This window comes from Xanthomonas sp. DAR33341 (assembly GCF_003992815.1).
In the GTDB taxonomy this organism is placed as follows: domain Bacteria; phylum Pseudomonadota; class Gammaproteobacteria; order Xanthomonadales; family Xanthomonadaceae; genus Xanthomonas; species Xanthomonas cissicola.
In genome coordinates this window covers 57,672-115,342 of record NZ_QEYV01000012.1, presented here as the reverse complement: position 1 = coordinate 115,342, position 57,671 = coordinate 57,672, and the positions used below count along the sequence as shown (strand labels likewise).

At 65.1% G+C, this 57,671-nt stretch carries 47 protein-coding genes and 3 pseudogenes (1 of these 50 only partly in view); 24 read left to right on the top strand and 26 right to left on the bottom strand.

Features of this window, described 5'->3' with window-relative positions; genetic code table 11:
- From EO156_RS02495 to EO156_RS02470, 6 genes are all read left to right on the top strand, one after another.
- Positions 1 to 275: the 3' end of a lamin tail domain-containing protein gene (locus tag EO156_RS02495; protein WP_029827918.1), read on the top strand. 3,307 nt of this gene lie to the left of the window's left edge; 275 of the gene's 3,582 nt are visible here — the last part of the coding sequence; its start codon lies off the left edge, out of view; the stop codon is at positions 273 to 275.
- 177 nt (positions 276 to 452) lie between these two features.
- Entirely contained in the window at positions 453 to 1,541 is a 1,089-nt protein-coding gene (gene pdhA / locus EO156_RS02490) for a pyruvate dehydrogenase (acetyl-transferring) E1 component subunit alpha (RefSeq protein WP_016850583.1), read from the top strand.
- Entirely contained in the window at positions 1,534 to 2,604 is a 1,071-nt protein-coding gene (locus tag EO156_RS02485; RefSeq protein ID WP_016850584.1) for an alpha-ketoacid dehydrogenase subunit beta, read from the top strand. Before pdhA ends, EO156_RS02485 begins: the two co-directional genes overlap by 8 nt.
- Before the next feature lies 1 nt (position 2,605).
- On the top strand, positions 2,606 to 2,989 hold the full coding sequence (locus EO156_RS02480; protein ID WP_003486396.1) for an SH3 domain-containing protein: 384 nt from the start codon (positions 2,606 to 2,608) through the stop codon (positions 2,987 to 2,989).
- Positions 2,986 to 4,512 carry a dihydrolipoamide acetyltransferase family protein gene (locus EO156_RS02475; protein ID WP_029827912.1) on the top strand — a complete coding sequence of 509 codons (1,527 nt, stop codon included), beginning with the start codon at positions 2,986 to 2,988 and terminating at the stop codon, positions 4,510 to 4,512. The genes EO156_RS02480 and EO156_RS02475 overlap by 4 nt, the downstream gene beginning before the upstream one ends.
- Positions 4,513 to 4,962: 450 nt before the next feature.
- A complete protein-coding gene (locus EO156_RS02470; RefSeq protein WP_029827911.1) occupies positions 4,963 to 6,255 on the top strand; it encodes a DEAD/DEAH box helicase in 1,293 nt (430 codons plus the stop codon).
- A 438-nt stretch (positions 6,256 to 6,693) separates the two neighbouring features.
- Here EO156_RS02470 and EO156_RS02460 read toward each other — a convergent pair whose 3' ends face one another.
- The 3 genes from EO156_RS02460 to EO156_RS02450 all read right to left on the bottom strand — a co-directional run bounded on the left by EO156_RS02460 (position 6,694) and on the right by EO156_RS02450 (position 9,362).
- Positions 6,694 to 7,029 carry a DUF6172 family protein gene (locus tag EO156_RS02460; RefSeq protein WP_003486403.1) on the bottom strand — a complete coding sequence of 112 codons (336 nt, stop codon included), beginning with the start codon at positions 7,027 to 7,029 and terminating at the stop codon, positions 6,694 to 6,696.
- Positions 7,030 to 7,292: 263 nt separating this feature from the next.
- Entirely contained in the window at positions 7,293 to 7,724 is a 432-nt protein-coding gene (locus EO156_RS02455; RefSeq protein ID WP_003486419.1) for a VirK family protein, read from the bottom strand.
- Positions 7,725 to 7,952: 228 nt separating this feature from the next.
- Positions 7,953 to 9,362, bottom strand: coding sequence for an FAD/NAD(P)-binding protein (locus EO156_RS02450; protein ID WP_016850046.1), 1,410 nt, complete (start codon positions 9,360 to 9,362; stop codon positions 7,953 to 7,955).
- 377 nt (positions 9,363 to 9,739) lie between these two features.
- On the opposite strand from EO156_RS02450, the gene EO156_RS02445 reads away from it, so the two are divergent.
- Complete coding sequence (locus tag EO156_RS02445) at positions 9,740 to 10,498, top strand: SDR family NAD(P)-dependent oxidoreductase (RefSeq protein WP_016850048.1); 759 nt, start codon at positions 9,740 to 9,742, stop codon at positions 10,496 to 10,498.
- Between the two features lie 579 nt (positions 10,499 to 11,077).
- Here EO156_RS02445 and EO156_RS02440 read toward each other — a convergent pair.
- The 8 genes from EO156_RS02440 to glgA all read right to left on the bottom strand — a co-directional run bounded on the left by EO156_RS02440 (position 11,078) and on the right by glgA (position 24,338).
- Entirely contained in the window at positions 11,078 to 11,710 is a 633-nt protein-coding gene (locus EO156_RS02440) for an NAD(P)H-binding protein (RefSeq protein ID WP_015471655.1), read from the bottom strand.
- A 16-nt stretch (positions 11,711 to 11,726) separates the two neighbouring features.
- Positions 11,727 to 13,889: a glycogen debranching protein GlgX gene (gene glgX / locus EO156_RS02435; RefSeq protein WP_003486432.1), complete on the bottom strand. Its 2,163-nt coding sequence runs from the start codon at positions 13,887 to 13,889 to the stop codon at positions 11,727 to 11,729.
- Between the two features lie 117 nt (positions 13,890 to 14,006).
- Positions 14,007 to 14,192 carry a DUF2934 domain-containing protein gene (locus tag EO156_RS02430; RefSeq protein ID WP_016850049.1) on the bottom strand — a complete coding sequence of 62 codons (186 nt, stop codon included), beginning with the start codon at positions 14,190 to 14,192 and terminating at the stop codon, positions 14,007 to 14,009.
- A 22-nt stretch (positions 14,193 to 14,214) separates the two neighbouring features.
- Positions 14,215 to 16,824, bottom strand: a complete 2,610-nt coding sequence (gene treY, locus EO156_RS02425; protein ID WP_016850050.1) for a malto-oligosyltrehalose synthase — start codon at positions 16,822 to 16,824, stop codon at positions 14,215 to 14,217.
- Positions 16,821 to 18,770 (bottom strand): 4-alpha-glucanotransferase, encoded by a 1,950-nt coding sequence (locus tag EO156_RS02420; protein WP_029827902.1) that lies wholly within the window; start codon positions 18,768 to 18,770, stop codon positions 16,821 to 16,823. The genes treY and EO156_RS02420 overlap by 4 nt, the downstream gene beginning before the upstream one ends.
- Entirely contained in the window at positions 18,767 to 20,524 is a 1,758-nt protein-coding gene (gene treZ, locus EO156_RS02415; protein ID WP_016849569.1) for a malto-oligosyltrehalose trehalohydrolase, read from the bottom strand. Before treZ ends, EO156_RS02420 begins: the two co-directional genes overlap by 4 nt.
- Before the next feature lie 2 nt (positions 20,525 to 20,526).
- Positions 20,527 to 22,758: a 1,4-alpha-glucan branching enzyme gene (locus EO156_RS02410; protein ID WP_016849568.1), complete on the bottom strand. Its 2,232-nt coding sequence runs from the start codon at positions 22,756 to 22,758 to the stop codon at positions 20,527 to 20,529.
- Positions 22,755 to 24,338, bottom strand: coding sequence for a glycogen synthase GlgA (gene glgA / locus EO156_RS02405; RefSeq protein ID WP_007967777.1), 1,584 nt, complete (start codon positions 24,336 to 24,338; stop codon positions 22,755 to 22,757). Before glgA ends, EO156_RS02410 begins: the two co-directional genes overlap by 4 nt.
- 487 nt (positions 24,339 to 24,825) lie before the next feature.
- Between glgA and EO156_RS02400 the strand changes: the two genes are divergently transcribed.
- Positions 24,826 to 26,454, top strand: coding sequence for a GGDEF domain-containing protein (locus tag EO156_RS02400; RefSeq protein ID WP_005928383.1), 1,629 nt, complete (start codon positions 24,826 to 24,828; stop codon positions 26,452 to 26,454).
- An 80-nt stretch (positions 26,455 to 26,534) separates the two neighbouring features.
- Here the strand turns inward: EO156_RS02400 and EO156_RS02395 are convergent, their stop codons facing one another.
- Complete coding sequence (locus tag EO156_RS02395; protein ID WP_016851253.1) at positions 26,535 to 27,476, bottom strand: DUF808 domain-containing protein; 942 nt, start codon at positions 27,474 to 27,476, stop codon at positions 26,535 to 26,537.
- Between the two features lie 59 nt (positions 27,477 to 27,535).
- Between EO156_RS02395 and EO156_RS02385 the strand changes: the two genes are divergently transcribed.
- A complete protein-coding gene (locus tag EO156_RS02385) occupies positions 27,536 to 29,437 on the top strand; it encodes an ABC transporter substrate-binding protein (protein ID WP_016851252.1) in 1,902 nt (633 codons plus the stop codon).
- Between the two features lie 430 nt (positions 29,438 to 29,867).
- Positions 29,868 to 31,972, top strand: a pseudogene (locus tag EO156_RS02375) (phosphoglycerol transferase I).
- Positions 31,973 to 32,068: 96 nt separating this feature from the next.
- Here EO156_RS02375 and EO156_RS02370 read toward each other — a convergent pair.
- Positions 32,069 to 34,467, bottom strand: a pseudogene (locus tag EO156_RS02370) (DUF3772 domain-containing protein).
- 351 nt (positions 34,468 to 34,818) lie between these two features.
- Here EO156_RS02370 and EO156_RS02365 point away from each other — a divergent pair.
- Entirely contained in the window at positions 34,819 to 35,160 is a 342-nt protein-coding gene (locus EO156_RS02365; RefSeq protein ID WP_005912682.1) for an HPF/RaiA family ribosome-associated protein, read from the top strand.
- 994 nt (positions 35,161 to 36,154) lie between these two features.
- Here the strand turns inward: EO156_RS02365 and EO156_RS24260 are convergent.
- Positions 36,155 to 36,385 carry a hypothetical protein gene (locus EO156_RS24260; protein WP_016851250.1) on the bottom strand — a complete coding sequence of 77 codons (231 nt, stop codon included), beginning with the start codon at positions 36,383 to 36,385 and terminating at the stop codon, positions 36,155 to 36,157.
- A gap of 101 nt (positions 36,386 to 36,486) precedes the next feature.
- Here EO156_RS24260 and EO156_RS02360 point away from each other — a divergent pair, with 101 nt between their 5' ends.
- Positions 36,487 to 37,131, top strand: a complete 645-nt coding sequence (locus tag EO156_RS02360) for a hypothetical protein (RefSeq protein WP_016851249.1) — start codon at positions 36,487 to 36,489, stop codon at positions 37,129 to 37,131.
- 339 nt (positions 37,132 to 37,470) lie between these two features.
- Here the strand turns inward: EO156_RS02360 and EO156_RS02355 are convergent, their stop codons facing one another.
- Complete coding sequence (locus EO156_RS02355) at positions 37,471 to 38,034, bottom strand: lytic transglycosylase domain-containing protein (protein ID WP_016851248.1); 564 nt, start codon at positions 38,032 to 38,034, stop codon at positions 37,471 to 37,473.
- A 373-nt stretch (positions 38,035 to 38,407) separates the two neighbouring features.
- On the opposite strand from EO156_RS02355, the gene xopA reads away from it, so the two are divergent.
- Positions 38,408 to 38,809, top strand: a complete 402-nt coding sequence (gene xopA / locus EO156_RS02350) for a XopA/Hpa1 family type III secretion system protein (protein ID WP_016851247.1) — start codon at positions 38,408 to 38,410, stop codon at positions 38,807 to 38,809.
- 716 nt (positions 38,810 to 39,525) lie between these two features.
- Here xopA and sctC read toward each other — a convergent pair.
- The 9 genes from sctC to EO156_RS02305 all read right to left on the bottom strand — a co-directional run bounded on the left by sctC (position 39,526) and on the right by EO156_RS02305 (position 47,045).
- Entirely contained in the window at positions 39,526 to 41,349 is a 1,824-nt protein-coding gene (gene sctC, locus EO156_RS02345) for a type III secretion system outer membrane ring subunit SctC (protein ID WP_016851246.1), read from the bottom strand.
- An 81-nt stretch (positions 41,350 to 41,430) separates the two neighbouring features.
- On the bottom strand, positions 41,431 to 42,261 hold the full coding sequence (gene sctT, locus EO156_RS02340) for a type III secretion system export apparatus subunit SctT (RefSeq protein ID WP_003485764.1): 831 nt from the start codon (positions 42,259 to 42,261) through the stop codon (positions 41,431 to 41,433).
- Positions 42,258 to 42,767 (bottom strand): type III secretion protein HrpB7, encoded by a 510-nt coding sequence (locus EO156_RS02335; RefSeq protein ID WP_016851245.1) that lies wholly within the window; start codon positions 42,765 to 42,767, stop codon positions 42,258 to 42,260. The genes sctT and EO156_RS02335 overlap by 4 nt, the downstream gene beginning before the upstream one ends.
- Entirely contained in the window at positions 42,760 to 44,088 is a 1,329-nt protein-coding gene (gene sctN, locus EO156_RS02330) for a type III secretion system ATPase SctN (protein WP_016851244.1), read from the bottom strand. Before sctN ends, EO156_RS02335 begins: the two co-directional genes overlap by 8 nt.
- Positions 44,078 to 44,779: a type III secretion system stator protein SctL gene (gene sctL / locus EO156_RS02325; protein WP_003485757.1), complete on the bottom strand. Its 702-nt coding sequence runs from the start codon at positions 44,777 to 44,779 to the stop codon at positions 44,078 to 44,080. Before sctL ends, sctN begins: the two co-directional genes overlap by 11 nt.
- On the bottom strand, positions 44,764 to 45,393 hold the full coding sequence (locus EO156_RS02320) for a type III secretion protein HrpB4 (protein ID WP_005928355.1): 630 nt from the start codon (positions 45,391 to 45,393) through the stop codon (positions 44,764 to 44,766). Before EO156_RS02320 ends, sctL begins: the two co-directional genes overlap by 16 nt.
- Before the next feature lie 7 nt (positions 45,394 to 45,400).
- Positions 45,401 to 46,162 carry a type III secretion inner membrane ring lipoprotein SctJ gene (gene sctJ / locus EO156_RS02315; RefSeq protein WP_003485754.1) on the bottom strand — a complete coding sequence of 254 codons (762 nt, stop codon included), beginning with the start codon at positions 46,160 to 46,162 and terminating at the stop codon, positions 45,401 to 45,403.
- A gap of 1 nt (position 46,163) precedes the next feature.
- Positions 46,164 to 46,556: a type III secretion protein HrpB2 gene (locus EO156_RS02310; RefSeq protein ID WP_005912701.1), complete on the bottom strand. Its 393-nt coding sequence runs from the start codon at positions 46,554 to 46,556 to the stop codon at positions 46,164 to 46,166.
- Between the two features lie 33 nt (positions 46,557 to 46,589).
- Positions 46,590 to 47,045 carry an HrpB1 family type III secretion system apparatus protein gene (locus tag EO156_RS02305; RefSeq protein WP_011050297.1) on the bottom strand — a complete coding sequence of 152 codons (456 nt, stop codon included), beginning with the start codon at positions 47,043 to 47,045 and terminating at the stop codon, positions 46,590 to 46,592.
- 213 nt (positions 47,046 to 47,258) lie between these two features.
- On the opposite strand from EO156_RS02305, the gene sctU reads away from it, so the two are divergent.
- The 11 genes from sctU to EO156_RS02250 all read left to right on the top strand — a co-directional run bounded on the left by sctU (position 47,259) and on the right by EO156_RS02250 (position 55,727).
- The gene (gene sctU / locus EO156_RS02300) at positions 47,259 to 48,332 is read left to right on the top strand and encodes a type III secretion system export apparatus subunit SctU (protein WP_003485748.1); all 1,074 of its coding nucleotides are present in this window, start codon (positions 47,259 to 47,261) and stop codon (positions 48,330 to 48,332) included.
- Positions 48,326 to 50,263: an FHIPEP family type III secretion protein gene (locus EO156_RS02295; protein ID WP_005920047.1), complete on the top strand. Its 1,938-nt coding sequence runs from the start codon at positions 48,326 to 48,328 to the stop codon at positions 50,261 to 50,263. Before sctU ends, EO156_RS02295 begins: the two co-directional genes overlap by 7 nt.
- Entirely contained in the window at positions 50,263 to 50,901 is a 639-nt protein-coding gene (sctP, locus tag EO156_RS02290; RefSeq protein WP_016851243.1) for a type III secretion system protein SctP, read from the top strand. Before EO156_RS02295 ends, sctP begins: the two co-directional genes overlap by 1 nt.
- Positions 50,902 to 50,993: 92 nt before the next feature.
- Positions 50,994 to 51,947 (top strand): type III secretion system cytoplasmic ring protein SctQ, encoded by a 954-nt coding sequence (gene sctQ / locus EO156_RS02285; RefSeq protein WP_029827890.1) that lies wholly within the window; start codon positions 50,994 to 50,996, stop codon positions 51,945 to 51,947.
- Positions 51,934 to 52,578 (top strand): type III secretion system export apparatus subunit SctR, encoded by a 645-nt coding sequence (sctR, locus tag EO156_RS02280; RefSeq protein WP_003485742.1) that lies wholly within the window; start codon positions 51,934 to 51,936, stop codon positions 52,576 to 52,578. Before sctQ ends, sctR begins: the two co-directional genes overlap by 14 nt.
- Positions 52,579 to 52,582: 4 nt before the next feature.
- Positions 52,583 to 52,843, top strand: a complete 261-nt coding sequence (gene sctS, locus EO156_RS02275) for a type III secretion system export apparatus subunit SctS (protein WP_002802878.1) — start codon at positions 52,583 to 52,585, stop codon at positions 52,841 to 52,843.
- Positions 52,840 to 53,655 carry a hypothetical protein gene (locus tag EO156_RS02270; protein ID WP_016850037.1) on the top strand — a complete coding sequence of 272 codons (816 nt, stop codon included), beginning with the start codon at positions 52,840 to 52,842 and terminating at the stop codon, positions 53,653 to 53,655. Before sctS ends, EO156_RS02270 begins: the two co-directional genes overlap by 4 nt.
- Positions 53,652 to 54,590 carry an HrpD5 family protein gene (hrpD5, locus tag EO156_RS02265; RefSeq protein ID WP_016850038.1) on the top strand — a complete coding sequence of 313 codons (939 nt, stop codon included), beginning with the start codon at positions 53,652 to 53,654 and terminating at the stop codon, positions 54,588 to 54,590. The genes EO156_RS02270 and hrpD5 overlap by 4 nt, the downstream gene beginning before the upstream one ends.
- A gap of 9 nt (positions 54,591 to 54,599) precedes the next feature.
- Positions 54,600 to 54,842 (top strand): HrpD6 family protein, encoded by a 243-nt coding sequence (gene hrpD6 / locus EO156_RS02260; RefSeq protein ID WP_016850039.1) that lies wholly within the window; start codon positions 54,600 to 54,602, stop codon positions 54,840 to 54,842.
- A 78-nt stretch (positions 54,843 to 54,920) separates the two neighbouring features.
- On the top strand, positions 54,921 to 55,202 hold the full coding sequence (hrpE, locus tag EO156_RS02255; RefSeq protein WP_016850040.1) for an HrpE family protein: 282 nt from the start codon (positions 54,921 to 54,923) through the stop codon (positions 55,200 to 55,202).
- A 54-nt stretch (positions 55,203 to 55,256) separates the two neighbouring features.
- Complete coding sequence (locus tag EO156_RS02250; protein ID WP_005912720.1) at positions 55,257 to 55,727, top strand: CesT family type III secretion system chaperone; 471 nt, start codon at positions 55,257 to 55,259, stop codon at positions 55,725 to 55,727.
- 600 nt (positions 55,728 to 56,327) lie between these two features.
- Here EO156_RS02250 and EO156_RS02245 read toward each other — a convergent pair.
- Positions 56,328 to 57,311 (bottom strand): annotated as a pseudogene (locus EO156_RS02245) (hypothetical protein); the annotation flags it as partial.
- Positions 57,269 to 57,463 carry an HpaI protein gene (locus EO156_RS02240; RefSeq protein WP_078585782.1) on the bottom strand — a complete coding sequence of 65 codons (195 nt, stop codon included), beginning with the start codon at positions 57,461 to 57,463 and terminating at the stop codon, positions 57,269 to 57,271. The pseudogene EO156_RS02245 and the gene EO156_RS02240, both read right to left, overlap by 43 nt.
- Positions 57,464 to 57,671 lie beyond the last annotated feature (208 nt).

The following is a 57,671-nucleotide window of genomic DNA, read 5'->3' as shown; positions in this document are numbered from 1 at the left end:
TGTCGGCGTTGTCGCAGTTGGTACCGCCGCAGGGATGGCGTTGCGACAAGCAGACGCAGTCGCTGCGTCGTGCCCGCTTTGTCTGCAGCACCGCCGCAGTGGTACTGCCCGGTGCGCAGGCAACGTTCCAGCTGACCGTGGCGGCCAGGCCCATCCCGGCCGAAGGCGCGGTGCGGGTACAGGCCACGGCGACGTCCGGTTCGCCCGACGCCAATCCGGCCGACAACACTGCGCTGATCGTGACGCCGATCGGCGGAGGTGACGGGCGCCGCTAATCGCAGTGCAACACGTCGCAGTTCTCTACTGCGACAAAGGGCGCGGCTCGGTCCGCGCCCTTTTTTTTGTGCAAGCCAGCATGATCGTCTGCTGCGGTGCAGGACAGCGTTTTGCTTCGCCGTCCTTAACATGGCAACTCATATCATTTGAAACTTCTTGATGAAGGTGTCGTCGCAATGAGCGTAGCCGCGCAGTTCCAGATCGACTATCTGCAATACATGGACGCGGACGGCCAATGGGTCCGCGACGACCTTCCGGCCGACGCCGCCAACCCGCAACACCTGCTCGCCCTGTTCAAGCGCATGTTGTTCGTGCGCACCTTCGACACCAAATCGGTGGCCTTGCAGCGCACCGGCAAGCTGGGCACCTACGCGGCCTGCATCGGCCACGAGGCCACGCATGTGGGGATCGGCGCTTCGATGCGCAGCGGCGATGTGTTCGCGCCCAGCTATCGCGAGTACGGCACCATGTTCGAACGCGGCGTGCGCCCGCGCGATGTGCTGCTGTACTGGGGCGGCGACGAGCGCGGCAGCGACTATCCGCGCGATGCCGATGCGGCGATCGACTTCCCGATCTGCGTACCGATTTCCACCCAGTGCCTGCACGCCGCCGGCTCGGCGCTGTCGTTCAAGCTGCAGGGCAAGCAGCACGTTGCGGTGGCCTGCTGCGGCGACGGTGGCAGCTCCAAGACCGACTTCTATGCCGCGCTCAATTCGGCCGGCGCCTACAAGCTGCCGCTGATCCTGTGCGTGATCAACAACGGCTGGGCAATCTCGGTGCCGCGCTCGGCGCAGACCGGCGCGCAGACGCTTGCGCAGAAGGGCCTGGCTGGCGGCCTGCATTGCCTGCAGGTGGACGGCAACGACCTGGTTGCCGTGCTCGAAGCGATGCGTCAGGCACGCGTGCGCGCACTGGCCGGCGAGGGCGGCACGGTGATCGAGTTTTTGACCTATCGCCTGTCCGACCACACCACCGCCGACGATGCGCGGCGCTACCGCGGCGACGAAGAGGTCAAGCAGGGCTGGGCGCGCGAACCGCTGCTGCGCCTGCGCCGCTATCTCACTGCGCAAGGCCTGTGGGACGAAGCGCAGGAAGACGCCTGGAAGGCCGACTGCAGCGCACGCGTGGACGAAGAGGTCAACGCCTATCTCAACACGCCGGTGCAGCCGGTCGAAGCGATGTTCGATTATCTCTACGGCGACCCGCCGGCCGAGTTGCTGGCACAGCGCGCCGAAGTGATGGCGCTGGAGTCGCGCCATGGATGAGCTCAAGCATGTGCCCGCGGACGCCTCGCAGCACGCCAGTGCCCCTTACAACGCTGCGGCAACGCGCGGAGAGATCGCCATGAGTTCGCCCATCACCCTGATCGAAGCCATCACCCAGGCCTTGGCCTGGGAACTGGAACACGACCCTGCGGTACTGGTGCTGGGCGAAGATGTCGGCGTCAACGGCGGGGTGTTTCGTGCCACCGCCGGCCTGCAGCAACGCTTCGGCAGCGACCGCGTGCTGGATACGCCACTGGACGAGACCACCATCGCCGGGCTGAGCGTCGGGCTGGCCGCGCAAGGCATGAAGCCGGTCGCCGAAGCGCAGTTCGACGGCTTCGTGTATCCGATGGTCGACCATCTGATCTGCCACGCCGCCCGCCTGCGCAACCGCACCCGCGGCCGCCTGCATTGCCCGATGGTGCTGCGCGTGCCGTGGGGTGGCGGCATCCGTGCGCCGGAACATCACAGCGAAGCCAACGAAGCCATCTTCACCAACGTGCCGGGCCTGCGCGTGGTGCTGCCGTCCTCGCCGCAACGCGCCTACGGCCTGTTGCTGGCGGCGATCCGCGACCCGGATCCGGTCATCTACATGGAGCCCAAGCGCATCTATCGCCAGTACAAGGAAGTGGTGGCCAACGATGGCGAAGCGCTGCCGCTGGATGTGTGCTTCGTGCTGCGCGACGGCACCGATGTCACCCTGGTGACCTGGGGCGCACAGGTGAAAGAAGCGCTGGAAGCGGCCGACAAACTCGCTGGCGAAGGCATCAATGCCGAAGTCATCGACGTGGCCACGTTGCGCCCGCTGGACTTCGACACCATCGCCGAATCGGTCGCAAAGACCGGCCGCTGCGTGATCGTGCAGGAAGCTCCGCGCACCGCCGGTTTCGGCGCAGAAATCGCCGCGCGCCTGGCCGAGCAGTCGATGTACGACCTGGTGGCGCCGGTCGAACGCGTCACCGGTTACGACACGCATATCCCGCTGTTCCGGCTGGAAATGAAGTTCCTGCCGAGCGTGGAGCGCATCGTCAGCGCGGCACGTCGCGCGGTGGCTGCCGGCTGATATGCGCGCCCGTCTGCTTTGCGACCATCGCGCCGCCTACGCCAACCCGGTCCGCTTCCAGGCAGGCCAGCAGGTCGGCTTAGGGGTGCGCGACGAAGAATGGCCGGCGTTCGCCTGGGTCACGACCGATAGCGGCCGCGCCGGTTGGGCACCGCTGGCGTGGTTGCGCCCGTTGGGGGACGGCCGCGCCGAAGCCCTGCGCGACTACGACGCACGCGAACTCGATGCCCAGACAGGCGAGGACGTGTTGCTGCATCACGAACACGGTGGCTGGTGGTGGTCCGAGCGTGCCGACGGCACGCAGGGCTGGCTGCCGGCCGCCGACCTTGAACTCCTCGACGACACCACGCCGCAGCTGCCTGCCGCGCAAGAGAATCTGCCATGAGCGACAACAAGAATTTCCACCTGCCCGACCTGGGCGAAGGCCTGCCCGACGCCACCATCGTCGAATGGTTCGTCAAGGAGGGCGACACCGTGCGCCTGGACGACCCGCTGGTGTCGATGGAAACCGCCAAGGCGGTGGTCGAAGTGCCCTCGCCGTTTTCCGGCACCGTGGTCAAGCTCGCCGGCGCTGCCGGGGATGTGATCGTGACCGGCTCGGTGCTGGCGCAGTTCGCGCTGGATGCCTCGCAGCCGCAGCGTGCCGACGGGCAGGACACCGGTCATTCGCATGGCCCGGCGCCGACCCACTCCCCCACGCCCAGCACCGGCGACAGTGCGGCCGGCCCCACTGCGCGCGTGGTCGCCTCCGACAACGGCGGCGAGATTGCCGATGCCGATGCTGGTGATGAGGGCAGCGGCGATCGCGACGATGCCGGCACCGTGGTCGGTGCGATGCAGAGCTCCAACGCAGTGCAGAGCGAGCAGGCCATCGCCGTCGGCGGCGTGCGCGCCATGCCGGTGGTGCGCGCGCTGGCGCGCAAGTTGCGCGTGGAGCTGGCACAGGTGCGCGCCACCGGGCCGGACGGCACGGTCACGCTGGCAGACGTAAAGCAGGCAGCGGCCGCCGGCACCGCGCAGCCCTCACCCGGCGTGCAGGGCGTGCAGGGCGCGCCGAGCTCTCCCGCCAGCGGGAAACGCGGTCCGATCGGTGACGGTGGGAGAGCCGCTGGGATCGCTGCCGACGGCAGCGATCGACCCGCAACAGCGGCCCCTCTTCCGTCTGCGGGAGAAGGTGCCCGCAGGGCGGATGTGGGCGGCGCCGCTGCCCGCTCGCCGCTCTCGGCCAGCGGCAAGCCGATGCGCACCCAGTCGCCCGGCATCAGCGCCAAAGGCCAACCCGAACAGCTCAAGGGCGTGCGTCGCAACATGGCACGCGTGATGGCCGATGCACACACCAAGGTGGTGCCGACCACGCTCAACGACGATGCCGACCTGCACGCCTGGCAGCCCGGCAACGATGTCACCGTGCGTCTGGTGCGTGGCATCGTGCGCGCCTGCCAGGCGGTGCCCGCACTCAATGCCTGGTTCGACGGCGACGCCCTCAGCCGCACCCTGCACCACCAGGTCGACATCGGCATTGCCGTGGATACCGAGGAAGGCTTGTTCGTGCCGGCGTTGCGCAATGCCGACATGCTGGACGCGCATGGCATCCGCGAAGGCGTCAACCGGCTGCGCCAGCAGGTGGAAAGCCGCAGCATCGCCGCCTCCGAACTGAGCGGCTACACCATCTCATTGTCCAACTTCGGCATGTTCGCCGGCCGCTACGCCACCCCGGTGGTGGTGCCGCCCTGCGTGGCGATCGTGGCCGCCGGCCGCGCGCGCTACCAGCTCACCCCGGTGATGGGCGGGGTGGAAACCCACAAGGTGATGCCGCTGTCGCTGACCTTCGATCACCGCGCCGCCACCGGCGGCGAAGCAGCGCGCTTCCTGCGCGCCTTGCTGGACGATCTGGCGTTGGCCAACTAGGCGCGGCTCACGAACGACTGCGCTCACCGCCAGGTGGGCGCAGCCGGCCTTGTATTTCCATCGCCACACGAACACGTTGGCGGGTGAGGTGCCCTCGCCGATGATATGGCCGTGGGGCGGCATGGATGCCGTCAACGAGCCCCGATGGACGGATTCACGGCATGTCCCGCGAGCGGTGAGCGCAGCGCCCCTTCGACCAGCCCAGCGTAGGTGCGCAAGGCCTGTCGAGATGGTCGGTACTTGGTTACGGGCAGTACACGACGCCCTGGCGTCCAATGACGCACTGATTCGCTCTTTTCGATCTACCGGCCCATCGATCATTGTCGCCGCGCTTCCCGACATGGCGGCGGGTGCCACCGTGCCGCCGCGGATGATCAACGCAGTGCTGGGCAGCAAGCTCGCGTGACGTACCACCGACCATTGCAGTACGAATGGCTGGATAATCGGTGCATGTCATTTTCCGATCTCTCGCTGTCGCCGCAGCTGCAGCCGTTCTTCGATACCGCGCTGGCCAAGGCCGGTCTGCGCACACCCACGCCCATCCAGCAGCAGGCGATCCCGCCGATGCTGGCTGGGCGCGATCTGATTGCGATGGCGCAAACCGGCTCGGGCAAGACCCTGGCCTATGCCCTGCCGCTGCTGCAGCAGCGCTGCCTGGCGCCCGACACCGCCCCGCGCGTGCTCGGCGCGCTGGTGCTGGTGCCCACGCGCGAACTCGCCGCGCAGGTGGAGGACGCGCTGCGCCAGCTGGCCGCGCATCTGCCGCGTCGCCTGACGAGCGTGGTCGCCACCGGCGGTAGTTCGATCAATCCGCAGCTATTGGCGCTACGCGGTGGCGCCGACATCGTGGTGGCCACGCCCGGCCGGTTGCTGGATCTGGTCGAGCACAACGCGCTGCGCCTGAACGGGGTGACCACGCTGGTGCTGGACGAAGCCGACCGCCTGCTCGAGCTGGGCTTCGGTGCCGAACTCGATCGCATCCTGGCCTTGCTGCCAGCGCAGCGGCAGACCGTGCTGTTTTCAGCCACCTTTCCGCCCGCCATCGCGTCGCTGGCCAAGCGTCGCCTGCGCGACCCGTTGCGCGTCACCATCGACGCCACGCCCGAACAGGCACCGGCGATCGCGCAATGCGCGATTGCAGTAGATGCCGGCCAGCGCACGCAGCTGCTGCGTCATCTGCTGCAGGAACACGCCTGGCCGCAGCTGCTGGTGTTCGTCGCCAGCCGCCACAGCGCAGACAAGGTGGCCGAAAAACTGAGCAAGACCGGCATCGCCGCCTTGCCGCTGCACGGCGAATTGAGCCAGGGCCGCCGCGAACGCACGCTGCGCGCCTTCAAACAAGCGGACGTGCAGGTGCTGGTCGCCACCGACCTGGCCGGGCGCGGCATCGATATCGACGCCTTGCCGGCGGTGCTCAACTACGATCTGCCCCGCTCCACTGTCGACTACACCCATCGTATCGGCCGCACCGCACGCGCCGGTGCCAGCGGCGTGGCGATCAGCTTCGTCACGGCAGACAGCGCCCAGCAGTGGCGGCTGATCGAAAAACGCCAGGGTCTGCGCGTGCCGACCAGCGTGATCGAAGGTTTCGAGCCGACCCCGGTCGAGGCGCCCGCCTCCGATAATGCGCCCGGCGCAGCGATGCGTGCACCGAATGACAACGGCGGCATCAAGGGCAAGCGGCCGAGCAAGAAAGACAAACTGCGCGCCGCGGCGCAGGCGCAGACTGGCAAGCCGGGCTGAGAGTGGCGAACGCACCGTAGCGAGCAGTCGTAGCACCGGCGCGTGATGACTGTGCACGCACCGCGGCTGCAGCGCGAGCTTGACCAACAACGGCAGGCCTTGGCAGCCGAACGCGCACAGCATGCGCAAGCCGCAACCCCGCAGCAAAACGCTCTGGCGCAACGGCAGTCGGTTAGCCACGGGCCGCCCGAACCGCTGCGTCCCAGCGGTAAGTGCCCGCTATCAAACACCAGCAGGTTTGGCCGGCGGCAGAGTCATCGTCCGTCCACCGCTCAGCGACGCTCGCCATCGTCAAGGCACCGCAGCCCTCGTGCGACCCGTGCCAGTTGCCATCGGCAAGGCACGACGCCTCGCTCGTCCAATGCGATGCGGTCAACACTGCGCCAGGCACTTCTCTTCCCGCAGCGGTGCGCCGCCAACGGGACGACGGCGAGAGCCTCAGTCCTGCTCGAAATCCAGTTCGCCATCACCGTAGACGTGATCGCTCTCTGCGCGCGGCACGCGCTTGCCCGGCTTGCGCAGGATTTCGACGAAGAACTGGTCGCCACCTTCGCTGGTGAGCGCATTGATCGAGCGGATCAGCTCGGCCGGCGGCAGCGCCACCGCACTGGCCTCATCCACACCGAAGCGCATGTCGAAGTCCCAGTAATCCGCGCCTTCCGGTAGCTCCTTGCGGCGCTCGCGGCGGATGTACTTGCGGATATCGTGCTTGCTGGACTCCAGCAGACGATCGCGGTTCTTGCCTTCGAGGTTGAGCTGGTAGGTCTTGCGCATGGCGACATCGGTGGTGGGAACTGGCCGCCTATTGTGAGGCCAAGGCGGCATCACGGGCGAATCCGGCGTCAACCGGCGCCGCCGCCCTCCCGCTGCGCGGTACACGCGCCAGGGCTGCCACTGCCACGCCCCACGCCCCCTGTCCCTTAACTGCCCCAGCCGCCCTGCCGTCGCCCAGGCCACGTGGCTTGAGCGACGGCCGAGCAGCTTTCGAGCGCGGCGATGCCATGCATGCGATGACATCGCAGAAGCCCCGTTACGACTCAATCGGCGTGGAAGCGCACGCCTGCATTGATCTTGCATTGATACGCCAACACCGGCCCGCGTTGCTGCAGGCCCGGCAAGTCGTACATGTAGGTGGTGAAGCGCAGCGTGTCATCCGGGCGCAATTGGTAGCGCATGAACTGCTGGATCGGCTTGCCGTCGTTGGCCACGGTGAAATGCGCATCGGAAAAGGCCACGGTACCGTCTGCGGTGATGCGATAGGCATCGATGTGGCGGCCGCCGCGGGTCTGGGTGGCCGGCGTGCCTTCTTCGGGCGTGCAACGTGCAAGGTCGGTGCTCACACTGACATCGTATCCGGCGTCCAGGGCAGCGAGAACCTCGGCGCGGTTATTCAGCGATTCGGTGGCCAGGGCAGGCAGCGCACACGCGCAAAGCGTGGCGAACAGCGCGGCAGGAACAAGACGTGGCATAGCAAACTCCAGGCAGAGAGGGATGCGGCGGCCCGGGCTTGCATGCGCCCAGGACCACCAACATGACCCAGTTTGTTCTGCATGGGCGCGCGGCACTACGCATCGCGCGGCATGAGTGCGCTTGCGGGTGGACGCCGTGCACAGATCCACATGTCGGCCACCACTGCGCATGCGCGGGCGGTGCGATACGCAGTCGAGATCGTCAAAGACCTCTCCCAATCTCTGCACCTACAGGCGCGCATTGACCTCGCGCCGCACTTGCTCGGGCGTGGGCTGTAACGCTGGCGTCGCGCCCAGCAACAAGCGGTCGGCCAGCGCACGCGTGGCCACGCGCAGCTCGGGCACGGCGGTGATTTCCCAGTACCTCCCCCGCAAGAGCGGCCCGACGCAATACAGTCCCGGCACGATTTGACCGGCGTTGTCGCGAACGCGCAACTGCGCATCGGTGTCAACGCCCAGGCCCAACGGATCGGCGCGCAACAGACCCGCTTCGCGCATGCCGGCGATCAAGGGATCGCTGGTGCGATCGATGTCGGTATCCAGCCCGGTGGCGCGAATCACTGCATCGTAATGACCAGTCTGCGCATCGGCAGAGCCGCGTGGGCGAATCACCGCTTCCACGCCATCGGGCACCCAGCGCGCACGCAGCAGGCGCGCAGAGACGATCTGCAACTGGCCCGATGCCTGCAATTGCGCCAGCTGTTCGGCGGCACCGGGCGCAACGCGATGCCGCGCCACTTCCCAATACGGGCGCAGGTGCCGAAGGAAGCGCGCACGCTGGCTCAACTCCAGACGCTGCCACAGCGACTGCAGATGCGGGCGCAGCGCATCCACCACGCGACGCCAGTCATCGACCACCGCGCTGAGTTGACGCACCCCGCGCAGCAGACCGCGCAGGTCGGCGTCCTTGAGCGCACGCTGCAGATGCGGCGGCAATTCGAGCGGCGCGCCGGGCTGGCGCAGATGCGCCTGCGGGGCCAGTCCGCGCCGCGAAATCGCCAGCAAACGGCCGCGATGACCGCGCATGTGCAAGGTCAGCGCCACGTCCACCATGGTCAGCCCGGTGCCGACGATCAATACATCGTCGTCCGGCGACAAACGCGCCAACGCCTCGCCCTGCCACGGCCAGCCGATATACCGTGGATGCACGCTCAAGCGTGGGCCGATACCCGCTAGCGACTGCGGTTGCAGCGCGCCGACTGCGAGCACCACGCGATCGCTCTGGAAGGCATCGCCATTGGCCAGAAACACGCGGAAACCCTTGCGCACGCGCTCCACCGCCACTGCTTCCTGCGACAGCCGCATGATCGAGGCCTGCGCGCCGCTCACCGCCGCATCCAGCTCGCTACGCAGATAGTCGCCATAAGCCAGCCGCGGCAGGAACTCCAACCGGCCGCTCTCGCCCAGATGCAGGGTGTCGGCGAAGGCACCGGGCGCCTGCGCGTCGATGCCCAGATCCTTGGCACGCACGTTGAGCAGATGCTCCGGCCGCGCTGCGCCATAGGCGATCCCGCTACCGAAGGTCTCGGCCACGCCGACCAGGGTGATGCGTACCTGCGCATCGGCCGTCTGCGCCAGTGCACGGACCAGCGCGGTGCCGCAGAAGCCGGCGCCGATCACGGTGATATGGGTTTCCATGTGCAAATTCCGCTTGATGACTCGCACGTTGTGCCCGCAGCGCGCCGCCGGTGTGTAAACGTTTGGTTAGCGCCAAGCAATCAAAAACGCATGAGCTGATCGCCGGCAGTGATGAGGCAGGCAGGGCAGGCAACGCCGATCGTACATGGCAGCGATATGACAGCGGTCGCCACCGTACGCGGTGTTGCTGCGTGCGTTTGCGCATGCCTGTTTTCTGCGGCGCTGCGCAATGCGGCGATGCGAACCGCTGCAGCCAATGTGCGCGTACAGCGCAAGCGTGCAGCGTGATCGTCGTCCGTGCCGCGCTGGCGATACGCGTGGCGATCCCGAAGCGCGCGGCTATCGGATAATGCGGCTTTCCAAACCGAGCAGCCGCCATGTCGAACACCGCACTCCGTCCGCAACGCGTATTGATTGCTGGCGGCAGCCGTGGCATCGGCCTGGCGATCGCCGAGGCGTTCGTGCGTCATGGCGCGCAGGTTTCGATCTGCGCGCGCAATGCCGCCGGTCTTGCACAGGCTGCAGACGCACTGGCAGCGCAGGGCGCCCCGGTGCATACACTGCCTTGCGACCTGGCAGACGCCACGCAGATCGATGCCTACGTGCACGCCGCAGCACAAGCGCTGGATGGGCTGGACGTGGTCATCAACAACGCTTCCGGCTTCGGCCATGGCAACGACGATGCAAGCTGGCAGGCCGGCCTGGAGATCGACCTGATGGCCGCAGTGCGCTGCAACCGCGCCGCGCTGCCGTATCTGCGTCGCAGCGATGCCGCGGTGATCCTCAATATCAGCTCGATCAACGCACAACGCCCTACCCCGCGCGCGATCGCCTATTCCACCGCCAAGGCCGCGCTCAACTACTACACCACCACCCTGGCTGCGGAGTTGGCGCGCGAGCGCATCCGCGTCAATGCAATCGCGCCTGGATCGATCGAGTTTCCCGATGGGCTCTGGGACACGCGCAGCCGCGAGCAGCCGGAGCTATACGCACGCATCCGCGACAGCATCCCGTTCGGTGGCTTCGGACAGGTGCGGCATGTTGCCGACGCGGCGTTGTTTCTGGCATCGCCACAGGCAAGTTGGATCACCGGGCAAGTGTTGGCCGTGGATGGCGGGCAGTCGCTGGGGGTGTAAGCACGATCTGCTGGCGGAGATACCGATCGGCTGTACGCGGATTCGTAGGAGCGTGCCTGCGCGCGACCAAGCGTCATCGGTAACCCCCGTCGCGCGCAGGCACGCTCCTACATACAGCAGGCAACCAGTTCGTCCATGCGCAACGTCCTCGCGACGAACGCAAATGCTGATGGATGGTGGTCAGTCGTTGGGAAAGCGAGCACGCGTATTAGGGCTGGCGCGACGATGCCCCTCGGCGGCACGCGGATCCCTAGGAGCGTGCCTGCGCGCGACCAAGCGTCATCGGTAATCCCTCGTCGCGCGCAGGCACGCTCCTACATACTGCAGGCAATCAGTTCATCCATGCGCAACGTCCTCGCGACGAACGCAAATGCTGATGGATGGTGGCCAGTCGTTGGGAAAGCGAGCGCGTATTAGGACTGGCGCGACGATGCCCCTCGGCGGCACGCGGATCCCCAGGAGCGTGCCTGCGCGCGACCAAGCTCCGTCGGCAACCCGTCGTCGCGCACAGGCACGCCCCACGACACGGCGGCTTGTCGCCTGTATCCGACGTCCTTGCAACAAAAAAGCGAGACAGCGTTAGCCAGCCAACTCCGCCGCCTCGACGCTGTGCTCACCCCGCGCCGGTGCCAGCGCAGCAGACACCATCGCCGCCGCGATCCGTTCGGCCGGATTGATGCGAAAACGCCGCGGCAGGAGCGGGCCGAGTGCGCCAAGGACGATACTGCCGATGTGCTCGCCGGTGCGAGGTTCTTCGCGTTCGCCGCCAATCAGGCCGGGCCGCACGAAGGTGAGCGAAGGGAAGCCGATCTCGCGCAGATCGCGTTCCAGCTCGCCCTTGACGCGGTTGTAGAAGATGCGCGACTGCGCGTTGGCGCCGGCCGCGGAGTTCAGCACGAAGACCGAGGTGCCTTGCGCGCAGGCGGCGCGTGCGATGGCGAGCGGGTAATCGTGGTCGATACGATAGAACGCGTCGCGCGAGCCGGCCTGTTTCATCGTGCTGCCCAACGCACAGATGGCCGCTTCCATGCGCGGTGCCGTCCAGTGATCGAGCCGTTCGAAGTCGATCACCTGGTTGCGCAACTTGGGGTGGATCTGCGCCAACGGCCGCCGCGTGATCGCGACCACGCCGGTGCAACGCGTATCGCCCAGCAATTGCTGCAGCACGTGCCTGCCGACCAGGCCGGTCGCCCCTGCCAACAGGACATCCATCAGGCCATCCTCGCCATCAGCGCGCTCCTTCGGAGACGATCCGCGCACTGCTGACGATGCGGTCGCGCTCCACGGCCAGCAGCGTCAGCGAATGCGCCGGGGCCTTCCATTCGCTGCCACCGGCCACCACGCGGCCGCCGTGGCGTGCGGTGTCCACCAGCACGCGCCAATGTTCGTCGTGCATGGCCGGCAGCGTAAACGACACGGCGGTGGAGGCGGCATTGATCAGCATCAACAGCGTCACGTTGGCGGCAATCTCGCGCAGGCCGGTGGTCGGCGAGCGACCATCCAGACGCAGCATCAGCGCGCGTGCTTCCGGGTCGTGCCAGCCGGCTTCATCCATCTCGGTGCCATTGGGCGCCAGCCAGGTCAGATCCTTCAGGCCTAGCGCTTCGTCGAACTTGCCGTCGAAGAAACGCGCGCGATGCAGCAGCGGGTAGCGCTGCCGGATGCGGATCAATCGGCGCACGAATGCGGCCTGGTCGGCGGCTGCGGCCTTGGTGGCGGCGGTCCAGTCGATCCAGGTCAGCTCGTTGTCCTGGCAATACGCGTTGTTGTTGCCGTTCTGGCTATGGCCGAACTCATCGCCGGCCAGCAGCATCGGCGTGCCCTGCGACAACAGCAAGGTGGCGAGCAGGTTGCGCATCTGCTGGCGACGCAGCTGCTTGATCGCCGGGTCGTTGGTCTCGCCTTCCACGCCATAGTTGGAGGAGATGTTGTGGTCGCTGCCGTCCCTGCCGTCTTCGCCATTGGCGAGGTTGTGCTTGCCTTCGTAGCTGACCAGATCGCGCAGGGTGAAGCCGTCATGCGCGGTGACGAAATTGACCGATGCGGTTGGGCGGCGGCCGCTGTGATCGAACAGGTCCGCAGAACCGGTGAGGCGCGTGGCCAACTCGGCCAGCTGGCCGCCGTCGCCGCGCCAGAACGCGCGCACGTTGTCGCGGAACTTGTCGTTCCATTCCACCCAGCCGGGCGGGAAGTTGCCTACCTGATAACCGCCGGGTCCGATATCCCACGGCTCGGCGATCAACTTGGTCTGGCTGAGCACCGGATCCTGGCGCACCGCATCCAGGAAACTGCCGGACGGATCGAAGCCATAGCGTTCGCGGCCCAGGATGCTGGCCAGGTCGAAACGGAAGCCGTCCACGTGCATTTCCTGTACCCAGTAACGCAGCGAATCCATCACCATGCGCAGCGCGCCGACATTGGTGAGGTCGAAGGTGTTACCGGTACCGGTATCGTTGATGTAGAAGCGGCGATCGTCGGCCAGGCGGTAATAGCTGGCGTTGTCGATCCCCTTGAACGAGAGCGTGGGCCCGAGCTCGTTGCCTTCGGCAGTGTGGTTGTAGACCACGTCCAGCAGCACTTCCAGGCCGGCGTGATGCAGGCGCGCCACCATTTGCTTGAACTCGGCCACGGTGCGCGTGGACATGTAACGCGCCTGCGGGGCAAAAAAGCCCAGCGTGTTGTAGCCCCAGTAATTGCGCAGGCCTTTTTCCAGCAGATACTGATCGTCGACGAATGCATGTACCGGCAGCAATTCCACTGCGGTGACGCCGAGCGAACTGATGTGGTCGATCAATTCGTCGGTTTTCAGCGCCGAAAAGGTGCCGCGCTCTTCCGGCGGCACCGCCGGGTGCAACATGCTCAGGCCGCGTACGTGCGCTTCGTAGATCACCGTGCGGTTCCACGGCGTCTGCGGCGGGCGGTCCTGGCCCCAGGTGAAAGCCGGGTCGATCACCGCAGACTTGGGCATGAACGCGGCGCTGTCGCGGCGGTCGAAGCTCAGATCCTTGTCGCGATGACCGATGGTGTAGCCGAACAGGTGCGGCGCCCATTTGAGTTCGCCAACGATCTGCTTGGCATACGGGTCCAGCAACAATTTATTGTGATTGAAGCGGTGCCCGGCATCGGGCGCATATGGGCCGTGTACGCGGTAGCCGTACAACTGGCCAGGGCGTGCATCGGGCAGGTAGCCGTGCCAGACCTCGTCGGTGTATTCGGGGAGCGCAATGCGCTCCTGTTCGCGGCCACGTTCGTCGAACAGACACAGCTCCACCCGGGTGGCATTGCGCGAATACAGCGCGAAGTTGACGCCCAACCCATCCCAGGTGGCACCGAGCGGGTTGGGACGGCCTTCGCGAATGCGCGAGCGCTGGGTGAACTTGCGAGTGGCCATCGGTGACTCCTTAGAACGGTGAACGCAAACGGTGCGCGATTTTGCACTGGCGGAGCGATCCGCAGCACATGGCCCGGCCCGCAACAGGCCGGCCCATGCACGCTGCCAGACACGCCGTTACTGGCGTGCAGCGATCGGTGTGGCCGCGTACTCGGCGGCCTGTTCGGCGGCGCGCTCTTCAGCCTCCAGCAGCCGCTCGGCCATGGCCCAATGGCGGTCCGCGTGCCCGTCCGGGCGGCCCTCCGCCTCCCAAATCTGCCGTGCCAACTGGGCAAGCCGCGCCTGCCGTTCCATGTCATTCATTGCGTACGTTTCTCTCGGGGGGTCAATTTTCTTGGGACAACAACACTGCCACCGGCGCACGTGCAAACAGCGTAGATAGCGCCACGCGGCCGCGCTGCGATTGCAGCGTGCTGCCATCGAGCACATTACGGTATGTGCCCTCGCCCAATGCCAACGACGCCTGACCCCAGGCGGCAGGCGCCACCAGCAACGGCAGATCGCCCTCGCCCTCGACGCCAGCGCCCAGCCGCGTGACGGCCACCACCAGCGACTGACCGCGGTACTGGCGGCGGAACGCCAGCACCTGCGCATCGCCGCTGACGGTCACGGTCAAGGGCTGGTAGTCGCCCTTCGCAAACAGCGCTGGAAATTCGCGCCGCAACTGCAGCAACAGCGCCGTCAGGCGCGCCTTGACCGCGCCGTCGCGCCAGCTGCGCAGCAACGTGTTCCAGTCGCGCGCCTGCTGCAGCCACTGCTGGCGCTGGGCGTAGTCGACCGGGCGGCGGTTGTCCGGGTCCACCAGCGACAGATCCCAGCCTTCGGTGCCCTGGTACAGGTCGGGCACGCCGGGCACGGTCAGGCGCAAGGTGGTTTGCACCAGGCTGTTGCGCGCGCCAGCGGCAGCGATGTGGTTGCTGGCGCGCAGCAGCGCGCGCCGCAGCGGCAGCCCGGCACGGCTGCACAGCACCTGCTCCACGGTGGCCTGCACGGCGTGCTCATAGGCCGGCGAGCCGTCGGTCCAGCTGGTGTGCAGCTTGGCTTCGCGCACCGCCTTGAGCAGCCATTGCGCGATGCGCTCGGCGTAGTCGGCAAGCGGTTCGGTTTGGTCGGCGCCCAGGCCGATCGGCCACGCCGCCACCAGGGTCTGCCATAGCATCTGCTGGTCGCCACCGGCCAGGGCCGGCGATGCCAGCGCGTCGGCCAGCGCATCGAACTGGGCGCTCTGCTCGATCCACCAGCGCGGTTGCTCGGACAACACCGCCAGCCGCATGCGCAGGTCTTCGCCGCGCTTGTGGTCGTGCGTGGCGGTGGCCAGCAACGCGCGCGGGTAATGCTTGGCACGCTCGAGATTCTGCGCGTGGAACTCGGCCGCTTCGTTGGCGAAATGGGTGGGGTGGCTGCCGACCTCGTTGCGCGAGAGCAGCACGCCATGCCGGTAGAACGCGGTGTCTTCCACCGCCTTGGCATTGAGCGGTGCGGACAGCTGCTCCACGCGACGGCGCAGGATGCGCCGCAAGGCGATCTGCGCACGGTCTGCGCCGGCATCGTCGAGCAACCACCGCTCGATCGCATCCACGGCGGCCACGATCGACTCCGGCATCCCGTCGCGCGCCTTTGCCGCGGTGGCGCGCAAACGCTCCGCTTCGCTGCCGGTGATGCCCTTGGCACCGGCATAGGTGCGGTACACCGGGAACCAACGCAGCAACACGCACAAGCCGCGCGCCAGCATCTGCGGGCTGAACTCGCGCGTGGGCGGATCCAGCCGCGCCAACGCCGACAATGCACCCACGGCGCGATTGAATTCGCTCTGCAGCGGGCCACGCAGGATTTCATCGCGGGCGGTGCGTTCTTCCTGCGCGAAGTCGCCACTGCGCCCGCTCACCTTCTGCCAGGCGCGCGCCAATGGCTTGAAGCCGGCCGCGTCGTGCAGCACGCCGCCCACCTGGTCCATGAAGTCGTAACCGGTGGTGCCATCGCACGGCCAGTCGGCCGGCAGGTGCTCGCCCGGTGCGAGGATCTTTTCCAGGTATAGGCCCAATGCGCCGGGCTTGAGCCCACGCGTGCGGCCGGCCGCATCCAGCCGGCTGCGCAACTTGCGCACATAGCCGGTGGGGTCGGTGAGCCCATCCACATGGTCGATGCGCAAGCCGTCCAGATGGCCTTCGGCCACCAGCCGCAGCGGCAACGCGTGCACCGCGTCGAACACCGCCGGCAATTCCACCCGCAAGGCCACCAGCGAGGTGATATCGAAGAAGCGGCGGTAGTTGAGCATGTCGTTGCCCACGCGCCACCAGTTCAGGCGATACGGCTGGCGTTCGATCAACTTGTGCAGGCGGCCGTCGCCGCGTTTGGCGCCGTCGTTGTAGTCGCGCAGCCACTGCGCACGTGCGGCTTTTTCGGGGATGTCCAGTGTCTGCGGACGAATCGGGTAACGCTGGTCGTAATGCGCCAACGTTGCGCTGCCGTCGTCTTCGATCACCAGCGTGATCAGGCCTTCGGCCAGCGCCGTCGCATAGGGGCGATCCAGGACTGCCAGCCACAGCTTGCCGTCGCGCCCGGGCGCGCGCCAATCGATGTCGAACCAGTCGGCGTGCCTGGCGCTGCGGCCATTACGCAGCACATCCCACCACCACCCATTCTGCGCATGCGTGGCCATGTGGTTGGGCACGATGTCGGCGATCAGGCCCATGCCGTGTTCGCGCGCGGCCTGCGAGAGCGCCACCAAGGCGTCTTCGCCGCCGAGTTCGGGATTGACCACGGTCGGGTCGATATTGTCGTAGCCGTGCGTGGAGCCCGGCACGGCCGTGCCGATCGGCGACAGGTACAGGTGACTGATGCCCAGGCCTGCGTAGTACGGCACCTGCGCGAGCGCATCGTGCAGGGTGAAGCCGGCATGCAGCTGCAGGCGGGCGGTAGCGCGGAGGTCGATCATGGATGCGGTTCCGAAACGGCCGCGACGCGACGCGCCTCGGCAAAGCCCTGCAGCGCCGAACTCAGGCGCGCATGCGGCAGGGGATCGGGCAGGCGTCGACGCCAGTTGGGATGCACTTCGACGGTGCCCGGCAGGTTGGGTTGTTCGTCCAGGGCCAGTGCGTCTTCCACCGGCAACAAGGCCAGCGGCGAGACACTGGTGGCGGTGAAGCGCAACGCGCCCAGCAGCGGGTCGCGCGCATTGCTCAGGCCGGCGTGTTCGACAGCGGCATCCAGCCGTGCCACGTCCTTGTCGCGCGCGGCGGCATCGTCGCTGGCCTGTGCAGGCTGGATCAATTCCAGCTTGCGCCGCCATTCGATATCGCGGCCGGTGCGCCAGCCGGTGAGCGTGGGCAGATCGTGCGTGGTGGTGGTGGCGATCGCGTCCGGCCGCCACAGCGCCGGCGAGACGAATGCGCCATCTTCGTTGCGCGTGAACATCAACACATCGATGCCCATCACCCCACGCTGCGAGAGTTCTTCGCGGATACCCGGCGGCACCACGCCCAGATCCTCGCCGATGACGATCGCCCGGTGCCGCCACGATTCCAGCGCGAGCAGGTTGAGCAGATCGTGCAACGGGTAGGCCAGATACGCACCTTCGTTGGAGCTGGCGCCATCGGGCACCACCCATAGCCGCATCAGGCCCAGGATGTGATCGATGCGGATGCCGCCGCGGTCGTGCAGCACCGCGCGCAGCAGCGCGATATACGGCGCGTAGCCGCTGCGCCGCAGCGCGGTGGGCGAGTACGCACCGATGCCCCAATGCTGACCATCGGCATTGAAGGCATCCGGCGGCGCGCCCAGTACCAGGCCGCGCAGTACGGTGTCGGCTGCTGCAGCGGCTTCGGCGCCGTTGGGGTCGAAGCCCACCGCCAGATCGGCGATCAATCCGATCTTCATGCCGCGCTCGTGCGCCTCGCGCTGCGCATCGGACCAGCTGCGCGCTGCCAGCCATTGCGTGAACACATGCAGCTGCGGATCGTTGTCGCCGAAATCCTGCGCAGCAAAGCGTGCAAAGCCCTCCAGCGCTGCGCCGCCTGCGTTGCGGAAGGCGACCAGATCGGCATGATCGGGCGAAACGCGCGTGTACAACTGGCGCAGCAATTCCCACTTGGCGTGCGCCGAGGCCTGCCAGTCGATCAATGCAGCGTTGTGCAAGCCATCGAAACGTTCGCGCAGGCCGGGCACCGCGTTGATTGCATCCAGCGCCAGTTCGCCAAGGATGCGCACCGGTGCGGCATGCAAGGGATCGAGAAAGCGGCGATCGCTGGGCGAATACGGGCTGTAACCGCCCGTCACCGGGCGCGAGGCATGTACCGGACTCAATGCCAGGGCGTCGGCGCCGGCCAGGGCCGCGTGCCGCAACCATTCCACCGTGCCGGCGGCATCGCCGATACCGCCGTCATCCAGGCTGCGTGCCGAGTACACCTGCAGCGCCATGCCCCAGGCACGCGGCGATGGTTGACCACAGGCATCGGCCACGCTGAAGCAGCGTGGCGGCGCCACGGCCACCTGCTGGGTGATCGCGCCGATCTGCAGCGTCCAGTAACCGAAACGCCGCGGCGCGCGCAGGTGTCCTTGCGCATCGGCGCGTGCGTCTTCGCTGGCGCCACTGTCGTCGGTCCAGCGGCCACTGGCGTGTGCCGCCACGCGCAACGGCAGCGGCTGGCCCACCTGCACCGTCAGCAGCGGCGCCGGCTCGTCGGCCTGCGCCTGGCAGCGGCGCAGGCTATCGGCGCGTTGCGCCGCGGTGGCGGCCGGCAGTTCCAACGCGCTGAGCACCGCATGCACCGATTGCTCGCAGACCTGCCGCGGCTGGTCGCTGGCATCCACCCAATCCACCATCACCCCGGCCGCGGCGGCCAGGGTGCCGAGGTCGTCCCCACCGTGATCGCGCGCACTCATGCCTGCGCCTCGTGCCAGGCGATGAAGCCATCGACCGGCAATTGCCGCGCATCGGCAGCCACGTTTTCGACATGCGCCACGCGTCCGCGCAGCGGCGGCAATGGCACCGGCTGTGTGCCGACATTGAAGGCGATATGCCACAGCCCGCCCGGCAACTCCCAGGTGGCGGTCACCGCGCCATCGGCCAGCACGCTGGCACGCACGGCGCGCGCTTGCGCCAGCCCCGGCACCAGCCACTGACGACGCACGTCCAGCAGCGCCTTGAACCAGCTTGCCCACTGCGCGCCGTCGCCATGCGCGGCATCGGCAATCGGCGAACGCGAGGCCGCGAACGTGGCATGGCTGTTCGGGTCCGGAATGGTGGCGCGCTGGGCTTCATCGGCAAACGCGGCGAAGTGCGCGAACTCGCGCCGACGCCCTTCGCGCACCGCCTCGTCCAACGGTGGGCCGAAGTCGGTGAAGAACAGGAACGGTTGCTTGGCGCCCCACGGTTCGCCCATGAAGAACAGCGGAATCATCGGCGTCAATGCGGTCAGCGCCAAGGCCGCGCGCAAACGTTGCGGCGACACCAGCACGGTCAGCCGCTCGCCGCGGGCGCGGTTGCCGATCTGGTCGTGATTCTGCGCAAACACCACGAACTTGTGCGGTGGCAAGGCGCCACTGGGTTCGCCCCGCACATGGCCGCGCGGGTCTGGCTCGCCCTGATAGGCAAACCCTTCGCCCAGCACGCGCGCCAGGTGTTCAGTCGGCTTGTCGGCGAACGCAGCGTAATAGCCCTCCTCTTCGCCAGTGAGCAGCACATGCAGTGCGTTATGGAAGTCGTCGTCCCACTGCGCGGTATAGCCACGCTGCAGTTGCGAGGCCTGGTTGGCCTCGTTTTCCAGCACCAGATGCACGTGCCGCCCGGCCGGCAGGCTGGCCTCGATGGTCTCGCGCAAGGTATCCAGGAACGCGTTCGGCGATATCGCATGCACCGCATCCAGGCGCAGGCCGTCGAAACCGTATTCGTGCAGCCACATCAGCGCGTTATCGAGAAAATACCGCTGCACCGGCGGCTTGCGGAAATCGATCGCCGCGCCCCACGGGGTGGGCTTGTCTTCGTTGAAGAACGGCGCGGCGTAGCTGTGCAGGTAATTGCCGTCCGGGCCGAAGTGGTTGTAGACCACATCCAGCAACACCATCAGGCCGTGTCCGTGCGCGGCATCGATCAGCGCCTTCAGTTCGTCCGGTGTGCCATAGGCTTCCACCGGTGCATACGGCAGTACGCCGTCGTAGCCCCAGTTGTGCGCGCCGGGAAACGCGCTCAACGGCATCAGTTCGACGGCGGTGATGCCCATTGCCGCCAGCTGCGGCAGTTGCGCCTGCACACCGGCATAGCCGCCGCACGTGCCGACATGCACTTCATAGATCACCGCCTCGTCCCACGGCCGCCCCTGCCACTGGGTGTTTTGCCAGGCATAGCCGTCGGTTGGCTGTACCGCGCTGGGGCCGTGCACGCCTTCGGGCTGCCAGCGTGAGGCCGGGTCCGGGACCGGCTCGCCGCCGTCGACGCTGTAGCGGTAACGCGCATCGGAGGCGCAGTCGATGAGGGCGCTGAAGAAACCGTCCTGTCCCGCCTGCAGCGCGCTGCGCGCGCCGTTGGCGAAGACCACGTCCACGTTCTTGGCTTCTGGAGCCCAGAGCGCAAAGCGCACCTGTCCCTCACCCGCCGGCCAGGCGCCCCAGGCCGGTGTGATCGCATCGCGCTGGTTCATTGTTATTTCTCCGCTTGCAGATAGATCGTGGCCAGCGGCGGCAGGGTCAGGCGCAGACGTTGCGCATGCCCATGCATGCCCACCGGCTCGGTCGCCAAGCGACCGCTGTTTCCGAGGTTGCTGCCGCCGTAATGGGCACTGTCGGTGTTGAGGATCTCGCGCCAGAGGCCGGCACGCGGCACCCCCACGTGATAGTCGTGGTGCGGTTGCGGGGTGAGGTTGCTCACTGCCAGCAACGGTGCGCCACCGTCAGGATCGTGGCGGACGAACGCCAGCACGCTGTTGCGCGCATCGTCGGCCACGCTCCAGTCGAAGCTTTCAGCGCGATGGGTGCCGCGATACAGCGCCGGCGTGCGGCGCAGTGCGGCGTTGAGATCGCCCACCAGTTGCTGCATGCCACGATGCCGCACGCCATCCAGCAGATGCCAATCCAGCGACTGGTCGTGATTCCAGTCGGCCCATTGCCCGAATTCGGCGCCCATGAACAGCAGTTTGTCGCCCGGGTGCGCCCACATCAGCGCCAGATAGGCGCGCAGGTTGGCGAAGCGGCGCCAGTCGTCGCCCGGCATCTGCCCGAGCAGGCCACCGGTGCCGTGCACCACTTCATCGTGCGAGAGCGGCAACACGAAGCGTTCGTCGAATGCGTACACCAGCCCGAAGGTGAGCTGGCTATGGTGATGCGCACGTTCGGCCGGGTCGCGCTGCATGTAGCCCAGCGTGTCGTGCATCCAGCCCATGTTCCATTTGTGCGTGAAGCCCAGGCCGCCATCGCTGATCGCGGCGGTCACGCCCGGCCAGGCGGTCGATTCTTCGGCGATGGTGAGCACGCCGGGGAACTGCGTGGCGATGTCGCGGTTGAGCTGGCGCAGGAACGCGACCGCCTCCAGATTCTCGCGGCCGCCATGCGCGTTGGGCACCCACTCGCCTTCGGCACGGCCGTAGTCGCGATACAGCATCGAGGCCACCGCATCCACGCGCAGGCCGTCGAGGTGGTAATGCTCGATCCATTCCAGCGCGCTGCCCAGCAGGTAAGCGGTCACTTCCGGCCGGCCGTAGTTGTAGATCAGCGTATTCCAGTCGCGATGCATGCCTTCGCGCGGGTCGGCATGCTCATACAGCGCGGCGCCGTCGAACTGGGCCAGCCCGTGCGCGTCATCGGGAAAGTGCGCGCTGACCCAATCCAGGATCACGCCGATACCGGCGCGATGGCAGGCGTCGACGAACTGCGCAAAGCCGTCCGGGCCGCCATGGCGCGCGGTGGGCGCATACAGGCCCAGCGGCTGATAGCCCCATGAACCGCCAAACGGGTGTTCGGTGATCGGCAGCAATTCGATATGGGTGAAGCCGAGCTGCTGCACATAGGGAATCAACTGCTCGGCCAGGGTCGGCCAGTCCAGCGGCTGGTTGTGTCCGTCGCGACGCCAGGACGCGGCATGCACCTCGTAGATCGACAGCGGCGCCGGCACGGCGCCGGGGTCGCGGTTGGCCGTCCAGGCCGCATCGGTCCAGGCGAATTTGGCGGCGCTGGGCACCACCGATGCGGTTGCCGGCGGCAATTCGGTCTGCCGCGCCACCGGGTCGGCCTTGAGCAGCACCCGCCCATCGGCTGCGGTGACGGCATATTTGTACCGGGCGCCAGCGTCCACGCGCGGCAGGAAGAGTTCCCAGAAGCCACCGATGCGCTGCCGCATCGGATGCCGCCGCACGTCCCATCCGTTGAAGTCGCCGACCACCGCCACGCGCTGGGCATGGGGTGCCCACAGCGCGAAGCGCACGCCCGGCACGTCGCCACAGTGGAGATGCTGCGCGCCCAGCGCACGGCGCAACGCCTGGCCGTCGCCTGCAGCGATCTGCAGCAACAGCAATTCGTCCAGCGTGGCCGCAAACGCGTACGGGTCTTCGACCTCCTGCACCCGGTCTGGCCACACGATACGCAGCCGGTACGGCCCATCGACCGCCAGAGTGCCTTCGAAGACGCCATCGATGGCGCTGGCCTGCATGCGCGCGAGCAGCTTGCCGCGGGGGTCGATCAAGCCCATCGCCTCGGCACCCGGGGCCAACACGCGCACCTGACGGCGGCCATCGGCCAGCAGCTTTGGTCCAAGGACCGCAAAGGCATCGGCCGGCAAGCCGTCGGCCAGGGCTTGCAGGGTCTGCGACATTTCCGAGATCCCTTCCGTGGTCACGCCGTCCGCTTCCGTGCGCTGCTCCTGCCCGCCCTGCCGTTCGCTCATGGCACCGTCGCGAGCGCGGGCGCGGTGGCAGCGGTGTGTTCGTAGAGCGAGAGGTATTTCTTGCCTGCCACGTCCCAACCGCTGGGACGCAGCATGGCTGCGCGCCGCATCGCAGACAACAGGCTGGGCAGGCGGAAGGTGCGGAAGGCGCGCTCCAGGCAGCGGCGCAGGGCTTCGACGCTGGCGTGCTGGAACAGGAAGCCGGTCACGCCGTCGTCCACCGTGTCGATCAGCCCGCCGGTCGCGTGGGCGATCGGCAGGCAGCCGAAGCGCTGCGCATACATCTGGCTCAGGCCGCAGGGCTCGAAGCGCGAGGGCATCAGCAGGAAGTCGGCACCGGCGAACATCCGCCGGGCCAGGCCTTCCTCGAAGCCGATGAAGGCGCCCACCTGGCCGGGATAGCGCCTGGTCAGCTCGGCCACCTGCTGTTCGATCTCCGGCTCGCCGCCGCCGATCACCGCGATCTGGCCGCCAGCGGCCACGATTTGCGGGGCCACCTCGCAGATCAGGTCCAGGCCTTTCTGATGCACCAACCGCGAGACCACCGCAAACAGCGGGCCGGTGCTCTCGCGCAGCCCGAATGCCTTGCGTACCTGCGCTGCGTTGGCCTGGCGGCCCTGCCATTGGTTCACGCTGAAGTGCGAATCCAGGTATTGGTCGGTGCGCGGGTCCCAGCTGGCGTCGATGCCGTTGACGATGCCGGTGAGCGCGCCCTTGGCGGCGCGCCCGGCCAACAGCCGGTCCAGGCCGCAGCCCTGTGCCGGGCCGGTGATCTGCTTGGCGTAGCTGACGCTGACCGTGTTGACGTGGTCGGCGTTGACGATGCCGCCGCGCAGGAACGACATCTGCCCGTAGAACTCCAACTCGGCCACCCGCTCGGCGGGGATGCCCAGCGCGGCGGCCATCGAATACGGCACCAGGCCCTGGTAGGCCAGATTATGGATGGTCAGCAGGCACGGCGTGGTGCCGCCGGACCAGCGCACATAGCCGGCCGCCAGCGCGCACGGCCAGTCGTTCAGATGCAGCAGGCGCGGCTTCCAGCCCAGGCCGGCATGGCCGGCCGCGATCTGCGCGGCGGCATGCGACAAGGTGGCAAAGCGAATCGCGTTGTCTTCGAACTCCGAACCGCTGGTGCTCACATAGGGCGAGCCGTCGCGCTCGAACAGTTCCTTGGACAACAGGATGTAGATCGGCAGCCCGTCCGATTGCACGATGCGGCCGATGTCGCAGGCCGGCAGCGCGGCATGCGCCAACACGCGACCAACGATCTCCACCTTGCCTGCGCGCTCGAGCACGGCACGGTAGCCGGGAATCAGCACGCGGACGTCGTAGCGGTGGCGCAGCGCGCGCGGCAGCGCGGCCGCCACGTCGCCCAACCCGCCAGCCTTGATGAAGTCCGCCATTTCCGACACCACGAACAAGGCGCCGCGCGTGTCTGCCAACGAGACCGGCAAGCGCTCGTGGTGGCGGATGAAGCGGCCACGCGCATCACGCGGCCGCCCGCTCTTCTTCAGAGTCGGGAGCAGCGTACTGCGCTCTAAGCGTGCGGTAGTAGCGTGAAGCGGCATCATGGCAACCATCTAAACGTCCGTCGTAATGTGGGTGGAGACGGAAAAACGGCGAAGCGAAAACCGCCGTCTGCCGATTCAGCCAGACGACTTGCTACGAGTGAGGAGCGTGGGCAACGCGCGTACTCCACGTCGCCCTTGCAGAGGAATCTACACCCCGACCAAATAAAATATGCGTGAACACGTGCTGACTTTTCTGCGACAGCCCACATTCCTTTACGCACAGTTGCGCATGCCGCAAGGCATAAGTGCCACATTGCAGTGCGATGACATCCCCGGATCGGTGCGTGGGCCGTGACATGCACCGAATACGGGAACGTTCGGCTGCGCTCGCCCTCATCTGGCTAACCGGTTCATCGACGTCTCGCTTCGTTTATCGCGACCGCGCTTCGCCACTGGCCTGCAGGTCGTCGGCGCGCGCTATGGCCCGGCTTGCTCAAGCGCCCCTGCTGCGGGCCGATATCGAGCGTTAGCACAAGACCTCTCGAGACCCTGGCGCATGGCAGACCAGCCCGAACACCCAAGCCGCCCCCGTGGCGGGCTGCGCCGCCTGTTGCCCTGGGGCGGCACGGACACCGCGCGCCCTGCCGCTGCCCTGCCGACGGTGATCAATGGCGAGCGCGGCGGTCACGGCCTGGCCGCGCACCAGCTGGTGCCGGCCAAGGCCAAGTCCGGCGCACACGACCCGGCCGCTGCCACTGCATTGCTGATACGGCTGTTCTCGCATGCCGCGCATCCCGAAGCGCTGCTGCTCGCGTTCGCCGAAGGCATCGCCAGCCTGCATGGCGAGCTCGGCGACATGGGCGTGCGCCTGAGCGCGGCGTATGCGGCCGGCGATTGGCCCGGCTATGGCCGTGCGTTGCGACAACTCATCGACAAATACATCCGCACCATCGACATCGGCGATTCGCTGGCCGAAGGCCGCACGGAGGCCGAGCAACTGCGCGACCTGCTGCGCCACGCGCTGGGCAATGCCCTGGCCACGCTGCTGCAACGCAGCCCCGAGCTCGCCGAAGAGGCGCAAACGCTGGCATCGGCACTGCGCCACTGGCGCCCGGGACACGAGCTGATCACGCTGGAACAACGCCTGCGCGAACTCAGCCACCAGATCGGCCTGCGCGCCGAAGATGCCAGCGAACAACAGAACCTGTTATTGGGTTTGTTCGACCTATTGCTGGAGAACGTCGGCGAACTCCTCGACGATCGCAGCTGGTTGCAGGGACAGATCACGGTGGTGCGGCAACTGATTTCCGGCCCGCTGGACGTCAGTTCCATCGAACAGGCACGCGGCACCTTGCGCGAGGTGACCTACAAGCAGGGTCTGCTCAAGCAGGGGATCGCCGAGTCCAAGACCGCCATGCGCGAAATGATGGTGTCCTTCGTCGACCGGCTGGACGGCATGGCCACGAGCACTGGCGAATACCACGACCGCGTTGCCGGGTATTCGCAGGCGATTGGCGAGGCGCGCGGCATTCCCGATCTCAACCGGCTGCTGCAGGATCTGCTGCAGGACACCGCCGGCGTGCAGGCGCAGGCCCTGGCGGCGCGCGACGAACTGCTCGCGGCACGCCGGCAGGTGGAAGATTCCGAACAGCGCATCGCCTCGCTCGAACAGGAGCTCAAGGACGTCGCCGGCCTGGTGCGCGAAGACCAACTCACCGGTGCGCTCAACCGGCGCGGCTTCGAAGAACTGTTCCAGCGTGAGGCTGTGCGCACCCAGCGCAGTGGCCAGCCCTTGTGCGTGGCGATGCTGGACCTGGACGACTTCCGCCGCCTCAATGAGACCCACGGCCATGCCGGCGGCGACGCCGCGCTGCGCCATACCGTGGAGGTGGCCAAGGGCGTGCTGCGCACCACCGACGCCATCGCCCGCTTCGGTGGCGAGGAATTCGTCCTGCTGCTGCCGGACTCGACCATTTTCGAGGCCAGTGCGGCAGTGATCCGTCTGCAACGCGCACTGTCGCAGCGCTCGCTGCTGCATGACGACGTGCGCGTGTTCATCAGCTTCAGCGCCGGCGTGGCGCTACGCGGGACCGACGAGACCCAGGACGAGGTCATCCGCCGCGCAGACCGCGCCATGTACGACGCCAAGGCCGCCGGCAAGAACCGGGTGATCAACGCCGATTAGACCGGCGGCGAACCCCGGTGCGCCCGAGCAATCGCCGCGCGGTGTTTACCGTGCTGGCTTGTCTGGCGGCTCGCCGCGCATCAATGCGCGGGCTTGCTCCCGCGCAGCTTCTGAAACAGCATCACCGCGCCCAGCACGAGCGCACCGGCGACCACGCCGACCAGCATGTTGCCCAGCGCTTCGACCAGCCAGCCCATGCTGCCGGACGACTTGGCCAGGTCCACCACCAGGTGATGCAGCGCCGGGATGTTGTGCACCAGGATGCCACCGCCGACCAGGAACATCGCCAGCGTGCCGGCCACCGACAGGAACTTCATCAACCACGGCGCCGCCACCAGGATGCCGCGACCCAGGGCCGCCAGCGCGGCGCCCTTCCTGGTCAGGTACAGGCCCAGGTCGTCCAGCTTCACGATCGCGGCGACCACGCCGTAGACGCCGATGGTCATCGCCAGCGCAATGGCCACCAGCACCGCCACCTGCTGCCCGAAGGACACCTCCGAGACCACGCCCAGCGAGAGCACGATGATCTCCGCCGAGAGGATGAAATCGGTGCGGATCGCGCCCTTGACCTTGTCCTTTTCCAGCGCCACCACGTCCACGTTCTGGTCGGCCAGCGCGCGGGTGCGTTCGGCATGCCGCTGCGCTTCCTGCTCATCGTTGTGCAGAAACTTGTGCGCCAGCTTTTCCACGCCCTCGAAGCACAGGTAGGCGCCACCGATCATCATCAGCGGCATGACCAACGGGACGTTGTAGCCGCGCCCGCGCAGCCACGCTTCCAGCGCGCTGATCGCCAACGCCGCCGGCACCAGGATCATCTTGTTGACCAGCGAGCCCTTGGCCACGGCCCACACCACCGGCAGTTCGCGGTCGGCCGTGACGCCGGTGACCTGCTGCGCATTGAGCGCCAGATCGTCGCCCAACACGCCTGCGGTCTTCTTGGCCGCAACCTTGGTCAGGATGGAAACGTCGTCCAACAGCGTGGCGATGTCGTCGAGCAGGGTGAACAGGCTGGCACCGGCCATGCGCAAGGTCCTTCTAGGGTGGTCGCAAATTCTCGCCGATCCCGCACCTGCGTGGGGTGATGAGCGGCCATTGCGCGGTCGTTGCATGCTGTTGGCGGGGCGATGCAGGCACCGCCGCGCCTGCGCTTGCGGCCGTTCGTACTCGCCTTGGGCAGGTTTGCCTGCGGTGTGCGGGAGCGCGCGGATTCACTACGCGACGACCCGTCGCTGGCCACACTCGCCGCCTGCATGACGCCCCGGAGATGGCCTTGAGTCAGAACGACCCGCACCGCGCCCCGGCCCCAAGCCCGGCAGATCATGCCGTGGTTGGCGGCATGAGCCGGCGCACGCAGATCCTGCGCTTGTTGTTGCGCTATCGCGGCTCGGGCGTGTTCGCTGGCATGAACCTGGACCCGGCGGCCATCAACGAATACGAGGTGCCCGCAGAAGGCACCCCGGACCAGTTCGTCTCAGACCTGGAATCGCTCGGGCCCACCTTCGTCAAATTGGGACAGATGCTGTCGACCCGGCCGGACATCGTGCCGCCGGAATTTGCCACCGCGCTGGAGCGCATGCAGGAGAACACCAGCTCGGTGCCGGTGGAGCGCATCCGCCAGATCATCGAAGAAGAGCTCGGGGTCTCGGTCAACAAGGCGTTCTCGTTCTTCGACCCGGTCCCATTGGGCTGCGCCTCGCTGGCGCAGGTGCACCGCGCTGCGCTACGCGACGGCACGCCAGTGGCGATCAAGGTGCAGAAACCCGAAGTGGCCGCGCAGGTGCGTTCGGATCTGGACGTGCTCAAGAGCTTCGCCACCGCCGCCGACCGCCTGACCGGCATCGGCCGGCGTGTGCGCTTTGCCGACTGGCTGGGCGAATTCGGCAAGACCCTGCGCGCCGAGCTCAACTACGAAGACGAAGCCGAAACCCTGGCGCGCTTCGGCAAGCACCTCAAGCCGTTCCCCTTGCTGTGGGTGCCGCAGCCGGTGTGGGACCTGAGCAGCCGCAAGGTGCTGACGATGCAGCTGGCCGAAGGCGTGCGCGTGGACAAGATCTCCGGCCTGCGCCGCACCGAACAGCCCATGGACGAGCTGGCCGCGGAACTGGTCAAAGGGTATCTGGACCAGATGTTCGTGCATGGCGAAATCCATGCCGACCCGCATCCGGGCAATTTGCGCGTGCTGCAGGACGGGCGCCTGGCCATCTTCGATCTGGGCATGGTGGCGCATGTGCCGCCGCGCCTGCGCGAGCGCCTGCTCAAGTTGCTGTTTGCCGCGGTCGATGGGCGCGGCGAGGAAGTGGCCGAAGAGACCATTGCGCTGAGCACGCGGCTGGAGGATTACGACGAAGAGCGCTACCAGCGCGAAACCGGGCAGATGATCGCGCGCTACGCAGCGCACGATGCCACCTCCGAAGGCCGGGTGGTGCTGGATCTGGTGCGCATCGCCACCTCGACCGGCCTGCGGACGCCGCCGGAGTTGAGCCTGCTCGGCAAGACCTTGCTGAACCTGGAGGGCGTGTGCCGCGCGTTGTCGCCTACGCTGGATACGCGCCGCATCGTCGAGCGCCATCTGCAGCACGTGATGCGCGCGCGCCTGAAGAAGTCCCTGTCCGCCGCCAACCTGGCCAGCGAGGCGATGGAACTGCAGCATCTGGTGCGCGAAGGACCGCGCCGCATGTCCGAGATCCTGTCGCTGGCTGCGGAAAACCGCCTGCAGATGCGCGTCACCGGGCTGGAAGAATCGCACCTGATGGAAAGCCTGCAGAAGATCGCCAACCGCGTTGCGGCGGGCATCGTCACGGCCGCGCTGATCATGGCCTCGGCGCAGATGATGCGCATCGAAACCGGCTTGAAGCTGTGGGGCTATCCGGCCATTGCGATGGTGCTGTTCCTGCTCGGGGTTGTACTGGGCCTGGGCATCGTGGTCAGTGCGCTGCTGTTCGACCGCCGCGTGCGTGCGCGCGAAGAGCGCGGGCACCGCTAGTCGTCAGGACCAGCTGCAGCATGTGGGCGCCTTGGTGCCCCGTAGTCAGGTGTTTGTGACCATCGCGCGCGTTGCATCGTGCTCGGTGCAACTGATTGCAAGCGTCCTGCGCGCACCATCGCTTGCGCACATCTTCTCGCTAGGGGTGGCAACGCCGCAGCGAGCGCAACCACTATCACGCATGGGCGCAATGCATCTTGGCGCCACCTGCGTTTCAGCAGCGCCGCGCGGCTTGGTACGTGGCTATGCGTAACCGCTGTCCGGCGATGCGGGGCCAGAGGTCACGCCGGGTCTTGGCCACAACAAACATTTCAGTCAGCTTGGGCGCGGCATAGTCCGTCATCCGGGTGTCACATGGCAGGTGGCGCACAGGACATGGCGAGCAAGGCGTCCGGTACGCGCTCGCATCATTCCCCCACGGACGCTGCGCATGCATTGGATGTTGTTGGTTTCGTTGTTGCTCTTGCTGTGGCTATTGGTCGCCTCTCCGCGTCTGGCATGGCTCAAGGCTGGCCTGTTGTCGCTCTTTCTGCTGCTGCTCAGCGCCTGGGGATTGGTCGACCGGCTCAGCGGCGACGGCATCAATGCAGCCACGCTGTATCACCTGCGCGCCGACATGGACGGCGCCGGCGTGAGCGATTTTTCCGGCTATATCGCGGTTTTCGTCGGCATGCTGTTGCTCTCGCTGAGCCCGCTGTTGCTGGTGCGGATACGACGCTTCCAGCGTCCGCGTGGTGGCGGCGCCGTGTTCGCAGGCTTCGTGGGCATGTTGCTGGTCGGCATCGCCGCAAGCCCGCTGTATCGCGATGGCAAACGCCTGTACTACCAGCTGCGCCCGGTCGATTACGCCACCGTGGTGCCGGAATACCAAGTGCCGCAGCAACCGCTGCACAAGCGCAAGAACATCGTCTGGATCTACGGCGAAAGCCTGGAGCGCACCTACTTCGACGCACAGGTGTTTCCAGGCCTGATGCCCAATTTGCGCGCGCTTGCGACCGAAGCGGTGGACGTGCGCAATCTCGCCTCCACCGAAGGCAGCGGCTGGACCATCGCCGGCATGGTCGCCTCGATGTGCGGCGTGCCGCTCACCACCGCGCCGGGCGATGAAAACAGCATGGATCGCATGGGCATGTTCCTGCCCGAAGCCCGCTGCCTGGGCGATTACCTCAAGGACCAGGGCTACCGCAATCATTACGTGGGCGGTGCCGATGCCAGCTTCGCCGGCAAGGGCCGTTTCCTGTCCAGCCATGGCTTCGACGTGGTGCATGACGTGCACTATTTCCAAGACCAAGGTGTCGCGCCGAAGCATTTTTCCGCATGGGGGGTGCACGACGATGTCCTGCTGGACGATGCCTGGGATACCTTCCAGACGCTGTCGCGTGCCGGCCAACCCTTCCTGTTGACCACGCTGACCATGGACACCCACCATCCGGCCGGCCACCTGCCATTGGCGTGCAAGGGCCAGCAGTACGACAGCCCACTGGGCGATATCGGTCTGCTGCATGCAATCAAATGCAGCGACCGTTTGATCGGCGAACTGGTCGCGCGCATCCGCAACAGCCGGTATGGCAACAACACCATCATCGTCATCGCCTCCGATCATCTGGCCATGCCCAACGACCTGAGCGACGTATTGGCCAAGCAGAAGCGCGAGAACCTGCTGCTGTTCCTGGGCAAGGACATTGCGCCACAACAGGTCGTCACGCGCGCGGGCAGCACGCTCGATTCGGGCGCAACGCTGCTGCAGTTGCTGGAACCTGGCATGCGCACGCTGGGCTTTGGCCGCTCGTTGCTGGCCAGCGATGCCCCACCCAGTGCCAGCGCGGCCGCCAGCCGCGACAGCGGCAGGGACTATCCGCGCTATCTGGCCTACGCGCGCACGCTGTGGACCGGGCGCAGTACGCGCATGCTGCGCATCAATGGCAATGGCGATGTGGTGGTCGGCGTGCAACAGGTGCGCCCACCGGTGCTGCTGGAATACGACAGGGACACCAACCTGAAAACGGTGTACCTGGAAAACACCTCGCGTCAGTTCGACCGCACGCGTTCCAAGGGCACGCTGGCCTATGTGGATCGCTGCACGGCGTTCGAAGACGGCTCGGCCGATGGCGACTGGTGCGCACTGGTGGTGGACCGCCACCAGAGCATGAAGCTGTATCGCGACCCGGACCTCGCCCGCGGCATCGCCATCGACGCGCCGCTGGAGGCCACCCAGCAGGGCCCGCGTCCACGCGTGCGCCAGCCCATCATGCTCACCCAGGCAGCGCGCAAGACCGATGCCGGCCGCTACATGCTCGAGCTCTACGCCAAGCGCCGGCCCACGCGCGCGTTCTGGGTGGAAGCGGTGTCCTCCGAACGCAAGGTCGTGCTGGCACAGCAATGGGTCGTGCCCGACGCCGCCGGGCGCGCATGCCGGTGGGCCTGGAACATGCGGTGGAAGACCTGGAGATCCGCGCCTGGCTGGACTACACCGAAGACGTCAGCGTGGACGACCTGGCCTTGGTCAAGGACATCCCGGTGGCGGATCGCTCCTGATGCGCCCAGATGCATCCAGCGATAGTCAGGCATGGTTGCGCAATCAGCGCAAGCAGATCGACTCGCCGTTGCGCAGCCCTGGCAGACCTCGCCAGCTCAGTCATCGGACGCAGGCGCACCCTCTCCCGCCTCGCGCGCCACGGCTGCACCTGCACGACTGAAACGGATCTCCTGCGGCGACTGCAACGCAATGCCCACCGTCGCCATGCGCTGCAGCAGCGCGAAGAACAACTGGCTGCGCACGCCATAGGAATCGCGCGGGCTGCTCACGTAGGCGAACGAATTGAAATTGACGTGCCCGCCGGCCAGCGAATCGATGAACACCGATGGCGCCGGTTCGGCCAGCACCTTCTCGTGCTCGGCAAACAAGGCCAGCAACATGTCGCGCACCTTGGCCACGTCGGTTTCCAGCGGCACCGAGAACTGCAACTGCACACGGCCCATCGGATTGGACAGCGTCATGTTGCGCACACTCTTGGTGATCAACTCCGAATTGGGCACGATCAACGTGGAGCGGTCGCCCACCTGGATTTCGGTCGCACGCACGCTGATCCTGCGCACGTCGCCTTCCTGATCGCCGATACGCACCCAATCGCCGATCTTCACCGGCCGCTCGGCCAGCAAGATCAATCCCGACACGAAGTTCTGCGTAATCGCCTGCAGACCGAAACCGATACCCACCGACAGTGCGCTCAATACCAGCGCCAATCGCTTCAAATCCAGACCCAGCGCCGTGAGCCCCCACACTGCCACGATCAGCCAACCCAGATAGCGCGCCACCGTGCTGATCGAATTCCGCGCTCCCGCATCCAGTTCGGTCTTGGGCAGATAGGTATTGAGCAGCCACTTCTGCACGATATGGACCAGGCCCATGCCGAGCAGGAACACGCACAGCGCCCTGGCCACGTCGCCGGGCGTGATGACAAGTTCCTTGCCAATTGCAATACCGTGCGAAACGTTTTCCAACCAGCCGGTCACTGCGGCGAGGTTGGCGCCGTACGGCGTCACCAGCGCGGCAATACCCAGCAGCACCAGCAGCACGCGTACTGCCGCAGAGATCAATAATCCCACCTGCACCAACCGCCCGCTGCCGACATTCAGTGCATGCGACAGCGCACGGCTGAAACGGCTCTCCGGCTTGAACACCCAGGTCGTCAGGTCGTCGGCAAACATCACCAGTAGCGCGAGCACGCTGCACACCAGGGTGATCCAGATGATCTGCTGCTCGACGAACAGTGCCAGATTGATGTAGCCGAACAGGGCCGCCACCAACGCGAAGATCACTGCCAGATGGCCCAGCAGACGGATCAACACGATGTAACCGCCGCCACGCGACACCACCGGCGGCGGTGCGCTGCTGTCCGCATCGGCCGCACCCACGTTTGCGGCATGAGCGCGCAACGACAGGGTCAGGCCAGCCAGTGCCGACAGAATCAATCCCGCATACAACAGCGCCGCAACCGCATCGGTAGCGATCGTCAATGCGCCGCTGCTGCGCGCCACGTCGTTGATTCTGATCGCCATACCGCTAAACCAGCTCACCGCCGCCGTGGCAAGACAATGCACGCGCAAACGATCGACGGTTGCATCGTCCAACGGGAACAGACGCCAGGTGGGCTGGTGCTTCATCAACAGGCTGGCGCTGAGCGAACCGACGAAGGCCGACACGCAACTGATCACTACAAATGCACTCAGCAGCTGCTCCAGATCCGTCGGCAGCTCACTCAGTGCGCGGACGCTCTCGGCCAATGCCCATGCCGCCATGCCGCCATGCCCAGCGTCAGGGTGCCGACCAACAAGAACCACAGTGCAAGGCCGGAGCGCCGCAAGCGGCCGCCGGGCGCACGCGAGGCCGCATACCGCCGCCCCAGATGACGCAGGAAGATGCGCAACGGAAATGCCAGCATCAATGCCGCCAGCGTCCCGATCACCAGACCGGCGATACCGTTGGTCGCTGTGCCGGTGCGCATCGCCTGTACGGCCTTGTCGGACAGCGCCTGCAGGCGCGTGCGGTCGTCGGGCCATTCCTGCGCGATCTCATTCCACAACGCGGGCGACAGCGGCGAGGCAGCGCGCGCGGAGAGCTTCTCGCTGAAGCGCTGGGCGCGCTCGCCTTCGAGCCGGTCGGCGAGATCCTTGGCATCCAGTGCCAGCAGGTTCGCCCGCTTGAGCTCGGCATCCAGTCCGTTGCGCTCGCGCGTGAGCGCGCGGCGTTGGTCGCGTAGATCTGGTGGGTCGGTCTTCTGCTCTTCGCCAAGCCCGGCCAGCCGGACAGACAGCTCCTTCAACGGAGGCTCCAGCGAGCGCGCCAGATCCTGGGCCTGGCGCTGCGCGCCGGTGACATCGTCAGCCAGCTTGCGCAACTGGTCGGTGTCGGATTTTTCCATCCCCGCTTCGGCTTGGGTCAGCACCTTTTGCATGCTGTCCAGTTGGATCTGCGCGGTCTCCAGCACCGTGTCCTCGTCCTGGGCCACAGCCGTGCCAATACAAACCATCCACAGCGCGGCCAGCAACAATAGACGCCGCAACAAGCCCTGGCGGGCACCACAGGTAAATCGGAATTCGGACACAGGCAGGCATCGAACAGGCGCGGGCAACCGCGGGTGCCGGCATCTTAAGGCACCGCCCTTGATCGAGCCGATCGCCCGGCGCCGATGATTCAGCCGCGGCAGTCTGCGTCCGCGAACCGATCGGACGATCTCGCTGCACCGCGGCGATGGCGGCGGAGGACCCTGCTAGCGCATGAATGGGCATGCCGCGTTGTCACTTTGCGACAACACGCCGCTGACGCAGAATCAAGCCACCGCTGCGGCAGACGCAGCGGATGACCGCGAAGGAGATCCTCTATGCAGATTCAGATCCAGACCGACAAGCACGTGCCGCACGATCCGTCTGTTGTGGCGCATGTCGAAAAGACCTGCACCGCCCAGCTGGCGCATTTCGCCAGCGACATCACCCGGGTGGACGTGCATTTGCGTGATGAGAACGGCCAGCGCGGCGGCGCGGCGGATCGAACCTGCAGCATCGAAGCGCACGTCGCCGGCCTGCCGCCGATTGCAGCCACCAATAGCGCCGAAACGACGGCCTCTGCCGTGACCGGAGCTGCGCGCAAGCTGCGCACTGCCATCGAACATGCACGCGGCAAGCAGCACTCCAAGGCCACCGCACCGCCGCCGGACATGCTTTGATCTGATGTGGAAGTTGGCACATCGCCCCGGCTGCTGCCAACCTTTGCACCGATGGCATCGCGGTACGTCATCCGCAATGCGCGGAGCGCCACTCCAAACGCTGCGCCCCCTAAACGGCATCGGTTCGTCGCACTCACCCTGCGGCGGGCCGAATGCTCTGAATAAGGGGGCCTGCGGAACGCTTCCAATGCTAAGCACCAGGCCCGTTTATAAAGCATATCGATCTACGATCTGGCACTTATGCAGCGGCGGCCCAGACTTCCGGGCCACTTACCGGCGACTCGGATAACCCGCGTAGCGATAAGCTGAGCCCACCCGGCCGGGTGCAATGTAAGCCTAGACGCCTTACCCCATTGCGCAGGCAACGCTGAAGATACGCGTCTGGTTTGCTGCCAACAGCAGCACTGCATTATGTAGTGGGCCGGCTGCAGACGAATCGACTCGCCTTGAACCCTTTGGGCTTCGATATCCCTTGGAAGTCTGAAAACTTGGCGGGATGGCAGCTTGCTGGCTTAGCGATCTCATGCAGCCACCTGCTTTGCAGGTCCGCACCACGCGCCCCGGACGATCGCTCAAACAAGCGAACCCCGCCACACCGCCATCGATCCGCACCAGAGCGCCGGCGTCGGCCCCACTGATGCATCGCGCGACGCTGCCAGGACGCGCACGCCTGTCTTCGGCCGTGCGAAGACGGCCGCGGCACCAAACATATTTGGCCCGCACACGCGAATTGGTTGTTCGGATGTGGAATGAGCGTTTCGCAAGGCGCGCATCCAGATTCCCTGGATTTATGCGAACTTCAAGCTCGCCGACGACGATGATACAAACCACAAGGCGGCGCTGGATAGCAGGTACGCCTGGCGCCTCGATTGCGAGCGAAGAAGTCACGCCGTCATTGCAAGGGCAGCTGAGCACAGCATATGCACCATGCCGGGTCGGCGTGCCGCACATCACGCATGATCGCCCGATCGACGCGTCTGGCTGCGAAGCGATCTTACGCTGCAATCGGGACGCTCGCCAGTTCCCACCCGAAGCGGTCGTCGCCATGCAGGCGGTGTCGGGTACGCTGCATCTGGCGCTGCATCTGGCGCTGCATACGCTGCGGCGCAACCGCGAGAACCGCAACCCCGACGCCGCCGCCCGAGGCTTTCACAACCTTAGTCTTGCGCAGTGGGAAGCGCTGTCCGAAGACGAACGTCATCACAAGAGGAGCGAGCAGCAGCATTACTCGGATCTGGTCACCCGGCTCGCGCTGGCCGGCATCTTGAGCAATATCGCCATAGGCGCTGCAGGCAAGGCCTCCGGCCGACCGGAGCTGGCGGCCAGGTGCTGGCCGGTGAGCTCAAGATCGCCCCCTATGCAGCGGCCCGCGATGCCATCCAGGCGACGTTCCGCATGGTGGGAATGCGGGCACCGACCAACGGTGGCGTCAGCGATCCCCACGTCACCAGTGCAGGCAGGTTTTACGGCATGGCCAACGTCCTGACCAACCTGGCATCCAATGAGCTGGAGTTACCAGACTTTGCATCGGCCAGGCAGCGCTGGGCGGGATTGATGTCGCCCTTCAACATGGGAGAGGCGACCAACGTCGTCTTTCGGCAAGCGGCAGTGAACGCGGCCTTGAATGTCGGCCTGGAGACAGCAGACTGGCTCCATGTCACCCAGCACGAGGCCGACGAAGTCGGTACGCAGCAGATCTGGGAACCAACCTTGAAGGCCAGGCGCGAGGACTATGAGCGGGTCATGGACCATTCTGTCGCGCGCACCGCCGCCATCAATTCCAGCATCGCATTTGGTACAGCCGTCAACATGATTGGCACCTGGCTCGGTTTGTCGCCAGCACGCAGCGCATTGCTCTCCAATGCGTTGTCCGGCATGGCCGCCGGCATGCAGTACAAGATCATTGCCGGCACCTGGCAGGCTGCAGCGGCAGTCCGCGAGGCCGAAGCAGCTCGCACGCAAGCTGAGTAAGCGTGACCGCGCGCCGCGGTGACCATCGAGCAGCCGTCGGTCAGGCCAGCATCCGACCGCCGCACACGCACTGCCGGATTACCGGCAGTGCGTGTGCGGCAGCCATGTGATGGCTCCACGCGCAGCCTCCAGCACATACTGAGATCCATTAGGTGGCGACGAACGGCGGAGATTGACCTCACTTCAATCACCGCATGCGCGACGACAAGGTAAACGCGCTATTTCCGCAGATATTTTCGTATCAGCGTGTCGCCGCCTTGCACGATCCTGCGCCACCTCATGCCCGGGCCTGCCCACACACCTGGGCTGCACCTACGCACGCCTGCAGTGGCACTCGCGCTATTCGGCAATCACACCGCGCCTGAGCAGAATCGAGTGAATGGCATGCGCATATTTGTCGCGTTCCCCCGGCGTTTCGGAATGGTAGGCCCCTACTGCAGCCCAGGTATTTCCGTATTTGTTGGTCATCTCGCGCAACCGCCACGCTGCCACATACACACTGATGCACGGATGCATCAATGCGTCCCTGGAGATTCCGTAGCTGGATAACCGCCGCAGATGGATGGAGTTGATCTGCATCTTCCCGTAATCAACCGTGCCGTTGTTGTTGCGATGGATTGCGTCGGCACGACCGCGCGATTCCTGCCAGGCAATGGCACGCAGCACCCAAGGGTTGACGTGCTGATATCCGGCGGCCTCCTCGAAGCAATCCGCGCGTGCGAAAGGCGCCGCGCATGCCAGTGCTGCTGCAAACAAAATACGCTGCGGACCAGCTCCTGCCCGACGACCACATCCGGACCTTTTCGCGCGCACGCGTCGTTTTGGCGAAGGCCCGGACGAGAACCCCAACTGCAAATTGGAGTGCTGATCGACATGCTGGTACGCGATCGTTGAATCGCTCATTTGCCGTTACCTCGATCTCGATTGAATACAGGTCTCAAGGTGAGTAGAGCGCCGGCACGCAACCACCCACAGCGCTCGACGGCGGCACCATAACGCCACCTGTACGTGATTTACTCAGGGCCGACGAAACACTTAGCAGGCAAGCGAAAAAACGTCCTTCAGCCACGCACCCGGGATTTTCTTATCGATCCCAAAACATTTTTCACTTGCCTTCTTCGCCCGTACAAGCGCAATTTCGCAAAATTTCTGGCGATACCGGGTTTCCGCTTCTACTGTTCGTTCGGGGCGAAAAACGCGCCCCACAACTGCCGTTGCTTACGCCCGGCAGTTGAGCGAAAGACAAATCCCAGTTAATCAGAGAGAAATCGTCATGATGAATTCTTTGAACACACAGCTCGGCGCCAACTCGTCCTTCTTTCAGGTTGACCCCGGCCAGAACACGCAATCTAGTCCGAACCAGGGCAACCAGGGCATCTCGGAAAAGCAACTGGACCAGCTGCTGACCCAGCTCATCATGGCCCTGCTTCAGCAGAGCAACAATGCCGAGCAGGGTCAGGGTCAAGGCCAGGGTGGTGACTCTGGCGGTCAGGGCGGCAATCCGCGGCAGGCCGGGCAGTCCAACGGCTCCCCCTCGCAATACACCCAGGCGCTGATGAATATCGTCGGAGACATTCTCCAGGCGCAGAATGGTGGCGGCTTCGGCGGCGGCTTTGGTGGTGGCTTCGGTGGCATCCTCGTCACCAGCCTTGCGAGCGACACCGGATCGATGCAGTAACGAACTGTTGGTCGCCCCTACCGGCCACGGCCTGCAGGTTGTCGCTTCATGCGCCAGCCTGCAGGCGCTCTCATTGCTGTAACCGCGTACATCCGCTACCAATTCTCGCGCTTGTCTTTTTCGCGCAACAGGTGCCCGACAGACAGCCATCGGCATGCGAGCAGCGCCCTCCGGCGTCAAAGCGTCATTAAATCGCCAGATCTTTTGTTCCGGGAGACGCCTTCTCAAGTGAGCCTTCGTTGCTGGCGTGATTTTTTTCGGCGCGCGATCGCAAACCATCACGCCATCGTCGCTCGACTGGAGGCTGCTGCGCCCACGCACCGGCCATGCGTCATGATGCCGGCTCAGGCCGTCGATATGCGCCCGCTCGCAATCGCGCTCAGTTCAAGGCATAGACAGCCCCTCATCGTCTACCCCAGATACCGAGCTGACTGCCAGCAACCCGCTCTCGCAGGCGACACGACTGCCATGTGATCGCTCAGACAGGCTGGGGCACGTATAAAAACCAGCATGTGCGAGTGGCACATACCGATTCCCAGCGCCGCCCGACTATCATCCAGGCGGTGGTCTTGGGCGCTCCGAGTCGCTACACACGCACGCCGATTGCATGGCCCGTCTGATGATTTCTCAAACAATCCCGTCCTTATTCGGGCTTTGGTATTCACCGAGTATCAGGCACTCGCAGCTGCCACCGATGGCTTTTCGCACACCATCCATCAGGGTGACACCACATGCGGGGTCAGCAGAAACAGCCGTTGCATGCGCGACCCACTTTTTTGGCGGTGCTTGAACAGGTTACCGAGCAACGGAATCTTCGACAGGCCCGGCACCGCATTCAGATCGGTCTCGTCGGCATCGTAGGCGTATCCTGCAATCAGCAGGCTCTGCCCTTCATTGACGAAGGCCTGGGTCGTGATCTCGCTGGAGGTAATGACCGGGATGCCGTCCACGGTGTTGGATCCAAGCTGGCCATCCTCAATACGCACATCCAGCCGCATCTGACCGTTCGGCGAGCCTGGCACCACGCTGGGCAATACCCGCAACGACACCCCGGCGGAGAGGTTATAAAGATCGGCCGATGCGTATCCGCTGACCCGGACGAATGCCTGTTGCTTGTGGTCCATGACCGCCTCGACGTTGTCCAGCGTCGCAACCTGGGGCGAAGACACGATCTTCGCCTTGTTGGTCGTCTCCAACGCCGACACGCGCGTCATCAGGTAGCGCCCGGCGTCTCCCAGCACGGCCGTCAAGGTGCCCCCAGCCGGCGTGGTCGCGCCATCGGTGGCAGCGCCGCTCAATGCGCCGTTGAAGCCCAACTGACTGCCACTGCCGTTGCCGGTCTGTATGTCCGTGTGCTGGCTGTGGAAGCGCCAGTCGACACCGAGATCCTGCATGGCGCCATCGCGGATCTCGATGATGGTGGCATCGATCTGCAGCAACTTGGGCCGGTTATCCAACTGTTGGATCAGGGTGCCATAGCTCTGCATCCGCTCGGGTCGATCGCGGATCAGGATGGTGTTGGTGCGCGGATCGGCTTCGATCACCGGCGCATCGGAGGCCAGCTCCGCGCCGCCACCGGCGTCGATCGGACTGGACTCGTCGCGCCGTCCCTTGCTGAGCTCCGGCCAGACGCTGGCGGGCGAGCCCGCAGTCGCAGCAGTTCCACTGCCGGGCAACGGCGGGCTGACCGGTACGCGATCGGACGACGAGGCCCCGCCGAACCAGGACGAAGGCAGCCCGAGGATGCCGCTGGCTCCGCCGCCTTGCCCCTGTGCGGCATTGCCGAATGTGTTGGAGGACCCGCCGCCGATCGGCTGTACCCGGCCAAAGTTGGCGCCAGGCCCCGGTATTGCCGCGACCGGTGCGCCGCGTGCGCCGTACATGCTGCGCAACAGACTGGCCATGCCTGGAATCTGCACGTCCTGACCGCCGATGCGCGTCGTGTGGTCGGCCGCTTGCGCATAATGCAGCTGAAACACCTGCACTTCGGTGGCATCGCGCTGACGCGCGCCCTGCTCGACCTGCTTGGCAATCGCCGAAACGGTATCCACATACCCTGGCGGTCCGGAGACCACTGCCACATGCGCGGTCTCGTCGTAACGCACCGGAAAGCGCGGATCGTCCAGGCGCATGCGCGCAAGCGCGTCGCGCAGTGACTTCGTCGATGCGGTCCCCAGACTCAAGGTCGCGCTCTTGGATTCGTTTGCGCCCCAGATCCTGAGCACGGCGCCATCGTAGTACCAGACGAAGCCGTAGGTGGCCGCCAGGTCGTCGAGGAATTTCTGCGGAGATGTTTCGAATTTGCCGCTCAGCGTACCGGTGACTTCTGGCGAGATCCAGGTGGCGATGGACTGGCTGGCGGACAAATCACGCAGCACCTCTTTGAGATCCTTGTTGTCGGCGACGTATTTGAACGTGCGCGAATGCCACGGGACCTGGGCGGCGTCGGCATGTGGCGACAACACTGGCAGGAGGCTGAGCATCAGGACGGCGGCCAATGGAGCACGTCGGCGGTGGACTGTGGTACAGGCAGGAGCCATGGCGTTCCCTCTGCTAGGCAAGTGAAGAAATCGGTAGCGATCAGTGTAGGAAGTGCAAAGCCGGGAATGTCTCAATAAAGATCAGTGCGACGCGGCTCTCTTGCCACCCACGTTGGCGGCATCGTGCAATTGCTGCTGGAAATGCAGGAAACCAAGCGCTTCGCCGAATTGCGCGATGAAGACGCTGGTCAGCAAGGCGAGCAGCAACAACGCCAGCACCCCACGGATTGGCTGACTCAAATTCGACGGTTCGAGCTTGTCGGCCGCACGCGCCACCAGGCCGATCGCTAGATCCACCAGCACAAGCACCAGCATCACCGGTGCGGACAGTTTGACGACCGCGGCCATCATGCTGTCGGATTGCTGGATCACGAACGATTCGGCAACCGCCCCCATGTTCGGCCCAAGCTGGGTCAGCGGCCACCAGCGAAACGATTCGAACAACGCGCCGAGCAACATCAACATGCCGCCCAGCGCGTAGAACGACACGATGGCCAGTTGCAGCAGCACCGTGGACACCGGCGTGCTTTGCTGGCCGCTGAGCGGGTTGGTCATCTGCACATTGTTGTAACCGGCAAGGTCGTCGATCAGCAGGCCAACGCTCTCGGCGATCCAGAACACCGTCGATGCGGCAAACCCGATCAGCAGACCGATGAACGCCTCCTTGAACACCACACCGACCAGGCCGACCGTCTGGATCTTCGCCAGCGCATCGGCCGGCTGCCCATAGGCGATGAACGAGCTCAGGACGTAGATCACGCCGTTGCGCGCGATTCCGGGCAGACTGTCCTGCGCCGTTGCCGGTAGCACGATGAACATCACGAACACGCGCACCCCGCACAATGCCAGCAGGGTCAACAGCGACACGCCCTGCGAGGAAATGGCCAGCAAGGCATCGGTGGCGTCGTTCATGGCGCGCCCCGCTGCGCGGTGCGGTGCGAACGCAGCGCGACCAGCGCCTCGATCGCGTCTTCTTCTTCCGCTGCCTCGCGTTGCGCCTGTCGGGCGCGGCGTGCACTGGCGGCTTTGTCTGCATACACCTGCGCCTGTGCCTGCAGCTTGCTCAGCGCCTGCTGCACGGACCCCAGTTCATCGCGGGCGCTTTGCAACGACTGGCTCGCCGCTGTCTGCGCCTGCTCGGCAGCGCGACAGGCCTCGACCAGCACGGTGCGGAAGCGTTCATGCTGCAGGATCGTGTCGATATCGATCGAACCACCCACACCGGCCTTGTCCATCAGCGCGGCGTCGCAACTGGCCAAGCGCGTGGTGCAGGCCTCTGCCTCCTGTCTGCACCTGGCGAGCTCACGGTCGCAGTGTTCCAATGCACGCCTGCAATCGCTCAAACGTTCCTGCATGCGCTCGCAGCGACGCGCCTTGAGCTGATGCAGCACCGACCAGGTGTGGGCAGGCTCACGCATCGTCGGTCACGCTGGCCAGCTGCTCCAGCGTACTTTCGTACGCACTGAGCTGGTCGGTCGGTTGGCTGAGAAAGTCGCGGATCGCATCGATCCTGTCGATCGCTTCGTCGGCAACGGCATCGCTTCCCTGACGGTATTCGCCCACCTGCACCAGGGTTTCCACCTCGTTGTACTTGGCGAGCAGGCGCCGCAACCGGCCGGCGGCCTGGGAGTGGTCCGATGGGACGATCTGGCTCATCACCCGGCTCAGGCTGGCCAACACGTCGATTGCCGGGTACTGGTTCTTGGCCGCGATCTCGCGGGAGAGAATCAGGTGCCCATCGAGGATGCCGCGCACTTCTTCGGCGATCGGGTCGCTGCCGGTGTCGTCCTCGGCCAGGACGGTGTAGAACGCGGTGATCGACCCGCTCTCGCCCATGCCCGCGCGTTCGAGCAGGCGCGGCAACTCGGCGAACACCGATGGCGGAAAGCCCCTGCGCGTGGGGGGCTCGCCGGCGGCCAGACCGATCTCGCGTTGCGCGCGGGCAAAGCGCGTCAGCGAGTCCATCATCAGCAGAACGCGCAGGCCCCGATCCCGGAAATACTCGGCGATGGCGGTGCCGACGTAAGCGGCCTTCGCGCGCTCGATCGACGAGCGATCGGAGGTTGCGCACACCACGACGCTGCGCGCCAGCCCATCGGCGCCAAGAATGAGCTCGATGAACTCCCGCACCTCGCGTCCGCGCTCGCCGATCAGCACGATCACGTTGACATCGCACTGGGTACCGCGCGCGAACATTCCCATCAAGGTGCTCTTGCCGACGCCTGCTGCGGCGAAGATGCCCATGCGTTGGCCCTCGCCCAGCGTCATCAGGCCATCCACGATCCGCACGCCGGTCGGCATGGGTTGTTCAATCAGCCGCCGACGCATCGGGTCCGGTGCCTGCGCCTGGATCGGTACCCAGGTGTCGCAGGCGATTGCTCCTTGCCCGTCCGACGGCTCGCCCAGGCCGTCGAGCACGCGCCCCAGCAAGGCCGGTCCAACAGGCACCGCCAACGGGCGCCCCAATCCGATCACGCGCGTCTCGCGCGACAGCCCGACCAGCTCCCCGAACGGCGCCAGCAATGCGAGATCGCGGCTGAAGCCCACCACTTCGGCACGCTGCAACAAGGTGCCATCGCGTTGGCGCAACTCGCAGACCTCGCCCAGGCTGACCTGCACGCCGGCCACCTTGAGCATGGTGCCGACGAGTTCGACCACCTTGCCATAGCGACGACCGAGCGCGAGCGTGGCCAGCTCGCGCTCGAGCGCTGTCTCCAGCAGGGGCATCTCAGCCAGCATCCACGGGCTCCTGGGGTGCGGCCAACACGCGGCGAATGACGCGCCGCAGACTGCGCAGCTGGTCGCGCAGATCGGTCTCGAACACTCCCGTATCCCACTCGCACACGCAGGCGCCCACGGCCAGATCGGCATCGCCGCACAGCTCTACCTGCAGGGTCCAGCCCGCCTCGGTGGCGGTCGCGTCGAAGGCGCGCCGCGCAGCGTCCACCGCGTCGGGGTGCACGCTCACGCGCAGGGCCTTGGCCTCGTCCAGGGCACCTTCCAAGGCCTGCGCCGCACGCGCATACAGCGCCGCAGGGTCGTGTCCGAGGATGATGTGCTCGCAGGTGCGCGCGACAATCTCAGCCAGGCGCTCGCGTGCCCGCTGCGCGGCCGTGTCGGCGGCAAAGGCATGGCGCAGGCCGGATTCGTTCCACTCATCAAGCTGACGTCGCAGCCCGGTTGCATATCCCAGGCGTGCGCTGCGCTCGGCCTTTTGGCGCGCATCGTGAAGGATCGCCTCGGCCTGCTGTTGAGCCTCGTCGATCAGCGTCTGTGCACGTGTCTGCGCCTGGCTCAGGGCCTGCTCGCAGCGTGCGTGCACCTCGGCAGTGGCAGCATCCAGCGCCAGCACCGAGGCCAGCGCCTCGCGCGGAATGACATCGCAATCCAGGCCTATGGCATCGGGCGTTGACCTCAACCAGAGACGCATGACGCCTCCGGCATCAGGGTAGGAAGCGCGGCCAGGAATGCATCGCTCGCACCGTCTGCTGCGAGAGCCGCCACCTGCGCGGCGCCCAGGGGCAAGGACAGCGCCAGCAGCTTGGCAACAACCGGGTTGGGCCAGACGCCATCTGCCTGCATCCGACGCCAACCGTCGCCGACCCACGCCGCTTGATCGGCATCGCGCGGTAACAGCGGCACAGGTAGGCCGGCGGACGCGTTCTGGCGCACGTGCTCAAGCACGGCAGGACCCACGCACTGTTCGAGCCAGTCCAGACGCTCGCGCTCGATACAACGACGCACTGCCAACCCGCGCGAGAACAGCGCACGCGCGATCAGGACCTTGGCCAATAGCGCGGGCATCAGGACGGCGAGTTGGTTCGCATGCAGGCCGAGCGCAGACGGCGACAATCCCGACCATCCCGACCACGCCTGGATCACCCGCATACGACGGTAGACGGGCGCCGCTGCCCAGCCCGACGCCGCCACCGGGCCAAGCCAATGCGCCACCCGTGCGGCGTCCAACGATTCGGCCAGGTGCGCCAACGCGTCCGTCCAGCGCTGAACACATCGTGCCGCATTGTCGATCCGCGTGTTGTCCATCCCGCGCTCACCCAGCTTTGCCTTTCGTCAACTCGCGCAGGCGCTGCCAGCCACCCCAACGGCCCGCCTGCGGGTTTGGCCACCAATACAGCGCCGCTGCAACCGCCAGACACAGCGCCAACGCACACCCGGCCAACCACGGCCACGGTGAAGGTCTCGGCGGTGCCGATGCGGTGAACTGCGCATCGCTCTCCGCTCCGCCCGGCACCAGCGTGACGCTGACGTTCTCGTAGGTGAGTCCCTCCACGCTGTGCATGACCAACGTCTTGATGTTGGGCACCAGACTGGTCAAATCGCTACCGACGCGGAACTTGATGAACACCGCAGCGCTGGAAGGCTTTACCGAGGTGGAAAGCGGGTCGTTGTTGGGCAGCACGATTTCCACATCGGCCGAAATGACCCCATCGATATTCGACAAGGTCTGCGACAGCTGCTGGGACACGCCATAGATGAAACGTACGCGTTCTTCGGTGGGTGTCGAGATCAAGCCATCCTTCTTGAACATCTCGCCGAGATTGGCGTGCCGCTCATGCGGCAACCCGTGCGCGCGTAGCACCTCCAGCGAATAGGACACCTGATCGTGCGGTGCGTTTATCGCCCAGGTCTTGCCGTCGTCTGGCGTGACTTTGGACGCGTCCACGCCCGCATGCAGCAGCACCTCGAGCATGTCGTTCGCATCGTTTTCGGTGAGCCCGGAATACAGCTGCTGACTGCACGCAGACAGCAGCAGCGCCACCAGCAGCACCACCAGGTATCTCAGCGCGCGCATGCTATTGGTTCTTGACCAGTGTCTGCACGGCGTTCTTTCCCGATTGCGCCACGCCGACGCTGACATTGAGGTTGAAGCCGACCATGGTCAGCTCGTGCATCAACTTGATCTGCTGCGCTGCCATTTCCTGCAGCCCCATGGTCGGTGCCTGCATGCTGAAGGCATCGATATGCTCGGCGATGGTCCGCACGCCATCGTTCTGCACATCGACCACGCGGCTCATCATGCTCGGGTTGCCCACCCGCTGCATGGCGGGCGGCAAGGGGCTAGAGGACTGCATCAGCGCTTGAAAGCGATTCACAAGCGCTTGGTTGGGCGCTGCCACCGGCGACAGCGCTTGAGTGGAGGTAATACTGGTGCCGGCAATCGCTTGGACAGGAGGAATGAGCGTCATTGCATACTCCTATGGGGTCGGGACTGGCGTCACTCAGGCACGCAGGTATTGCGAATTTGGAACTTCCATCGGTGCTGAGGATTCGACCGGCACTTCCGCCGGCGCAGCCGTTGGGGTTCGTCGTCCGGACAGCGCCTTGACCAGGGCCACCGCGTCGGCATCGGCGTCTTCTTCGATCAGCCCGTCCGCGACGCCATGCCACGACTGGTCGCCCATCGCGAACAGGCAGCAGGCGTACAAGGCCCTGCACAGCGGCTTGGAGCCGGCGTCGCCTTCCAGTTCGCGCAGCAGGCGCGCGCCTTCCACGTAATTACCGCGCTTGATGGAAATCCATGCATCGAACGTGTCCAGCGCCTTCAGCTCTGGCCGCAGTACTCGGACTGCGGCCAGGACCGCGGCAGCGTCCTGAATCTTGTCATGGGTGAGTCCGACCGTGATCAGTTCGATGAGCCCACTCACGACCGACCCGGGACATTGAATCTTCTCCACACTGCACCTCGTTCTAATGACATGCGGACCGTACACGTTGAGAAAGCTACGCTCGCCACGCGGGCCGGAGCCTTTCGGAAGCGAATATCGGAATTCGCTGGCGAACAAACCATTCCGGCTTCGCCAGGCTACCCACACATTCGCCTGTCAAGCGGATCGTTCCACCACAGCTCACCACAATCGGGGGCGCAGCGATCGCGGAAGGAGAGGGCAATGTCGGAAGAAAAAACCGAGAAGCCGACCGAGAAGAAACTGCGGGATGCGCGCAGGGACGGGGAAGTTCCGGTCAGCCCGGACGTCACTGCAGCCGCGGTGCTTTTTGGCGCGCTAATGGTCATGAAATCGGCCGGCGACTACTTCTCCGACCACATGCGCGCATTGATGACGATCGGCTTCGATTTCCCGGAAAATACACGCGATGCAACGGCAATAAACCGCGCACTCGGCCATATCGGTATCCAGGGATTGCTGTTGATGCTCCCCTTGCTGGTTGCTTGCCTGGTGGCTGGCGTGGCAGGCGGTGCTTTCCAGACCGGCCTGAATGCCTCGCTCAAGCCGGTGGCGCCCAAATTCGATTCCCTCAATCCCGCAACCGGGGTCAAGAAACTCTTCTCGTTGCGAAGCCTCATCAATCTACTGAAGTTGATCATCAAGGCCATCTTGATTGGCGTGGTGCTGTGGGCCGGTATCCGCATCCTCATGCCGATGATCATTGGCCTTGCCTACCAGACACCACCTGACATTGCCCAGATTGCCTGGCGGACGCTGGGGATGCTATTCGCATTGGGCGTGCTGCTGTTCGTACTGGTCGGCGCCGCAGACTGGAGCGTGCAGCACTGGCTGTTCATCCGCGACAAACGAATGAGCAAGGACGAGCAGAAGCGCGAAGTCAAGGAGAGCGAGGGCGACCCGGAAATCAAGGGCAAGCGCAAGGAATTTGCCAAGGAGATGGTGTTTGGCGACCCGCGCGAACGCGTCGCCAAGGCCAAGGTGATGGTGGTCAACCCGACCCATTACGCGGTGGCACTGGCCTACGAGCCCGATGACTTCGGCCTACCGCAGGTCGTGGCCAAGGGCGTGGACGACGGCGCGCTGGAGCTGCGCGCCTTCGCGCATAACCAGGGCATTCCGATCGTTGCCAATCCGCCACTGGCACGTGCGCTGTATCAGGTTGAATTGGGCGACGCAGTGCCCGAACCACTGTTCGAAACGGTTGCAGTGGTGTTGCGCTGGGTCGATGAACTCGGTCGCGACCACAGCGACGGCGATGGAGCTCTGCCATGCTAGGAGATCGCGTGCGAGCGACAAGGTATTTCGCTTACAGCGGCGAAGTCGCCATCGCCGCCTTGGTGGTGGCGGTCATCGGGCTGATGATCCTGCCGCTGCCAACGCCGCTGATCGATACGCTGCTGGGCATCAACATCACCCTGAGCGTGGTGCTGTTGATGGTCACGATGTATGTGCCCGACTCGATCTCGCTCTCGTCGTTTCCTTCCCTGCTGCTGTTCACCACACTGCTGCGGTTATCCTTGAATATCGCCTCGACGAAGTCGATTCTGCTGCACGCCGAGGCGGGCCATATTATCGAGAGCTTTGGCGAGTTGGTGGTCGGCGGCAATCTGGTGGTAGGCCTGGTCGTTTTCTTGATCATCACCACCGTGCAGTTCATCGTGATCGCAAAGGGCTCCGAACGCGTTGCCGAGGTCGGTGCACGCTTCACGTTGGACGCAATGCCCGGTAAGCAGATGAGTATCGATGCCGACCTGCGCGGCGGCAACCTGACCGCAGATGAAGCACGCCGCAAACGCGCGCGGCTGGCCATGGAAAGCCAACTGCACGGCGGCATGGACGGCGCCATGAAATTCGTCAAGGGTGATGCGATCGCCGGCCTGGTAATTACCATGGTCAACATCCTGGCCGGCATCGTGGTCGGCGTGACGTACCACGGCATGACCGCGGGCGAAGCGGCCAACCGCTTTGCGATCCTGTCGGTGGGCGATGCCATGGTGTCGCAGATTGCCTCACTGCTGATATCGGTGGCTGCCGGCGTCATGATCACCCGCGTGGCCAACGAGAACGAGACAAGGCTCAGCTCGCTCGGGCTCGATATCGGCCGTCAGCTCACCAGCAATGCGCGCGCCCTGATGGCAGCGAGCGTGCTGCTGGCCTGCTTTGCGTTCGTCCCTGGATTCCCGGCCGTGCTGTTCCTGCTGCTGGCAGCGGCCGTCGGCGCCGGCGGCTATACGATCTGGCGCAAGCAACGCGATATCAGCGGCACCGATCAGCGCAAACTGCCTTCGACGAGCCGTAAAGGCGCCAAGGGCGAGGCGCCACATATTCGCAAAAACGCCCCTGATTTCGCCTCACCCCTGTCGATGCGTCTGTCGCCGCAGCTGGCCAATCTGCTCGACCCCGCGCGGCTTGATCAGGCGATCGAAAGCGAGCGCCGCAAGTTGGTCGAGTTGCTGGGCTTGCCGTTTCCCGGAATCGCGATATGGCAGAGCGAGTCCCTGCAGGACATGCAATACGAGGTGTTGATTCACGATGTCCCCGAGACACGCGCCGAATTGGGGGACACCGACGACATGCAAGCGGCGCTGGCCCGCCAGGCCATCGCACCCCTGCACGCGCGCGCGCACCTGTTCGTCGGCATCCAGGAAACCCAGTGGATGCTGGAGCAGGTGGCTGTGGACTATCCCGGGCTGGTTGCGGAGGTCAACAAGGCGATGCCCGCACAACGCATTGCCGATGTGTTGCGGCGTCTGCTGGAAGAAAGGATTCCGGTGCGCAATATCAAGAGCATTCTGGAGAGTCTGGTGGTATGGGGTCCGAAGGAAAAGGACCTTCTGATGTTGACCGAATATGTGCGCTGCGATCTCAGCCGTTATCTTGCGCATACCGCAACCGCAGGCACCGGGCAGCTGCCTGCGGTGATGCTCGACCATGCTGTGGAACAACTGATCAGGCAATCCATTCGCGCGACCGCGGCCGGCAATTTCCTGGCCCTTCCGCCCGAGCAGGCGAACCAGCTTGTCGAACAGGTGGAACGCATCGTGGGCGACCAGGCGCAGCATCCGCTGGCGGTGGTCGCATCGATGGACGTACGCCGCTATGTGCGCCGCATGATCGAAGCACGGCTGACGTGGCTGCAGGTTTATTCGTTCCAGGAACTGGGTTCGGAGGTGCAGTTACAGCCGATCGGCAGGGTGGTGGTGTGATGCGCAAGCCGCCCCTCCGTCATGTGCGCATCCTGCCGGTCAGCGGCGCACTGCAGCGGCCGGCGGCTCCTGCCACGCCGGCCCGGTCGGCGCAGCGCTCCAGCTTCCTGCAACTGCGCCAGCGACTGCGCAGCGCGCAGCTCGCGCTTCCCTGCATGCTGTTGCCGCCGCAGTGCGACGAGGATCGACCGGAGCCCGATGCCGAGGACAGGTTCACCGAAGCCCATGACGGCGCGCCCGCAACAACGGACCCGGCATTACCTGTCGATGGCACGAAATACCAAGAGCCACTCCAAGGCACCGACAATGGCGCGGTTGGGCGACATATCGCCACCGAGTGGATACGCACGCAGCGCGCCCAGATGGCGATCGACCACATCGCGCTGCGGGTGGCCGAGTTCTGCAACGCCACGCCAGTGCGCAGCGCAGGGAGCTGGGAAGCCTGGCTGGATATCGATCAAGGGCTCGTCGCACAGACGACGTTGTTTTTGCGGCTTTCGCCGGACCAGCTATCGCTTCGCTTCAATACCAGTTCGCCGGACGCGCGCGAGGTACTTTGGTGCGGAAGGCAGCGTCTGGAGGCTGCACTGAACTCCACGCTGAGTAGCACGCTCCAGATCAGCATCGAGGTTGTCTAACGCGGCACTGGCGACAGAAAGCCATTTGGAGGAACTCCATCTTGCTAACCGAGCAGAGCCAGGCTCCACCGGCACGTGCACTCTCTCAGGCGTTGAGGCGCGTTGCGCCCGAGCGCGCACAGCTGAGCAGGGTGTTCGGCGATCCACGCGCGGCATGCCAATGCGGCTTTGCGACGCACTGCCGTCGCATCCCACCCGATGAGGCGGCCCGCCTGCGCCTGCAGTTGGACACCGGCCAGATGGATGTGCGGATTGCCGCGCGCGACGGCCTGGCGCTGCTACTGAACGAGGACGACCACGCACTCCGCGTTTCGATCGCGGGGATATTACTGGCCGATCGCCTCGGCGCTCTTGCGCCGCTGGGCTTGGGCGCTGCCGAGGTCATCGCCTTCGAGCGCGATGCAGAGCCAGACGACTGCCACGGCATCGGCATCACACTGGGCGATCTCGATGCGATTGCGCTGACGGCAAGCGCCCCCCTGCTGGCCACGCTGCGGACCGCAGTTGCCGCCTTGGCGGCGCCCGCGCCACTGCCAGTCTGGCTGGCCGCACTGCGCGTCAACACGCGCCTGCGCATCGGCGAGCGCACCGCATCGGCGGCGCTGCTGCAGTCGCTGCGGCCTGGCGATGTCTTGCTGCATTGCACGGCCTCGGCTGCGGCCACCAGCGGCGAGGTGCTCTGGGGTATCGCCGGGGGCGCGGTCTTGCGCGCTCCGGTACGCCTGAACCTGCAACAGATGATTTTGGAGGCCACCCCCACCATGCAGCACGATACGTTTGAGCCCGAAGTCGCACAGTCCGCCAGCAACGTTGCGGAACTGGAACTGCCGGTGCAGCTGGAAGTGGACCAACTTGCGCTGTCTCTATCGACGTTGTCGGGTTTGCAGCCCGGGCAGATCCTGGAGTTGTCGGTGCCGGTGGATCAAGCCGACATCCGCCTGGTCGTTTACGGCCAGACCATCGGCATCGGCAGGTTAGTGACAGTGGGCGAACATCTTGGCGTGCAGATCCTCAGCATGTCGGAGAGCACGCATGCAGATGCCTGACGTTGGCTCGCTGCTGCTGGTGGTCATCATGCTGGGCCTGCTGCCCTTCGCAGCGATGGTGGTCACCTCCTACACCAAGATCGTGGTGGTGCTCGGTCTGCTGCGCAATGCGATCGGGGTACAGCAGGTGCCGCCGAACATGGTCCTCAATGGCGTTGCGTTGCTGGTGTCGTGCTTTGTGATGGCACCGGTGGGTATGGAGGCGTTCAAGGCCGCGCAGAACTACGGTGCCGGGTCCGATAACAGCCGTGTGGTGGTCCTGCTCGACGCCTGCCGGGAGCCGTTTCGGCAATTCCTCCTCAAACACACACGGGAACGCGAAAAGGCCTTTTTCATGCGTTCAGCACAACAGATCTGGCCCAAGGACAAGGCCGCCACGCTCAAGTCGGACGACCTGCTTGTCTTGGCGCCGGCCTTCACGCTCAGCGAATTGACCGAAGCCTTCCGCATCGGCTTTCTGTTGTATCTGGTGTTTATCGTCATCGACCTGGTGGTGGCCAACGCCCTGATGGCGATGGGCCTTTCGCAGGTCACCCCGACCAATGTGGCGATCCCATTCAAGCTGCTGCTGTTTGTCGCAATGGATGGCTGGTCAATGCTGATTCATGGCCTGGTTCTGAGCTATCGGTGATGCCATGGACCACGACGATCTAGTGCGATTTACCTCCGAAGCGTTGCTGCTCTGCCTCAAGGTCTCCTTGCCGGTGGTTGGTGTCGCTGCGCTGGCCGGGCTGCTGATCGCCTTCATCCAGGCGGTGATGTCGCTGCAGGACGCATCGATTTCGTTCGCGCTCAAGCTGGTGGTGGTGGTGGCCGCCATTGCGGTGACGGCGCCGTGGGGCGCGTCGGCGATCATGCAGTTCGGCCAGGCATTGATGCAGGCGGCGTTCCCATGATCCGTCGCATTTCTCCCGGCACCTTGCCGCCCTCGGTTTCGACCGAGCATGGTACCTCGCATCACCATGCGAACTCCGCAGGCACTGGCGCAGCTTCGCCTACCGACGCTGCAACACACATACCGCGCCTGCGTCCTGCGCCACCGCGCAGGCGACGACGCGGCGTCCGTTCGCTGGACGGCCAGGAAGATGAGCTCGATGCCACCGAGCAGGAAGAGAACGAAGCCAAGCGCGAGTGCATACTGCGCGGGCGGGTGAGCGTGGCCGTCGCTGCGGCCCAAGGGCGTGAGCAGGGCCAGGGCGATCAGCACGGCAGTGGCCGCGACGCGCATGCCGACGATCCGCAGACAGGACCGTGGCAAGCTGGCGCGCCAGCGGCTTTGAGCGACGGCGTCGATGCACGCATCGACGGAATTCTCGATCGCTATGTGATGACCCGCGACGCCGACCCAATGGTCAGGCGACACGCGCTTGCCGCTGCGCTTGTCGAGTTGCGCGCCATCGGCGTTTCGCATCCTGCCATCGCCTCGTTGACCACGACGGTGTGGAGGTTGATGCGCGAGCATTTTCGCTCGTCCGGCAGCGCCACCACAACAGAAAACCTGCAGGCTTTACGGAAACGTTTGATGGAGCTGATGCCGTCAGAGTTGGAACCGGTGCCGGCGCTACGCAATTTTCACCTATTGCTTCCACTGATACTGCTGAATGCGGAAAAGCCGCGCAGGCAGGTCGATCGTACACACGCCGTCACACGTCTGAACACACTACTGATTGAGCTACCACAACAGGCGGCTCAGGAGGTTCGCCCATGACTATGCAGCTTCGCGTACTGACAGGAACCCATGCAGGCGCACGATTAGATTTGGCACAAGGTCGTTACACCCTGGGGAGCGATCCCCAAACCGATATCCGAATAGACGATTGGCCTGGTTGCTCACTCATTATCGAGGTAGACCAAGATGGTCAGATCCGCTATAGCAGCGACACGGTGCCAGAAACGTCCTTTGTTGCGTTTCAGCCAGTTCGCTTCGGTCCCCTGGTGCTGTGTATTGGCGATGCTGGTGCCGATTGGCCAGACGATGTGGCGCTGCTGGAGCAGCTGCTTTCCCCAGCCCCCACGCCGGCGCCGCGCACGTCCAGGCGCAAAGTCTTGCGTACTGCGGTGGGTGCCATGCTAGCGCTTTGTGCAGCAGCGTTGATCCCCTCGTTGCAACCCGCATTTCTATCCAATGCCGCCACCGGGCAACGTCCAGAAAATGCTGTCAATCAGGCCAAAGCCTTGTTGAAACAGCTCGGTTTTCGCGAAGCGCACGCTGAACGCGTCGGCACGCGCGTGCTGATCGAGGGGCTGGTCCCCAGCAGCGCCGATGCTGCCCGCTTGCGCACGCAGGTGCATCGTTACGATCCAGGCGTTGCCGTCAATGTGGCCGTGGTGGACGAAGTACTGGCGACGCTGCGCGACACCCTGGCCGATCCCGCGCTCAACGTCCGTTACAACGGCAATGGCGTTTTCTCGGTTTCCGGCAGCAGCGACAATGCCGAACGTGCAAGCCGCCGCATTGCCGATGTGCGTAGCGACCTGGGCCCTGAAGTGCGTTCGTTACACGTGGAGATCAGCCAGCAAGACCCGTCCGTGAAACCACCGGAAAACTACGACGCGGCATTGCTCGCCGACGGCCTGCATTATGTCGAAACACCGGACGGTACCAAACACATGACATCCCTGCCGCAGCAGGCGGCGCAATGAGAGTCCACTATGTTCGATGCCATGACCGATACGGTCACCCAAGATATGAGCAAGATTTTGCAGACCAAGGCGGCGGATCCTTCTGGCGAGCGGCTGCGCAACCTTGAGGCAGCGCTCGATGCCACCGCGCAACAGATTCGCGTGCGCTGGTCTGCGGCGAGCGACCAGACCTCACGCAACGACTTCAATGCCATGCATGACGGGATTACTGCAGCACGCAACATCGTCGCGCACATCGCCGGCACGTCGTAAATCGATTTCTTGGTCGCTTCGACCAAGCACAACGCGCCAGCAGGCGCATCACTACATGCAATCCGAAGGAGGCTTGGTATGGAATTATTTCCGCAAATCAGTTCACTCAACTCGCGTTTTGAGCAGGGCATGGATGGCTACACCGGAGGTGTATCCGGTGGAATCTCTGGTGCTGATGCACTGTCGGGCGCGAACGGGCAGATGAGTTCGTTGATCAGTGACATGACCGCCTCGGACGAGGCACAGAAGTCCATGAACAACAAGATCACGATGCTCAAAAACGACCTGGACTTCAACGTGGCGCTGAACAAGTTCATCGGCAAGGCCGGCGACAACGCCAAGCAGCTCGTTGGCCAGTAATCGCCATTGGCATGCGCAGGACTTGTAGGGGGTCCTGCGCATGTACCGCCACTGATGAGCAGCGCGCGATTCGAAACCATCGTTCGACAGATGTGCGAGGCATTGGACCTACCGGATGTGCAGTCTGTGCTCAGCAGGCGTGTGCTTTGGGTAGAAGGGTTTGAGGTCTATCTCCACGAGCCGACGCCACAGCCCGACGACGAGGTGCAAGAACAGGCACTGTATCTGCGCATCTCCTACGGACTGCCACCTGCCGGACGGACATTGACGGTTTACCGACTGTTATTGGAAGCCAATCTGTCCGTGTACGCGCAAGACCAGGCACAGCTTGGACTCAATGATGCCGGCGTCATCGTCCTGATCGTGCGCGTGCCGCTGGACGATGATGTAGACGGAGCATGGATATGCGATCTGCTTGCCCACTACGCCGAGCACGGCCGTTACTGGAATAACAATATCTTCGTTGCGCACGATGAAATGTTCGAAGGAATCGCGACGGGGAACTATCTGTGGTTGCGCGCCTGATAAAGGCTGGCAACCATCTTGCCGCCAGGGCCAATCATGGCTCCAGCAACGCTGATCGGCCATGGCACGACAAACTGGCTTGGTGCGCGATCTGGACGATCTCACGACTAGCGCCCACTGAATGCTGCAATTGAGCATGTCGAGCGTGACGCGCCTGCATCTTCCCCGGCAGATACTCTGCAGGGAACCATCGCCTCTCTCTCCTGCGCCAAAACATGGGTGCGCCCGCTACCGTAGGAGCAGTGCGTGGTCGGGCAGCTCAGTCCCGCACCTGTCCTGGATCTGTGCAGTGCCAGTCGTCGCGGCGATCTTGCAGGGCAAAGACACGGCGACCTTGCTGGCGAGTTCTCTGTCCAGTTCGAGTTCCGCAGTGGCATCGATGCAGACCGAAGCGGCTGCGCAACCGGTTCACAGAGTCAGCGCCTGCCTCCGTGCACTGATCTTCCTGTCACGCTGCTTGGAGGACGAGGCGACGGTATGCTATCTCTACGGGTAGCTGTGCACCTTGCGGACGCCACCACCAGGCCACAGACGCGATGGCGAATACGTCTGTGACGGCGGTGTGCGAGGCGCACAAGGATCAACGCATTGGCTGAGCGCTCATGCTCGCCCGGTTTCCCACCGACACAGTTCCTCGCTTTCTTGCAATGCACGCTTGAGCGTTTTCAGCCGCTCATCCAGCGCTTGGGTGAGCGCGTCGCGTGGCAATGCGCTAGAGGTTTGCCTCCAATGGTCACGCAGCGCGGTGCGTACGGCCTCAGTGGTCGCAGTCGAGAGGGACTGCGTGCCGATCTCCGTGCCTAATGTCTCCAGGGCCGTACGCAATGCCCGACCGCGCGCCCCAGGCCCAGGCGCAGCAAGCGTCCCCTCCTCCATGGCACGCGTCTGGGCAGGTGTGGGTCCGGAAAGCGCGACGATCGTCTGGTCGATGGGCTCCGCCAGAGCCTCAAGCGTCTGTGCGATGGTGCGTGGATGCTCGGCTGCAAGGCGGCACGCGCGTTATCCAGTCGCGTCGCCTGAGCGGTATTGGCACCGTTCCTGACCTTGAGCGCATTCTAGAACGTATCGTTGAACAGGGTTTGGACGGCCTGCTGCAAGATAACAGGCAAGGAGTTGACTGGCTCGCCAGCGACACGGATGTGGTTCCCTCCACGCAACGGTGAGACGATCATGCGCGAGGCCCCAAGCGAGCCGAAGCTGGCAACGACATTGCTCAGCATGTGGCGGGCAAAGAGGTCACGTACCGTCTGGGAGACCGCATTGGCGCTGTTGAAACCTTGCTTTGCCAACGCCAGGGCTTCCATCCCGCTTTCCAGCAGATAACGGAGCGGAAAATGGACAGCGTCGGACCATTGTGCGGGCCGGCGTTTTGTCGGGCAGTGCCAACGAAAACAGGTTCAAGCGTTGCTCTCCGCCAAGCAGATCCGGCACGCTCATCTGGCCGGTACGCGCCCCGGCTTTGCTCGTCTCAAGCAGTGCCTTTTGCACGATGCCAGCTCCGCCAATGGCGAGCGCACTCAAGCCCAACTGGCCGACAGGCCTCAACAGACCCGCTTCACTGCCGGTCCGCCGAGCGGAATTGAACTATGGACACGGCACAGCATGCCGGCCGGCCCCAGAATGGTTTCGCCTTCGCCGAGCCGCTGCGCAAGCGCGCCCGGCAATCCGAGACATGCGCTCAGGCCGATAAAGAAAGCGGTATTCGCTGATTGCTGGTTATGCGATTCCAACGTCATCAAAGATACTCCGGAGGACATTTTCGATACCGCACTCATGCACCGACAGGTAGTGCCAATGCACCAATTGCGTGCGCCAGATTGGCTTGCGCCGCACTTCGCGCCCGAGCGAAGCACAGCGAACCACCAGCGCTGTACACGAAGTTAGGTCACCGCAAATTGGCCGACCAAAACCTGCGCCACACTTTTAGAGCGGATACGGGCGGGA

Excerpts from the sequence above, each read along its gene's own strand:
- pdhA (WP_016850583.1), top strand. The coding sequence starts at position 453 with ATGAGCGTAGCCGCGCAGTTCCAGATCGACTATCTGCAATACATGGAC.
- EO156_RS02485 (WP_016850584.1), top strand. The coding sequence starts at position 1,534 with ATGGATGAGCTCAAGCATGTGCCCGCGGACGCCTCGCAGCACGCCAGT.
- EO156_RS02480 (WP_003486396.1), top strand. The coding sequence starts at position 2,606 with ATGCGCGCCCGTCTGCTTTGCGACCATCGCGCCGCCTACGCCAACCCG.
- EO156_RS02475 (WP_029827912.1), top strand. The coding sequence starts at position 2,986 with ATGAGCGACAACAAGAATTTCCACCTGCCCGACCTGGGCGAAGGCCTG.
- EO156_RS02470 (WP_029827911.1), top strand. The coding sequence starts at position 4,963 with ATGTCATTTTCCGATCTCTCGCTGTCGCCGCAGCTGCAGCCGTTCTTC.
- EO156_RS02460 (WP_003486403.1), bottom strand. The coding sequence starts at position 7,029 with ATGCGCAAGACCTACCAGCTCAACCTCGAAGGCAAGAACCGCGATCGT.
- EO156_RS02455 (WP_003486419.1), bottom strand. The coding sequence starts at position 7,724 with ATGCCACGTCTTGTTCCTGCCGCGCTGTTCGCCACGCTTTGCGCGTGT.
- EO156_RS02450 (WP_016850046.1), bottom strand. The coding sequence starts at position 9,362 with ATGGAAACCCATATCACCGTGATCGGCGCCGGCTTCTGCGGCACCGCG.
- EO156_RS02445 (WP_016850048.1), top strand. The coding sequence starts at position 9,740 with ATGTCGAACACCGCACTCCGTCCGCAACGCGTATTGATTGCTGGCGGC.
- EO156_RS02440 (WP_015471655.1), bottom strand. The coding sequence starts at position 11,710 with ATGGATGTCCTGTTGGCAGGGGCGACCGGCCTGGTCGGCAGGCACGTG.
- glgX (WP_003486432.1), bottom strand. The coding sequence starts at position 13,889 with ATGGCCACTCGCAAGTTCACCCAGCGCTCGCGCATTCGCGAAGGCCGT.
- EO156_RS02430 (WP_016850049.1), bottom strand. The coding sequence starts at position 14,192 with ATGAATGACATGGAACGGCAGGCGCGGCTTGCCCAGTTGGCACGGCAG.
- treY (WP_016850050.1), bottom strand. The coding sequence starts at position 16,824 with ATGATCGACCTCCGCGCTACCGCCCGCCTGCAGCTGCATGCCGGCTTC.
- EO156_RS02420 (WP_029827902.1), bottom strand. The coding sequence starts at position 18,770 with ATGAGTGCGCGCGATCACGGTGGGGACGACCTCGGCACCCTGGCCGCC.
- treZ (WP_016849569.1), bottom strand. The coding sequence starts at position 20,524 with ATGAACCAGCGCGATGCGATCACACCGGCCTGGGGCGCCTGGCCGGCG.
- EO156_RS02410 (WP_016849568.1), bottom strand. The coding sequence starts at position 22,758 with ATGAGCGAACGGCAGGGCGGGCAGGAGCAGCGCACGGAAGCGGACGGC.
- glgA (WP_007967777.1), bottom strand. The coding sequence starts at position 24,338 with ATGGTTGCCATGATGCCGCTTCACGCTACTACCGCACGCTTAGAGCGC.
- EO156_RS02400 (WP_005928383.1), top strand. The coding sequence starts at position 24,826 with ATGGCAGACCAGCCCGAACACCCAAGCCGCCCCCGTGGCGGGCTGCGC.
- EO156_RS02395 (WP_016851253.1), bottom strand. The coding sequence starts at position 27,476 with ATGGCCGGTGCCAGCCTGTTCACCCTGCTCGACGACATCGCCACGCTG.
- EO156_RS02385 (WP_016851252.1), top strand. The coding sequence starts at position 27,536 with ATGAGCGGCCATTGCGCGGTCGTTGCATGCTGTTGGCGGGGCGATGCA.
- EO156_RS02365 (WP_005912682.1), top strand. The coding sequence starts at position 34,819 with ATGCAGATTCAGATCCAGACCGACAAGCACGTGCCGCACGATCCGTCT.
- EO156_RS24260 (WP_016851250.1), bottom strand. The coding sequence starts at position 36,385 with ATGCTGCTGCTCGCTCCTCTTGTGATGACGTTCGTCTTCGGACAGCGC.
- EO156_RS02355 (WP_016851248.1), bottom strand. The coding sequence starts at position 38,034 with ATGAGCGATTCAACGATCGCGTACCAGCATGTCGATCAGCACTCCAAT.
- xopA (WP_016851247.1), top strand. The coding sequence starts at position 38,408 with ATGAATTCTTTGAACACACAGCTCGGCGCCAACTCGTCCTTCTTTCAG.
- sctC (WP_016851246.1), bottom strand. The coding sequence starts at position 41,349 with ATGGCTCCTGCCTGTACCACAGTCCACCGCCGACGTGCTCCATTGGCC.
- sctT (WP_003485764.1), bottom strand. The coding sequence starts at position 42,261 with ATGAACGACGCCACCGATGCCTTGCTGGCCATTTCCTCGCAGGGCGTG.
- EO156_RS02335 (WP_016851245.1), bottom strand. The coding sequence starts at position 42,767 with ATGCGTGAGCCTGCCCACACCTGGTCGGTGCTGCATCAGCTCAAGGCG.
- sctN (WP_016851244.1), bottom strand. The coding sequence starts at position 44,088 with ATGCTGGCTGAGATGCCCCTGCTGGAGACAGCGCTCGAGCGCGAGCTG.
- sctL (WP_003485757.1), bottom strand. The coding sequence starts at position 44,779 with ATGCGTCTCTGGTTGAGGTCAACGCCCGATGCCATAGGCCTGGATTGC.
- EO156_RS02320 (WP_005928355.1), bottom strand. The coding sequence starts at position 45,393 with ATGGACAACACGCGGATCGACAATGCGGCACGATGTGTTCAGCGCTGG.
- sctJ (WP_003485754.1), bottom strand. The coding sequence starts at position 46,162 with ATGCGCGCGCTGAGATACCTGGTGGTGCTGCTGGTGGCGCTGCTGCTG.
- EO156_RS02310 (WP_005912701.1), bottom strand. The coding sequence starts at position 46,556 with ATGACGCTCATTCCTCCTGTCCAAGCGATTGCCGGCACCAGTATTACC.
- sctU (WP_003485748.1), top strand. The coding sequence starts at position 47,259 with ATGTCGGAAGAAAAAACCGAGAAGCCGACCGAGAAGAAACTGCGGGAT.
- EO156_RS02295 (WP_005920047.1), top strand. The coding sequence starts at position 48,326 with ATGCTAGGAGATCGCGTGCGAGCGACAAGGTATTTCGCTTACAGCGGC.
- sctP (WP_016851243.1), top strand. The coding sequence starts at position 50,263 with ATGCGCAAGCCGCCCCTCCGTCATGTGCGCATCCTGCCGGTCAGCGGC.
- sctR (WP_003485742.1), top strand. The coding sequence starts at position 51,934 with ATGCAGATGCCTGACGTTGGCTCGCTGCTGCTGGTGGTCATCATGCTG.
- sctS (WP_002802878.1), top strand. The coding sequence starts at position 52,583 with ATGGACCACGACGATCTAGTGCGATTTACCTCCGAAGCGTTGCTGCTC.
- EO156_RS02270 (WP_016850037.1), top strand. The coding sequence starts at position 52,840 with ATGATCCGTCGCATTTCTCCCGGCACCTTGCCGCCCTCGGTTTCGACC.
- hrpD5 (WP_016850038.1), top strand. The coding sequence starts at position 53,652 with ATGACTATGCAGCTTCGCGTACTGACAGGAACCCATGCAGGCGCACGA.
- hrpD6 (WP_016850039.1), top strand. The coding sequence starts at position 54,600 with ATGTTCGATGCCATGACCGATACGGTCACCCAAGATATGAGCAAGATT.
- hrpE (WP_016850040.1), top strand. The coding sequence starts at position 54,921 with ATGGAATTATTTCCGCAAATCAGTTCACTCAACTCGCGTTTTGAGCAG.
- EO156_RS02250 (WP_005912720.1), top strand. The coding sequence starts at position 55,257 with ATGAGCAGCGCGCGATTCGAAACCATCGTTCGACAGATGTGCGAGGCA.
- EO156_RS02240 (WP_078585782.1), bottom strand. The coding sequence starts at position 57,463 with ATGACGTTGGAATCGCATAACCAGCAATCAGCGAATACCGCTTTCTTT.